General features: G+C 68.8%; 54 protein-coding genes and 1 rRNA gene (1 of these 55 only partly in view). 35 read left to right on the top strand and 20 right to left on the bottom strand.

Annotation, left to right across the window (positions count from 1 at the left end; translation table 11 throughout):
* The 3 genes in view from rlmN to pdxY are tightly spaced (at most 17 nt apart) and all read left to right on the top strand, a layout consistent with a single transcriptional unit that may run on beyond the window.
* On the top strand, window positions 1–535 hold the 3' portion of the coding sequence (gene rlmN, locus HPO96_RS25900) for a dual-specificity RNA methyltransferase RlmN (protein ID WP_171676950.1). 587 nt of this gene lie to the left of the window's left edge; the window shows 535 of its 1122 coding nt (coding positions 588–1122); its start codon lies beyond the left edge, outside the window; its stop codon occupies window positions 533–535.
* On the top strand, window positions 535–1044 hold the full coding sequence (locus HPO96_RS39245) for a DivIVA domain-containing protein (protein WP_171676949.1): 510 nt from the start codon (window positions 535–537) through the stop codon (window positions 1042–1044). Before rlmN ends, HPO96_RS39245 begins: the two co-directional genes overlap by 1 nt.
* 17 nt (window positions 1045–1061) lie before the next feature.
* Window positions 1062–1913: a pyridoxal kinase PdxY gene (pdxY, locus tag HPO96_RS25890; RefSeq protein ID WP_171676948.1), complete on the top strand. Its 852-nt coding sequence runs from the start codon at window positions 1062–1064 to the stop codon at window positions 1911–1913.
* On the opposite strand, the gene HPO96_RS25885 is transcribed toward pdxY, so the two are convergent.
* Window positions 1910–3004 carry an SLOG cluster 4 domain-containing protein gene (locus tag HPO96_RS25885; RefSeq protein WP_171676947.1) on the bottom strand — a complete coding sequence of 365 codons (1095 nt, stop codon included), beginning with the start codon at window positions 3002–3004 and terminating at the stop codon, window positions 1910–1912. The two genes, pdxY and HPO96_RS25885, sit on opposite strands and share 4 nt — an antisense overlap.
* Before the next feature lie 49 nt (window positions 3005–3053).
* Here HPO96_RS25885 and HPO96_RS25880 point away from each other — a divergent pair, with 49 nt between their 5' ends.
* On the top strand, window positions 3054–4343 hold the full coding sequence (locus tag HPO96_RS25880; protein ID WP_171676946.1) for an aspartate aminotransferase family protein: 1290 nt from the start codon (window positions 3054–3056) through the stop codon (window positions 4341–4343).
* Window positions 4344–4396: 53 nt separating this feature from the next.
* On the opposite strand, the gene HPO96_RS25875 is transcribed toward HPO96_RS25880, so the two are convergent.
* The 5 genes from HPO96_RS25875 to HPO96_RS25855 all read right to left on the bottom strand — a co-directional run bounded on the left by HPO96_RS25875 (window position 4397) and on the right by HPO96_RS25855 (window position 9368).
* The gene (locus tag HPO96_RS25875; RefSeq protein ID WP_171676945.1) at window positions 4397–5278 is read right to left on the bottom strand and encodes an amino acid ABC transporter permease; all 882 of its coding nucleotides are present in this window, start codon (window positions 5276–5278) and stop codon (window positions 4397–4399) included.
* Window positions 5278–5925 carry an amino acid ABC transporter permease gene (locus HPO96_RS25870; protein WP_171676944.1) on the bottom strand — a complete coding sequence of 216 codons (648 nt, stop codon included), beginning with the start codon at window positions 5923–5925 and terminating at the stop codon, window positions 5278–5280. The genes HPO96_RS25875 and HPO96_RS25870 overlap by 1 nt, the downstream gene beginning before the upstream one ends.
* 64 nt (window positions 5926–5989) lie before the next feature.
* Window positions 5990–6913 (bottom strand): glutamate ABC transporter substrate-binding protein, encoded by a 924-nt coding sequence (locus HPO96_RS25865; protein WP_171676943.1) that lies wholly within the window; start codon window positions 6911–6913, stop codon window positions 5990–5992.
* Between the two features lie 49 nt (window positions 6914–6962).
* Window positions 6963–7691 (bottom strand): amino acid ABC transporter ATP-binding protein, encoded by a 729-nt coding sequence (locus HPO96_RS25860; protein ID WP_238355558.1) that lies wholly within the window; start codon window positions 7689–7691, stop codon window positions 6963–6965.
* A 147-nt stretch (window positions 7692–7838) separates the two neighbouring features.
* Window positions 7839–9368, bottom strand: coding sequence for an amidohydrolase family protein (locus HPO96_RS25855; RefSeq protein WP_171676941.1), 1530 nt, complete (start codon window positions 9366–9368; stop codon window positions 7839–7841).
* A 101-nt stretch (window positions 9369–9469) separates the two neighbouring features.
* On the opposite strand from HPO96_RS25855, the gene miaB reads away from it, so the two are divergent.
* Both miaB and HPO96_RS25845 read left to right on the top strand, forming a co-directional pair.
* Window positions 9470–10945 carry a tRNA (N6-isopentenyl adenosine(37)-C2)-methylthiotransferase MiaB gene (gene miaB, locus HPO96_RS25850; protein ID WP_171676940.1) on the top strand — a complete coding sequence of 492 codons (1476 nt, stop codon included), beginning with the start codon at window positions 9470–9472 and terminating at the stop codon, window positions 10943–10945.
* Window positions 10942–11607: a phosphotransferase gene (locus HPO96_RS25845; RefSeq protein ID WP_171676939.1), complete on the top strand. Its 666-nt coding sequence runs from the start codon at window positions 10942–10944 to the stop codon at window positions 11605–11607. The genes miaB and HPO96_RS25845 overlap by 4 nt, the downstream gene beginning before the upstream one ends.
* Window positions 11608–11707: 100 nt before the next feature.
* Here HPO96_RS25845 and HPO96_RS25840 read toward each other — a convergent pair whose 3' ends face one another.
* Window positions 11708–13507, bottom strand: a complete 1800-nt coding sequence (locus HPO96_RS25840) for a LamG-like jellyroll fold domain-containing protein (RefSeq protein ID WP_202886442.1) — start codon at window positions 13505–13507, stop codon at window positions 11708–11710.
* Between the two features lie 67 nt (window positions 13508–13574).
* A complete protein-coding gene (locus HPO96_RS25835) occupies window positions 13575–14024 on the bottom strand; it encodes an NUDIX hydrolase (protein WP_171676937.1) in 450 nt (149 codons plus the stop codon).
* 31 nt (window positions 14025–14055) lie between these two features.
* Here HPO96_RS25835 and HPO96_RS25830 point away from each other — a divergent pair, with 31 nt between their 5' ends.
* Entirely contained in the window at window positions 14056–14862 is an 807-nt protein-coding gene (locus HPO96_RS25830) for a phosphotransferase (RefSeq protein ID WP_171676936.1), read from the top strand.
* Here the strand turns inward: HPO96_RS25830 and HPO96_RS25825 are convergent.
* The 3 genes from HPO96_RS25825 to HPO96_RS25815 all read right to left on the bottom strand — a co-directional run bounded on the left by HPO96_RS25825 (window position 14812) and on the right by HPO96_RS25815 (window position 16640).
* Window positions 14812–15966, bottom strand: a complete 1155-nt coding sequence (locus HPO96_RS25825) for a hypothetical protein (RefSeq protein ID WP_202886441.1) — start codon at window positions 15964–15966, stop codon at window positions 14812–14814. The genes HPO96_RS25830 and HPO96_RS25825 overlap by 51 nt on opposite strands.
* 124 nt (window positions 15967–16090) lie before the next feature.
* Window positions 16091–16348, bottom strand: coding sequence for an antitoxin (locus tag HPO96_RS25820; protein WP_238355536.1), 258 nt, complete (start codon window positions 16346–16348; stop codon window positions 16091–16093).
* A gap of 106 nt (window positions 16349–16454) precedes the next feature.
* Window positions 16455–16640, bottom strand: coding sequence for a hypothetical protein (locus tag HPO96_RS25815; protein ID WP_171676935.1), 186 nt, complete (start codon window positions 16638–16640; stop codon window positions 16455–16457).
* A gap of 146 nt (window positions 16641–16786) precedes the next feature.
* Between HPO96_RS25815 and miaA the strand changes: the two genes are divergently transcribed.
* The 4 genes from miaA to ggt all read left to right on the top strand — a co-directional run bounded on the left by miaA (window position 16787) and on the right by ggt (window position 20905).
* Window positions 16787–17770: a tRNA (adenosine(37)-N6)-dimethylallyltransferase MiaA gene (gene miaA, locus HPO96_RS25810; protein ID WP_171676934.1), complete on the top strand. Its 984-nt coding sequence runs from the start codon at window positions 16787–16789 to the stop codon at window positions 17768–17770.
* The gene (locus HPO96_RS25805; protein ID WP_171676933.1) at window positions 17757–18275 is read left to right on the top strand and encodes a sigma-70 family RNA polymerase sigma factor; all 519 of its coding nucleotides are present in this window, start codon (window positions 17757–17759) and stop codon (window positions 18273–18275) included. The genes miaA and HPO96_RS25805 overlap by 14 nt, the downstream gene beginning before the upstream one ends.
* 42 nt (window positions 18276–18317) lie before the next feature.
* Entirely contained in the window at window positions 18318–19007 is a 690-nt protein-coding gene (locus tag HPO96_RS25800) for a hypothetical protein (protein ID WP_171676932.1), read from the top strand.
* Window positions 19008–19084: 77 nt separating this feature from the next.
* Window positions 19085–20905 carry a gamma-glutamyltransferase gene (gene ggt, locus HPO96_RS25795; protein ID WP_337796808.1) on the top strand — a complete coding sequence of 607 codons (1821 nt, stop codon included), beginning with the start codon at window positions 19085–19087 and terminating at the stop codon, window positions 20903–20905.
* Window position 20906: 1 nt separating this feature from the next.
* On the opposite strand, the gene HPO96_RS25790 is transcribed toward ggt, so the two are convergent.
* Window positions 20907–21170 (bottom strand): hypothetical protein, encoded by a 264-nt coding sequence (locus tag HPO96_RS25790; protein ID WP_171676931.1) that lies wholly within the window; start codon window positions 21168–21170, stop codon window positions 20907–20909.
* Between the two features lie 23 nt (window positions 21171–21193).
* On the opposite strand from HPO96_RS25790, the gene dapF reads away from it, so the two are divergent.
* Both dapF and hflX read left to right on the top strand, forming a co-directional pair.
* On the top strand, window positions 21194–22057 hold the full coding sequence (gene dapF, locus HPO96_RS25785; RefSeq protein WP_171676930.1) for a diaminopimelate epimerase: 864 nt from the start codon (window positions 21194–21196) through the stop codon (window positions 22055–22057).
* A gap of 60 nt (window positions 22058–22117) precedes the next feature.
* On the top strand, window positions 22118–23620 hold the full coding sequence (gene hflX, locus HPO96_RS25780; RefSeq protein WP_171676929.1) for a GTPase HflX: 1503 nt from the start codon (window positions 22118–22120) through the stop codon (window positions 23618–23620).
* A gap of 63 nt (window positions 23621–23683) precedes the next feature.
* On the opposite strand, the gene HPO96_RS25775 is transcribed toward hflX, so the two are convergent.
* On the bottom strand, window positions 23684–26053 hold the full coding sequence (locus HPO96_RS25775) for an immune inhibitor A domain-containing protein (protein WP_171676928.1): 2370 nt from the start codon (window positions 26051–26053) through the stop codon (window positions 23684–23686).
* 231 nt (window positions 26054–26284) lie between these two features.
* Here HPO96_RS25775 and macS point away from each other — a divergent pair, with 231 nt between their 5' ends.
* Entirely contained in the window at window positions 26285–27409 is a 1125-nt protein-coding gene (macS, locus tag HPO96_RS25770; protein ID WP_337796807.1) for a MacS family sensor histidine kinase, read from the top strand.
* Entirely contained in the window at window positions 27406–28041 is a 636-nt protein-coding gene (locus tag HPO96_RS25765) for a response regulator (protein ID WP_171676926.1), read from the top strand. The genes macS and HPO96_RS25765 overlap by 4 nt, the downstream gene beginning before the upstream one ends.
* A 28-nt stretch (window positions 28042–28069) precedes the next feature.
* Here HPO96_RS25765 and HPO96_RS25760 read toward each other — a convergent pair whose 3' ends face one another.
* Window positions 28070–29245 (bottom strand): S8 family serine peptidase, encoded by a 1176-nt coding sequence (locus HPO96_RS25760; protein ID WP_171676925.1) that lies wholly within the window; start codon window positions 29243–29245, stop codon window positions 28070–28072.
* A gap of 322 nt (window positions 29246–29567) precedes the next feature.
* On the opposite strand from HPO96_RS25760, the gene secD reads away from it, so the two are divergent.
* The 5 genes from secD to ligD are packed head-to-tail and all read left to right on the top strand — an operon-like array spanning window position 29568 to window position 36738.
* Window positions 29568–31868 (top strand): protein translocase subunit SecD, encoded by a 2301-nt coding sequence (gene secD / locus HPO96_RS25755; protein WP_171676924.1) that lies wholly within the window; start codon window positions 29568–29570, stop codon window positions 31866–31868.
* 13 nt (window positions 31869–31881) lie between these two features.
* Window positions 31882–32802 (top strand): sigma-70 family RNA polymerase sigma factor, encoded by a 921-nt coding sequence (locus HPO96_RS25750; RefSeq protein ID WP_202886439.1) that lies wholly within the window; start codon window positions 31882–31884, stop codon window positions 32800–32802.
* 54 nt (window positions 32803–32856) lie between these two features.
* A complete protein-coding gene (locus tag HPO96_RS25745) occupies window positions 32857–33708 on the top strand; it encodes an alpha/beta fold hydrolase (RefSeq protein WP_171676923.1) in 852 nt (283 codons plus the stop codon).
* A gap of 58 nt (window positions 33709–33766) precedes the next feature.
* Window positions 33767–35764: an ATP-dependent DNA helicase gene (locus HPO96_RS25740; protein WP_171676922.1), complete on the top strand. Its 1998-nt coding sequence runs from the start codon at window positions 33767–33769 to the stop codon at window positions 35762–35764.
* A 29-nt stretch (window positions 35765–35793) separates the two neighbouring features.
* Entirely contained in the window at window positions 35794–36738 is a 945-nt protein-coding gene (gene ligD, locus HPO96_RS25735) for a non-homologous end-joining DNA ligase (RefSeq protein ID WP_171677308.1), read from the top strand.
* Window positions 36739–36892: 154 nt separating this feature from the next.
* On the opposite strand, the gene HPO96_RS25730 is transcribed toward ligD, so the two are convergent.
* Entirely contained in the window at window positions 36893–37423 is a 531-nt protein-coding gene (locus HPO96_RS25730; RefSeq protein ID WP_171676921.1) for a glutathione peroxidase, read from the bottom strand.
* Window positions 37424–37472: 49 nt separating this feature from the next.
* Complete coding sequence (lexA, locus tag HPO96_RS25725; protein ID WP_238355535.1) at window positions 37473–38246, bottom strand: transcriptional repressor LexA; 774 nt, start codon at window positions 38244–38246, stop codon at window positions 37473–37475.
* Window positions 38247–38559: 313 nt separating this feature from the next.
* Here lexA and HPO96_RS25720 point away from each other — a divergent pair, with 313 nt between their 5' ends.
* Entirely contained in the window at window positions 38560–39054 is a 495-nt protein-coding gene (locus tag HPO96_RS25720; RefSeq protein ID WP_171676920.1) for a LysM peptidoglycan-binding domain-containing protein, read from the top strand.
* On the opposite strand, the gene HPO96_RS25715 is transcribed toward HPO96_RS25720, so the two are convergent.
* Both HPO96_RS25715 and HPO96_RS25710 read right to left on the bottom strand, forming a co-directional pair.
* On the bottom strand, window positions 39014–39607 hold the full coding sequence (locus HPO96_RS25715) for a GNAT family N-acetyltransferase (RefSeq protein WP_171676919.1): 594 nt from the start codon (window positions 39605–39607) through the stop codon (window positions 39014–39016). The genes HPO96_RS25720 and HPO96_RS25715 overlap by 41 nt on opposite strands.
* Window positions 39607–40563, bottom strand: a complete 957-nt coding sequence (locus tag HPO96_RS25710) for a nucleoside hydrolase (RefSeq protein ID WP_171676918.1) — start codon at window positions 40561–40563, stop codon at window positions 39607–39609. The genes HPO96_RS25715 and HPO96_RS25710 overlap by 1 nt, the downstream gene beginning before the upstream one ends.
* 314 nt (window positions 40564–40877) lie before the next feature.
* Here HPO96_RS25710 and nrdR point away from each other — a divergent pair, with 314 nt between their 5' ends.
* From nrdR to HPO96_RS25695, 3 genes are all read left to right on the top strand, one after another.
* A complete protein-coding gene (nrdR, locus tag HPO96_RS25705; RefSeq protein ID WP_171676917.1) occupies window positions 40878–41369 on the top strand; it encodes a transcriptional regulator NrdR in 492 nt (163 codons plus the stop codon).
* A 110-nt stretch (window positions 41370–41479) separates the two neighbouring features.
* A complete protein-coding gene (locus HPO96_RS25700) occupies window positions 41480–44383 on the top strand; it encodes a vitamin B12-dependent ribonucleotide reductase (RefSeq protein WP_171676916.1) in 2904 nt (967 codons plus the stop codon).
* An 85-nt stretch (window positions 44384–44468) separates the two neighbouring features.
* On the top strand, window positions 44469–45335 hold the full coding sequence (locus HPO96_RS25695; protein WP_171676915.1) for a hypothetical protein: 867 nt from the start codon (window positions 44469–44471) through the stop codon (window positions 45333–45335).
* Between the two features lie 45 nt (window positions 45336–45380).
* Here the strand turns inward: HPO96_RS25695 and HPO96_RS25690 are convergent, their stop codons facing one another.
* A complete protein-coding gene (locus HPO96_RS25690; protein ID WP_171676914.1) occupies window positions 45381–46205 on the bottom strand; it encodes an aldo/keto reductase in 825 nt (274 codons plus the stop codon).
* A 200-nt stretch (window positions 46206–46405) separates the two neighbouring features.
* On the opposite strand from HPO96_RS25690, the gene HPO96_RS25685 reads away from it, so the two are divergent.
* The 6 genes from HPO96_RS25685 (at window position 46406) to HPO96_RS25660 (ending at window position 53366) form a co-directional block, all read left to right on the top strand.
* Window positions 46406–47035, top strand: coding sequence for a hypothetical protein (locus HPO96_RS25685; protein ID WP_171676913.1), 630 nt, complete (start codon window positions 46406–46408; stop codon window positions 47033–47035).
* 81 nt (window positions 47036–47116) lie between these two features.
* A complete protein-coding gene (locus tag HPO96_RS25680; RefSeq protein ID WP_171676912.1) occupies window positions 47117–47764 on the top strand; it encodes a Crp/Fnr family transcriptional regulator in 648 nt (215 codons plus the stop codon).
* Window positions 47765–47860: 96 nt separating this feature from the next.
* Window positions 47861–48685 carry a hypothetical protein gene (locus HPO96_RS25675; RefSeq protein ID WP_171676911.1) on the top strand — a complete coding sequence of 275 codons (825 nt, stop codon included), beginning with the start codon at window positions 47861–47863 and terminating at the stop codon, window positions 48683–48685.
* Window positions 48682–50667 (top strand): hypothetical protein, encoded by a 1986-nt coding sequence (locus tag HPO96_RS25670; RefSeq protein ID WP_171676910.1) that lies wholly within the window; start codon window positions 48682–48684, stop codon window positions 50665–50667. Before HPO96_RS25675 ends, HPO96_RS25670 begins: the two co-directional genes overlap by 4 nt.
* Window positions 50664–51686, top strand: coding sequence for a hypothetical protein (locus tag HPO96_RS25665; protein WP_171676909.1), 1023 nt, complete (start codon window positions 50664–50666; stop codon window positions 51684–51686). Before HPO96_RS25670 ends, HPO96_RS25665 begins: the two co-directional genes overlap by 4 nt.
* A 498-nt stretch (window positions 51687–52184) precedes the next feature.
* The gene (locus tag HPO96_RS25660; RefSeq protein WP_171676908.1) at window positions 52185–53366 is read left to right on the top strand and encodes a hypothetical protein; all 1182 of its coding nucleotides are present in this window, start codon (window positions 52185–52187) and stop codon (window positions 53364–53366) included.
* Between the two features lie 56 nt (window positions 53367–53422).
* On the opposite strand, the gene HPO96_RS25655 is transcribed toward HPO96_RS25660, so the two are convergent.
* Complete coding sequence (locus HPO96_RS25655; RefSeq protein ID WP_238355534.1) at window positions 53423–53719, bottom strand: hypothetical protein; 297 nt, start codon at window positions 53717–53719, stop codon at window positions 53423–53425.
* 140 nt (window positions 53720–53859) lie between these two features.
* Between HPO96_RS25655 and HPO96_RS25650 the strand changes: the two genes are divergently transcribed.
* The 5 genes from HPO96_RS25650 to HPO96_RS25630 form a co-directional block, all read left to right on the top strand.
* Entirely contained in the window at window positions 53860–54207 is a 348-nt protein-coding gene (locus tag HPO96_RS25650) for a helix-turn-helix domain-containing protein (protein WP_171676907.1), read from the top strand.
* A 19-nt stretch (window positions 54208–54226) separates the two neighbouring features.
* Window positions 54227–54430, top strand: coding sequence for a KTSC domain-containing protein (locus tag HPO96_RS25645; RefSeq protein ID WP_171676906.1), 204 nt, complete (start codon window positions 54227–54229; stop codon window positions 54428–54430).
* Between the two features lie 79 nt (window positions 54431–54509).
* Entirely contained in the window at window positions 54510–54737 is a 228-nt protein-coding gene (locus tag HPO96_RS25640; protein WP_171676905.1) for a hypothetical protein, read from the top strand.
* Between the two features lie 37 nt (window positions 54738–54774).
* A complete protein-coding gene (locus tag HPO96_RS25635) occupies window positions 54775–56088 on the top strand; it encodes a serine hydrolase (RefSeq protein ID WP_171676904.1) in 1314 nt (437 codons plus the stop codon).
* 743 nt (window positions 56089–56831) lie between these two features.
* Window positions 56832–56922, top strand: a 16S ribosomal RNA gene (locus HPO96_RS25630); the annotation flags it as partial.

The raw sequence follows: 56922 nt of genomic DNA, 5'->3' as shown, positions 1-56922 counted from the left end.
GGTCCGCCGGTTCACCGACCCGTCGCCGGAGGGGCTGGGCATCTCCGCTCGCGGCGTCACCGTGTCGACCGTCGGCCTGGTGCCGCGGATCAACCAGCTGGCCGACGAGGGCATCCCGGTCACGCTGGCCCTGTCGCTGCACGCGCCGGACGACGAGCTGCGCGACGAGCTGGTCCCGATCAACAACCGCTGGAAGGTCGACGAGGTCCTCGACGCGGCCTGGGGGTACGCCGAGAAGACCAAGCGCCGGGTCTCGATCGAGTACGCGATGATCCGCGACATCAACGACCACGCCTGGCGGGCCGACCTGCTCGCCGAGAAGCTCCGCGCCCGCGGCGACTGGGGCTGGGTGCACGTGAACCTGATCCCGCTGAACCCGACCCCGGGCTCCAAGTGGACGGCCTCCGACCCGGCCGACGAGCGCGAGTTCGTCCGGCGGCTGCAGGCCGGCGGGATCTCCACCACCGTCCGCGACACCCGCGGCCAGGAGATCGACGGCGCCTGCGGCCAGCTCGCCGCGGCGAACAAGGCCTGATGTCGGGGCTGTTCTCCCGCGTCCGTTGGCGCGAGGGCTACGACATCGCCGAGGTCGACGCCCTGATCGACCGCCTGAACGCGACCCTCGAAGGCCGCCCCCTCGGCGCCCCGCTCACCGCAGCCGACCTCCGCAATGCCAGCTTCACCCCGGTCCGCTTCCGCGAGGGCTACGACGTCCTCGAAGTCGACACCTTCCTCGAAGCAGCCGCCCAGCGCATGACCGGCGACCAACCCACCGCCCAGCCCTCGAGCCCGCCCGCCGCGCACCACCGCCTCGACTCTCCGCGCTTCACCCCCGTGAAGTTCAACGAGGGCTACGACATGGCCGAGGTCGACGCCTTCGTCGAGCGCATCCTCGCCACCGTCAACGGTCAGCCTGTCGCCAAGCCGGTCACCGCCCGCGAAATCAGCCGCATCCAGTTCACCCCCGTCCGCTTCCGCGAGGGCTACGACGTGATGGAAGTCGACCTCTTCCTCGAACAGGCCGAAAACCTCCTCCGCGGCTGAGATGGGATGATCGGGGGGTGAAGATCCTCTCGATTCAGTCCGCGGTGGCTTTTGGGCATGTGGGTAATTCGGCTGCTGTGTTTCCGCTTCAGCGTGTTGGGGTGGAGGTGCTGCCGGTGTACACGGTGAACTTCTCGAACCACACCGGGTACGGCGCGTGGCGGGGGCCGTTGATCAGCCCGGACGACGTGCGTGAGGTGCTGACGGGGATCGAGGAGCGGGGCGTCTTTCCGCAGATCGACGTGGTGTTGTCGGGGTATCAGGGTGGGGAGGGGATCGCGGATGTGATCCTCGAGACGGTGGCGAAGGTGAAGGCGGCCAATCCGGCGGCGGTGTACTCGTGTGATCCGGTGATGGGGAACGCGAAGTCCGGGTGTTTCGTGGCGCCGGCGATTCCGGTGTTGCTGCGGGATCGGGTGGTGCCGGCGGCGGACATCATCACGCCGAACCAGTTCGAGCTCGGGTTCTTGACGAACACCGAGCCTGACAGCCTGGAGTCGACGCTGGCATCGGTGGAGCTGGTCCGGTCGACCGGGCCGCGTACGGTGCTCGTGACGAGTGTCGAGCGGCCCGATCGGGAGGAGGGCACGATCGAGATGCTCGCGGTCGACGACAGCGGCGCCTGGCTCGTCCGGACGCCGTACATCCCGATGAAGGCGAATGGCTCCGGTGACGTGACGGCCGCGCTCTTCACCGCGCACTACCGCCGGACGGCCGATCTGGAGGACGCCCTGGCCCGCACCACCTCCAGCGTCTTCGACCTGCTGACCAACACCCACGAGTCGGGTGAGCGCGAGCTGCAGCTCGTCGAGTCCCAGGAGGCCTACGCCAACCCCCGCATGCAGTTCAAGGCCGAGCGCGTCGCTTAGCTCACCAGATCGGCGGCCTCTTCGATGGTGTCGACGAGGCGGATGGACGACGCCATGGCGCGGTCGGCAGCCAGGCTCTGGAGCAGGGGCCAGACGGGCAGGGTGACTGTCCAGTGCGTGATGCCGACCAGGATGAGGGGGATCTGGGTGGCGGCGTCGCCGTAGTAGTTCGGTGTGACGGCCTGGAAGACCTCCTGGACCGTTCCGGCCGCGCCAGGCAGGTAGAGGATGCCGCCGCGCGCCTGGGAGAGCAGGACGTCCTCCCGCTGCGCGTTGGAGAAGTACTTCGCGATGGACGTCGCGAAGACGTTCGGCGGCTCGTGGCCGTAGAACCAGGTCGGAATCGACACACCGCCGTTTCCGGGGAACTCCCGCCGGACGTCGAGCCCCGCCGCGGCCCACGCGGCGATCGACGGCCGGAACGACGGCACGGCGGCCAGTGCGCTGACAGCCCGGTCCACAGCGGCGTCGTCGTACGCCGAGAGCGACGACCCCAGGTTCGCCGCCTCCATCGCCCCAGGACCGCCGCCGGTGACCACAGTCAGCCCAGCACGTGCCAGGCGGCGTCCGAGCAGCACTGCTGACCGGTACGTCGTACTCCCGCGCGCCATCCCGTGGCCGCCCATCACACCGACCCAGGCGCCGGACGACGGCAGTTCGTGCAGAGCGTCGGCGATGGCGTGGTCGTGTAGCGCTGCGGCCAGCGTGCGGCTGGTGTCGCCGCGCTCGTCGTGCTGGCGGGACCAGGCGTAGATGCGCGCGTCCGGCGTCGACTCGTAGCCGTGGTCGAGGCCGGCGTACAGCTCGTCGGCGTCGTACAGCGTGCCGCGGTAGGAGTCGAACGGCAGCTCCGGGATGGCCGGGAAGACCAGCCCACCGCCGTCGCGGACCCACCGGTCCGCCTTCTCCTCCAGCAGACAGCCCAGGAAGAGCGCGCCCATGGGGCTGAGCCCGAGGAGCTCAGCCGTCCGGCCGGTCAGGTCGACCGATTGCACCCGCCAGCCCGCCATCGCGGTCGCCCCGGCGGCCACGACTTGGTCGAAATGCTCCAGGGACTCGATGTCCACGTGCGGGATGCTCGGCTGTGTCACGGGCAGCACCCTACTGTCGGACGGCGGCCAGATGAGGTATTGCTAAGACATGACACATGCGGAGCTCTGGGAGCGTCACAAGGCCGTCATGCCGGACTGGCTCGCGTTGTACTACGAAGAGCCGATCGAGATCGTGAAAGGCTCCGGCCGTCGGGTCACCGACGGTGAGGGCAACAGCTATCTCGACTTCTTCGCCGGCATCCTGACCAACGCGATCGGGTACGACGTCGCGGAGATCTCCGAGGCCGTCCGGGAGCAGTTGAGCAGCGGGATCGCGCACACCTCGACGGTGTACCTGATCCGCAAGCAGATCGAGCTGGCCGAGCAGATCGCCAAGCTGTCCGGGATCGAGAACGCGAAGGTCTTCTTCGCCAACTCCGGAACCGAGGCGAACGAGGCCGCCCTGCTGCTGGCCACGCAGAACCGGCGCAGCAACCAGGTCCTCGCGATGCGCAACTCCTACCACGGCCGCGCCTTCGGCACCGTCGCGATCACCGGCAACCGCGGCTGGTCCGCGAGCAGCCTGTCCCCGGTCAACGTCCAATACGTCCAGGGTGCGTACCGCTACCGCAGCCCGTTCCGCGACCTGCCGGACGCCGACTACATCAAGGTCTGCGTCGACGACCTGCGCAACGTCATCGAGACCACCACCTCCGGTGACGTCGCCTGCCTGATCGCCGAGCCGATCCAGGGCGTCGGCGGCTTCGCCTCGCCGCCCGACGGCCTGTACGGCGCGTTCAAACAGGTCCTCGACGAGTACGGCATCCTGTTCATCTCCGACGAGGTGCAGACCGGCTGGGGCCGCACCGGCGACCACTTCTGGGGTATCCAGGCGCACGACGTCGTCCCGGACGCGATGACGTTCGCGAAGGGCCTCGGCAACGGGTTCGCGATCGGCGGCCTGGTCGCGCGGCCCGACCTGATGGACAGCCTGAGCGCGAACTCGCTGTCCACCTTCGGCGGCAACCCGATCTCCACCAGCGCGGCCAAGGCGACCATCGACTACCTGCTCGACAACGACCTGCAGGCGAACGCCGCCAAACGCGGTGCCCAGCTGGCCGACGGGCTGCGCGGTATCGCCGAGGAGTTCCCCGAGCTCGGCGACGTCCGCGGCAAGGGGCTGATGCTGGCGACCGAGATCATCAAACCCGGTGACAACAGCCCGGACGCGGCCAGCACCGCCAAGCTGCAGCAGGAGGCCAAGAACCGCGGCCTGCTGATCGGCAAGGGCGGACTGTACGGCAACGTGCTCCGGATGGCGCCGCCGATGACGCTCACCGAGGAGGAGACGACCGAGGCCCTCGAGATCCTCCGCGACTCCTTCAACACCCTGCGCTGACGCCGGAACGACGAAGGCCCCCACTCGGCTCACGAGTGGGGGCCTTCGGTCGCTCAGAGCGAGGCGCCTCCGCCAGGACCGGCGCCGAGATCCGGCGCCTTCGTGATCGGTGCGGGCGCGCCGGTGACCTTACGACGGCGCCGCGAGCGGCCCTCCAGGTAGCGGGCCAGCACCGACAGCAGCGAGCACAGGCCGATGTAGATGACCGCGGTGACGATGTACGTCGGGATGTACGGGAAGCCGTACGTCAGCCGGCCGCCCATCTGCTTGGCGACGTACAGCAGCTCGGCGTAGGTGATGATGAACCCGAGCGCGGTGTCCTTCAGCAGGACGACCATCTGGGACACGATCGCCGGCAGCATCGCGCTGATCGCCTGCGGCAGCAGAACGAGCCGCACGACCTGGTTCTTCCGCAGGCCGGTCGCGTACGCCGCCTCCCGCTGGCCCTTCGGCACCGCCGCGATCCCGGCCCGGAAGATCTCCGCGAGGACCGAGCCGTTGTACAGCGTCAGCCCGAACACGACCGCCCAGAACGGGGTCAGGCCCCACTGGAACTGGATGTTGGCGTAGTAGAAGAAGAACATCAGGATCAGCAGCGGGATCGCCCGGAACAGCTCGACGACGTACGTCGCCGGCACCCGGACCCACTTGTGGTCGCTGATCCGCGCCGCGGCGAAGACCGCGCCGAACAGCAGCGCGAGCACCGCGGCCAGGCCGGCCGCGCGCAGCGTGTTCAGCAGACCCTTGAGGATCTCGCGCTGGATCGCCGCGTACTCGAACTGCCGCCACAGCCGGCCCTCGAACTGGCCGTTGACGTACAGCCGGTGGATCAGCCACGCGACGGCGCCGGCCAGCAGGATCACGACGACGATGTTGGAGACCCGGTTGCGGACCCGGCCCTTGGGTCCGGGGACCTCGTACAGGACTGAGCTCATCAGGCCACCGCCGTCCGTCGTTCGGCCCACCGCTGCAGGAAGATCAGGGGGACGATGAGAATCAGGAAGCCGATCGTGATCCAGACCAGCGTGATCAGCTGGTTCTCACCGCGCTCGGACATCGCGGCCGGAATGGCACCGGCCTCGGCCAGCGAGAAGCCGGCCGCGATCGTGGTGTTCTTCAGCAACGCGATGAACACGCTGGACAGCGGCGGGACGATCGCCCGGAACGCCTGCGGCAGCACGATCAGCGTCAGCACCTGGATGAACGTCATCCCGACCGCGCGGGCCGCCTCGGACTGACCGGGGGAGATGGTGTTGATACCGGAGCGGACGACCTCGCAGACGAACGCCGAGGTGTAGATGGTCAGCGCGCCGACGCCGGTCCAGAACGGCGAGGGCAGCGCGAGCTGCATCTTGGCCGCACCGAAGAACAGGAAGGCGAAGACCAGTGTCAGCGGGGTGTTCCGCAGCGTGTTCACGTAGCCGGTGCCGACCGCGCGCAGCGCCGGGACCGGGGAGACGCGGAACGCGCCCAGGATGGTGCCGAGCACCAGACTCAGCACGGCGGAGACCAGGAACAACCTGATCGTCAGCCAGAATCCGTCCCGGAACAGATCCCAGTTGTCGGTGAGGACCGAGAGCATCGCGACCTTCCTCGTACAGAGCCCGGCCGCGGCGCCGGTGAGGACGCCGCGGCCGGGGAGTGGATCAGTACTTCTCGAGCGGCGGCGGGGTGCCCGGCGAGCCGGACTTGCCGAGCGTCTCGTCGTAGATGGCCTTCCAGGTGCCGTCGGTGGCCGACTTCTCCAGGATGGTGTTCACCTGGTCGCGGATCGCCTTGTCGGCCAGCGGGACGCCGATGCCGTACTTCTCGGTGCTGAACGGCTTGCCGACCACGCGGAGCTGGTCGGGCGCGGTGGCCGCGTAGCCCTTGAGGATCGCGTCGTCGGTGGTGACGGCGTCGGTCTTGTTGTCCAGCAGCTGCGAGACGCACTCGGAGTAGGTCTTGAACTCCGAGATGTTGCTGGCCTCGGTGAGCTGCTCGTCCTTGACCCGCTGGATCGGCGTCGAGCCGGTCGCGGAGCAGACCTTCTTGCCCTTCAGGGCCTCCTTGCCGGCGTCCAGCGAGGTGTCGTCCTTACGGACCAGCAGGTCCTGACCGGCGACGAAGTACGGACCGGCGAAGCCGACCAGCGCCTTGCGCTTGTCGGTGATCGAGTAGGTGCCGACGTAGTAGTCGATCTCACCGCCGGCGATCGCGGTCTCGCGGTTCGCGGACGGGATCTCCTTGTACTCGATCTTGTCCGGGTCCAGGCCCAGGCCGGCCGAGACCATCCGGGCGACCTCGATGTCGAAACCGCAGCGCTTGCCGTCGGCGTCCTTGTAGCCGAGGTTCGGCTGGTCGGCCTTGACGCCGACGACCAGGTTGCCGCGGGTCTTGGCCTTGGTGAAGGTCGGGCTGCCGGCCACGTTCACGTCGGCGGCGGTGGTGAACTTGTGCAGGTCGCCGCAGGAGTCGGACGCGGTGCTGCCGCCGCCCCCTCCGGCCGCGGGCTCCTCCTTACCGCACGCGACGGCGGTCAGCGCGAGCGCTGCGACGCCGACGGTGGCGGCGAGGTGACGCATTCTCATTGTCAGGTCCCCTTTGTGATGTGTTAGCTGGTACGGCCGCGGGCGGAGGTCAGTGCTTGAGGATCTTGCCCAGGAAGTCCTGGGCCCGCCGGGAGGTCGGGCTGGTGAAGAAGGTCTCCGGGTCGGCCTGCTCGACGATCTCGCCGTCGGCCATGAAGACCACCCGGTTGGCCGCGCTGCGGGCGAAGCCCATCTCGTGCGTGACCACGACCATCGTCATCTGCTGCTTGGCGAGGTCGATCATCACCTCCAGGACCTCCTGGATCATCTCCGGGTCGAGCGCCGAGGTGGGCTCGTCGAAGAGGATCACCTTGGGGTCCATCGCCAGCGCGCGGGCGATGGCGACGCGCTGCTGCTGGCCGCCGGACAGCTGCGCCGGGTACTTCGACGCCTGGCTGGCCACTCCCACCCGCTCCAGCAGCTCCATGGCCCGCTGTTCGGCCTGCTTCGGGTCGGTCTTGCGGACCTTCAGCGGGCCGAGCGTGACGTTCTGCAGGATCGTCTTGTGCGCGAACAGGTTGAACGACTGGAACACCATGCCGACGTCGGCGCGCAGCTTGGCCAGGGACTTGCCCTCGCTCGGCAGCGGCTGGCCGTCCAGCTCGATGGTGCCCGAATCGATCGTCTCGAGCCGGTTGATCGCGCGGCAGAGCGTCGACTTGCCGGACCCGGACGGGCCGATCACCACGACGACCTCGCCCTTGGCGATGGACAGGTTGATGTCCTTCAGGACGTGCAGCTCGCCGAAATGTTTGTTGACGCCGGTCAGTGCCACCAGACCGGTTTGCGTCAAGGTGCCGGAATCGCTCATGGCCCAGAACCTAGCGGAGGCCGGGGTGTGGTCGCATCGCCGGTCGGTTCCGTGGTGGTAACGATCTGCAATGAACCGGTGCGTATCGTGAGATCGCGATCACGCTGCGCAGGATCATGCGCGGGAGTGTCCGGAAGCTGCCGAACCGCAGCAGCCGCCCGCAGGAAGTGCTAGCGCCGTCGCCGGACGCTTGACGGCGGCTTCGACGTCCGCCAGCATCTTCGCTCGCTCGGCGGGTCCGAGCAGCCGCCCGCGGGTGACGACGGAGTGAATCCTGCGGGTGTTGCGGATGTCGGTCAGCGGGTCGGCGTCCAGGACGACGAGGTCCGCGACCCGGCCCGGCTCGACCGTGCCCAGATCGGCCGCGAGGCCGAGGAACCTGGCCGGTTCGAGGGTGGCGGAGTACAGGGCCTGCCGCGGCGTGGCGCCGGCCTGGACGAGGTGCTCGAGCTCCTCGTGCAGGGCGAAGCCGGGGACGGAGTACGGCGTACCGGTGTCGGTTCCGGCCAGGATCGGGACGTCGTGCGCGAACAGCTGCCCGACGAAGTACTTGCGCCAGGCCCACATCTGGCGCTGGCGCGCGATCTCAGCGGCCGGCCGGTTCGCGGCGTACAGGTTGGCCAGCACGTAGTCGTAGGTGCCGATCGACTCCGCGCTCAGGTACTTCGCGAGCCTCGGATCGAGCCGGGTGTGGTCAGGCTGGTCGAGCACCTTGTGCATGGTCAGCGTCGGCGTCACCCGGGTGTTGTTCCGGCGCAATGTGCCGAAGACGTCGGCGGCGCGGGCCTTGCTGAAGGTGTTCGCGGCCAGCCACTCGATCGGATGCAGCTGGCGGAACCACGCGTTGTAGTCGCCGGTCGGGATCCGCATTTCGCGGATCATCCGGCGGACGTCGGTCTCCCGGGTCGAGACCGACAGCGCCAGCGAATGGACGTGCTCGATGCTGCGCTGACCCCCGTTGCTGACGTCCTTCGTGGTCACCTCGTCAGGCCCGTGGCCGTGCACGGTCAGCCCCAGCCTGCGCGCCTCGTCGAGGATCGCGAGGTACGACGTCCTGTTCAGCCGGGAGTACACCTTCACGAAGTCCGCGCCCTCGGCCTTGACCCGGCGGACGGCGGCGCGCGCCTCGGCGGGCGTGTCGACGACGAGGGCCTGCAGCAGGTTCGGATCCCACAGGGTCGGGTCGCCGTCGATGATCTGGCTCGCGACGACCATGCGTGGGCCGAGCAGTGTGCCCGCGGCGATCCGGTCCCGCCAGTCGTAGAGCATCGGGTCGACCGCGGCCATCTCGCGGATCGTCGTGATGCCGTTGGCCAGGAAGAGCGGCGGCGAGACGTGTTCGTCGCCGAGGCTGTGCACGTGCATGTCGGCCAGCCCGGGGACGACGTACTTACCGGTCGCGTCGAGCACGGTCGCGCCGCGGGGCACGGTGAGCCGGCCGACGCCGACGATCCGCTTCCCGTCGATGAGCACGGTGTGATGGCGGTTCCGGCGTCCGGTCCGGACGTCGATCACGGTGCCGCCGACCAAGGCGGTCAGGCCGCGGGGGCGCGCGAAAGCGGGGGCTGTGGTGAGGGTGCCGCCGGCGATCAGGGCGGCGCCGGCGGCGGTCTGGGCGAGGAACTGACGGCGAGAACTGTTCATGCCCCTCACTATTCTCGGCGCGGTCCGCTCGCGCAGGGGTAGCAGCCCGCCGGTCCCAGGTAGGGATTTGTCTACTCCGGCACGTACTCTTGGTGGCTGTTATGCGTACTTACGAGGTCCGCACCTACGGGTGCCAGATGAACGTCCACGACTCCGAGCGGCTGCGCGGCCTGCTGGAGGACGCGGGTTACGTGCGCGCGCCCGAGGGCGACCAGGCCGATGTGGTCGTCTTCAACACCTGCGCCGTCCGCGAGAACGCCGACAACAAGCTGTACGGCAACCTCGGGCACCTGGCGCCGGTGAAGGCGAAGAAGCCGGGGATGCAGATCGCCGTCGGCGGCTGCCTGGCGCAGAAGGACAAGGCGACCATCACCAAGAAGGCGCCCTGGGTCGACGTCGTGTTCGGCACCCACAACATCGGCGCGCTGCCGGTGCTGCTGGAGCGGGCCCGGATCGCCGAGGAGTCCCAGGTCGAGATCCTGGAGTCGCTCGACGTCTTCCCGTCGACGCTGCCGACCCGGCGCGAGTCGGCGTACTCGGCCTGGGTATCGGTCAGCGTCGGCTGCAACAACACCTGCACGTTCTGCATCGTGCCCGCGCTGCGCGGCCGCGAGAAGGACCGCCGTCCGGGCGATGTCCTGGCCGAGGTCGAGGCGCTGGTCGCCGAGGGCGTGCTGGAGGTCACCCTGCTCGGGCAGAACGTGAACTCCTACGGCGTCGAGTTCGGCGACCGGTACGCGTTCTCGAAGCTGCTCCGGGCCTGCGGCCAGATCGACGGGCTGGAGCGGGTCCGCTTCACCTCGCCGCACCCGCGCGACTTCACCGCCGACGTGATCGAGGCGATGGCCGAAACGCCGAACGTGATGCCCTCGCTGCACATGCCGCTGCAGTCCGGCTCCGACCAGGTGCTGAAGGCGATGCGGCGCTCGTACCGGCGCGACCGCTACCTCAAGATCATCGAGGACGTCCGCGCCGCGATGCCGGAGGCGGCGATCACGACCGACATCATCGTCGGCTTCCCGGGGGAGACCGAAGAAGACTTCCAGGGCACGCTGGACGTCGTCCGTCAGGCGCGGTTCGCCGGCGCCTTCACCTTCCAGTACTCCAAGCGCCCGGGGACGCCGGCCGAGTCGATGGCGGATCAGATCCCGCGGTCCGTCGTCCAGGAGCGGTACGAGCGGCTCGTCGCCCTGCAGGACGACATGGCCTGGGCCGAGAACAAGCAGATCGTCGGCCGGTCCGTGGAGGTGCTCGTCGCCGAAGGCGAAGGGCGTAAGGACGCCGCCACCCAGCGGCTCTCCGGCCGCGCGCGGGACAACCGGCTGGTGCACTTCACGCTCCCCGAGGGCGTCCAGGCCCCGCGGCCCGGCGACCTCGCGACCGTCGAGGTCACGTACGCCGCTCCGCACCACCTGGTCGCGGATGTCTTCGGCGCCGTCCGGCGGACGCGTGCCGGCGACGCCTGGGAGCGCGCGCAGGAGGCCCCGGCCGCAGCCGGTCCGGGCGTCATGCTCGGTATGCCGACCCTCGGCGCGAAGCCGCTCGAGCCGGTGATCGGCGGCTGCTCGATCGCATGACCCTGCTACCGCCCGACGCCGAACCCTTCGCCGCCGGGCGGGATGCCGATGTCTACGCCCTGGACGACGACTGGGTCGTCCGCCGCTATCGCGATGGGCACCCGGTCCGCGACGAAGCCGACTTCATGCGGCACGTCGCGCAGTACGGCTACCCGGTGCCCGCAGTCCGCGAGATCGACGGCGCCGATATGGTCCTCGAACGCCTCACCGGCCCGACCTTGGCCGATGCCGCGATCGCCGGTGACCTCAGCCCGACCGATCTTGGCGAGCTACACGCCGAGCTGCACCGGCGGCTGCACGCCATCCCCGCGCCGAGCGGGGCCCCCGGGCTGACCGTCGTCCACGGTGACCTGCACCCGTTCAACGTGATCGCCGCCCCGAGTGGCCCGGTCGTCATCGACTGGCGCAATGCCGAAGCGGGACCGGCCGAGTTCGACGTCGCGATCACTGCCGTCATCCTCGCCCAAGTAGCCCTCGACCCCCAGTGGGCCAACCTGTCGCAGCTCGTGCACGAGGCGCTCGCCGTCTACCTGGCCAACTCCATCGACCCGACCCCGGGCCTGGCCGCCGCATTGGATGCCCGCAGCAACAACATCACCCTCTCCGCCGCCGAGAAGGCGCTCCTCCCGGCGCAGGAAGCGTTGATCCGCGCTTTGGTGTGAACCGCTGCCACTCACCAACTATGCGGAGTAGCCGCCCGCCAGGCTCAGCCGAGCGCGACGGACGGCGTTTCAAGACAGTAGGTGAGTGTCTGGCGTCCGCCTACGCGTTCAGGAACTCCGACGGCTTCAGCGCGCGACTCACGATCCGCACCTCGCCGATGTGGCCGGCGAAGCCCTGATCGACGGTGTTGGCGTAGTGGCCGGCGCCGACCAGCCAGGGGCGGCCCGCGGTGGCGAGGCCGCTGGAGCGGGTGGCCGGGTTGCGGAGCAGCTCGGAGGAGTCGACGTAGACGGTGCTGTGGCGGCCGTCGTTGACGACCGCGAGGTGGAACCAGCGGCCGGCGACCTGCTCGTGACCCCAGTTGGTGAAGGTGGTGTTGCGGTCGACCGGGTAAACGGCCCACTGCACCTGCCGCCCACCGGAGAAGCCGAGCTTCACGACCGGCTCGTCCGGGTCGTCACCCGTCTTGCCGGCGTCCCGGCCGGTGCCGAGCCGGCTGATCAGGCCCTCCCAAGCGTGGTCCTGCCCGTCGTCGGCCAGTTTCACGAACGCCTCGATCGTGTACCCGCCGCGGAAGGTCAGCGCGTTCAGCGGCGCGTTGTCCGCCGTCTTCAAGTAGCCGCCGCGGGCCGGGTTCTTCCCGCCGGGGAACAGCCAGCTCGCGTGTCCGGGCTGATCCGGGTGGAACTCGGTCGATGCCGACGGCAACTCCCCGGCCAGCTGCACGCGGGTCAGGTGGTTACCCTGCCCGGAGTGGTCGACGACCCGGTCCGTCACCGCGCCGTCGAACCGCCAGTACGCCGCCGTCCCCGGAATCACCAGCTGCCGGGCAGGACGCGCCGGGCGGACGGCGACCGGCGCGAACCGTGCGAACCGCTGCTCGAAGTCGATCGGGACGCTGAACCGGTTGACGTCGTCGGTCAGCTCGATCTCACCCTCGGCCAGCTCGTTGCGCTCACCTGGCTTCTGACCGAGGATCCACGGCGCGATCGTCTCCACGTCGATCGTGTTCCGGGCCAGGTCGAAGTGGTAGAGCCGGACCATCCCGGAGCCGCCGTAGTACCGGTCCTGGTAGTTGGCGAGATGCAGGTGGACGTCGTTCCCCGCGGCGTTCTGCCGCGTCAGCCGGCCGGACGGCCAGAAGTGTCCGTTCAGGGTGAGGAAGATCTGGTCGTTGTCCTTCACCAGCTGGTCCCAGACGCGGTTGCCGTGCCCGCTCAGCTCGGCGACGCCGCTGTCGGCGTACACCAGCTCGTGCGTGGTGAGGATGACGGGCAGCCGCGGATGCGCCGCGATCACCGAACGCGCCCACGCGAAACTCGCGTCCGACGGCCGCCAGTCCATTGCCAGCAGCAACCATTGGCGCCCGGCCGCGCGGAACACGTGGTACGAGTTGTAGCCGTTCGCCGTCGAGCCGCCGTACGTCGTCATCCGGCGGAACCGCTGCGGGCCGAAAGTCCGCAGGTACGCCGAGTCGCCGCGCGCGTCGTCGGTCTTGGAGCCGTCGATGTCGTGATTCCCGGCGAGGACGGAGTACGGCATCCGGGCCCGGTCGAGCACCTTGAAAACCGGGTCGGCCTGCGCGAACTCCTCGGGCAGCGCGTTCTCCACGACATCGCCGAGGTGGGCGACGAACACCAGGTTCTCCGCGGCCCGCTGCTCGACCAGGTACTCGAACGTCGCCGTCAGCGGCGCCGCGTCACCGCGATCCTGGTCGAACTGGTACTGCGTGTCCGGGACCACGGCCACCGTGAACCGGGGATGCTCGGTGTCGACCCGCCCGGACGACGTGGTCGCCCGCGCCGCCGTCGTCCCGGCGGTCGAGACCCCGGCCGCCACCACCGCGCCCGCGCCTGCCTGCAAGATCCGTCGCCGAGTGGTCCCGTCGTACTGCTCCATCGCCGCCTCCATCGTTCGCTGACACCGCAGCGAACATTAGAACGCAGCCACCCAAGGTCCGGTGAACTCAGGCGAAACCCTGGACCATCACCACCGGAAGCTCACCGTCGAGCCCTGCCAGCACCCGCGCCTCGTGCGGCACCATCGGCTCCGGCAACTTGTCCAGCGCGAACCACTCCAGCCCGGCCGACTTCTCCGGCTCCATCTCCCGTGGCTCACCGCTCCACCGCGACGCCGTGAAGAAGAAATCCACCCGTTCGTCGATCGGATCCCCGTTCGCCTGCGTGCGGTGAAAGACCGTCAACGGCCGCAGATCCGCCGGTGCGATCTCCACGCCCACCTCTTCCCGCACCTCCCGAACCGCGGCTTCCAGCACCGACTCGCCCCGCTCCACATGCCCAGCCGGAACCGCCCAGTACCCGTCCATGTAACCGGTATTGGCCCGCCGCAACATCAGCACCTCGTCCCCACGCCGCAACACCACATAAGCCGCCGGAACCACCGAAAACCGATCCATCCCCCGACCCTATCCACGCTAGGTTCGAGCCATGAGCGAGGAGCTGGCAGGCGGGCGGTTCTCCAAGCCGGTCCGGGACGGCGACGTCGTACGCCGCCGCCGCGGCTCGTCCAACAGCCACGCGTTGCTGCGGCACCTGGAACAAGCCGGCTTCGGCCTGTCGCCACGAGTGATCGACCTGGACGACGAGACCGAGACGCTGACCTACCTCGTCGGGACCGCCGGCTACCCGCCACTGACCGCCGACCTGCGCTCCGACGAGGCGCTCGTCAGCGTGGCGTGCGCGATCCGCCGGCTGCACGACGCGACCGAGGGGTTCGTTCCGGCTGAGCCGGGGGAGTGGAACGACCTGGAGGTCGCCGCACCGGTCGCGATCGACTGCATCGGCCACCACGACCTCGCCCCCTGGAACCTGATCTTCGACGGCCCGGAGGTCGTCGGCATCATCGACTGGGACACGGTCCGCCCGTCCAACCGTCGCTGGGACCTCTGCTACGCGGCCCACCAGTTCGTCCCCTTCCACCCGTCGCGCTGGCTCGAGCCCTTCGGCTGGCCGGAGGAGCCGGACCGGGCCCGGCGGCTCCGGCTGTTCTGCGACGCCTACGGCCTCGACGTTCAGCCGGCCGAACTCGTCGACCTGATCGGCATCCGCCTGCTCTCGCATGCGGCGAACATCGAGCAGCAGATCAAGGCCGGCAACCCGGCGTACGACGTCCATCGCGACGAGGACCATGCCGGCGGTTACCGCGCAGCGGTTGCCTACATCCTCGCGAATCGCGCGCAGCTGCTAGGGGGAGAGGGGCCAGATGAAGGCCAGGTAGCCGGCGAAGGCGGCTGAGGTGGTTGCGAGGAGGGTGAGGAGGAGGGCGGCCAGGGCGGGGCGGAGGCGGGCCAAGGCGCGAGCAATCGGGATGAGCAAGGCGAAGGCGGGGAGGATCAGGCGGCCCTTGGCGTTGAAGTAGTTGGTGGCGCCGACGGCCATGACGACGATGCCGAGGCTGTAGACGACGAGTGGCCAGGGGACTCGCTTCAGGGCGGCGATGACGAGGAGGACGACGGCGCCTATCAGGACCAGCGAGACGATGACGAAGTCCAGGACGGTCGGGGATGTCGCTGTGCGGACGACGGCCTGGTATGTCGAGACGCCGAAGTCGAACGATGAGTGCCAGCTCGTCGCCTGGACGTGGAACCAGCCGTCGATCCGCCCGGTCTTCGTGCCCACCCACCACAGGTAGCCGAGCCAGCCGAGTGGCGCGAGCAGGGCGGCGGCGTACGGGCGCCAACCGTCCTGGCGGCGGACGACGGCGATCAGCGCGGCCAGGCCGACGACGCCGATCAGTGCGAGCGCCGATGGGCGGCACAGGCCGGCGACGATCGTGAGCAATCCGGCGGTGACCCAGGAGCGGCGCAGCAGTGCGACCAGGGCGAATGCTGCGAGCGCGGTGAACAGCGATTCGGTGTACGCCATCGACTGCACGAGCGCATGCGGTACGACGCCCCACAGCCCGGCCAGCAGCAGACCGGTCCACTGATCGAAGAGATGGTTGCCGACCGCAAAGATTCCCCAGGCGGCGAACAGCGAGGCGAGCAGTCCGAGGACGATCGCGTTGCTCCGGCTGCTGAACGGCGAGATCAGCCCGGCCGCCCGGATCAGCCAGGGAAACAACGGGAAGAACGCCAGCTCCTTGCCGTCCGGGGCCGCGTCGTACCCGTGATCGGCGATCAGGACGTAGTGCGTCGCGTCGTACTCACCGAGGACGAACCAGACGCTCTCGGTCGTTTTCCGGCTCCAGATCAGCAGGACGACGAACATCAGCACCCGCGTCGCGGCGTACAGCACGATGCCCGGCCAGGCCAGCCGCAACGACGCGCCGAACCCACCCCACGCCACCGGTTTCGCGGCCACAGCCCGCGCCGGCGGCGGTATCGCAACGACCCCCACCAAGGTCCTCCCTCACCCTCACTGCGAGGACCTTAGAGCATCAGTCACGCCGAGTCACAACTCGCTACCCCGGGCAGCGCGAAGGGCCGTGAGCATGTTGCTCACGGCCCTTCGGGTGCGGGGTTCAGGCGGGCTTGTTCGCGTCCGGGATGTCGTCGTTCTGGCCGTCGAGGCCGTCCAGGCCCTCCTTGGCCTTGTCGACACCCTGGTCGATCTTGTCGCCGTACTTGCCACCGGTCTTCTCGTCCACGAAGTCGCCGGCCTTGTCCAGGCCCGCGCCGACCTTGTCGCCGTGCTGGTCGACCAGGTCGCCGGCCTTGTCCTTCAGGTCCTCGGCCTTGTCCTTGAACTTGTCGAAGATGCCCATCTCAGGGGCTCCCATTCCTGCGTAGTGAAGTACTTACGGACAGCTAGCGGTCGATGATTGCACCAACCGGGCCCGAACTGTAGGACCGGCGCGAAACTGTCCCGCAGGATTTTGCTCCTGGTTACTCGACGTCGCCGCCGGAGTCCTGCGAACCGCCGCCGGACTCGACGTCACCACCCGACTCGACATCGCCCCCCGACTCGACGTCACCACCGGATTCGACGTCGCCGCCGCTCTTCAGCGCCTCGGCACCCTCCTCGAACGCTTCCTTCGCGGCGTCGCTGCTCTCATCGAACGGAGTCGTCACAGCTCTTTCCCTCCCGTAAACCGTTGTTGCGAACGGGTCGTGTCTAACCGACTTCCGGGGTCATCCACAACCCGGATCCGGGGCTCTTGGCGCAGACTTGACGCCCCCTGCCGCGGGCCCGGACCGAAAACTGTCACACTGGAGCGATGGCCGATCCACTTGTCGTCGCGGTCGTCGGCCCCACCGCGGCCGGCAAGTCCGACCTGTCCGTTGCCCTGTGCAAGCGCCTGGGCGGCGAGGTGGTGAACGCGGACGCGATGCAGGTCTACCGCGGGATGGACATCGGCACGGCCAAGATCAGCACCGCCGAGCGCGCCGGCGTCCCGCATCATCTGCTCGACATCCTCGACGTGACGCAGACCGCGACGGTCGCCGAGTTCCAGCAGTTGGCCCGGGCCGCGATCGACGGCTGTACGGCGCGCGCCGCCGTCCCGGTGCTGGCCGGCGGCTCCGCGCTGTACGTCCGCGCGATCCTCGACGAGTTCACTTTCCCCGGTACGGACGCCGCCGTCCGCGAGCGGCTGGAGGCGGAGCTCGCCGAGCTCGGGTCCGGCGCGCTGCACCAGCGGCTGGCCGCGGTCGACCCGGCCGCGGCTGCGCAGATCCTGCCGAGTAACGGACGCCGGATCGTCCGCGCGCTGGAGGTCGTCGAGATCACCGGTTCGGCGTACACCGCGACGCTGCCGGCCTACACCTACGCCTATCCGGGCGCCGTCCAGATCGGCCTCGACGTGCCGCGGCCGGTGCTCGACGAGCGGATCGGCCGCCGGGTCGACCGGATGTTCGAGGCCGGCTTCGTCGAGGAGGTCCGCGGGCTGCTCGGGCAGGGCCTGCTCGAGGGCCGGACGGCGAACCGCGCGCTCGGCTACTCCCAGGTGATCGCCCTGCTGAACGGCGAGATCGACGAGGCCGAGGCCCGGGAGCGGACGGCCCAGGCGACCCGCCGGTTCGCCCGCCGGCAGGACTCCTGGTTCCGCAAGGACCCGCGGATCAGCTGGCTCGCCTACGACGATCCGGAGCTGGTCGCGAAGGCGATCGATGTGCTGGCCGCGGGCAACCGAATCGGCTCCGGCGGCGTAGTCGGAGTGACGACAGGCTCGCAGCCAGGGGCCGTAGATGCGAGGGGGTGACCGTGAGGCGGAGTTCCGCGAGTACTTGCTCGCGGATCGCAACCGATTGATGAGAACGGCGCTGTTGCTGACCGCGGGGGACGCCTACACCGCGGAGGATCTGGTCCAGACCGCCTGTACGCGGGTCTACGTGCACTGGCACCGGATCCGGCACGAAGGCGCCGGACCGTACGCGCACCGCATTCTGGTGAACGCCTTCCTGGACGAGCGCCGCCGCGCCGGCCGCCACCCCGAGGTGGTGACCGCCGACACGCTCGAGCCGAGGCTCACCGACGAGACGGATCCGGTGGACACGATCGCGGTCCGCCGGGCGCTGCTGGAGCTCGCGCCCCGGCAGCGGGCCGTGCTGGTACTGCGTTACTTCCAGGATCTCGACGTGGCGAGCTGCGCACGGATCCTGGAGTGCACCGAGGGAACCGTGAAGAGCCAGACCGCCAAGGCTCTCAAGCGATTGAAGGACCTGATGACCGACGAACCGACGGATCAGGCGACGGGGAGTGGCTGAGAGGTCCCGGCCGGGACGGTCGGCCGGGAGAGGGACGGAGCAGTGGACGAGGTCAAGAAGCTGTTGGAGGGGTTCGCCGACCAGGCGGCCGATGCGCTGCCTCCGGCGGATGTCGACGCGGACGTCGCGCGGGGGCGGCGTGCGTTACGCCGGATCAAGCGCCGCCGGCGGGCGACCGGGGTGCTGTGCGTCGCCGCGGTGACGGCGGCCGTGCTGGGGTTCGGTGGGCAGCTGAAGTGGTGGGGCGCGCCGAACGACCCGCCGGTCGCGGCCGGCGGTGACCAGGACACGCCCGCGGCCGGTGCGACGGCGGGTTCGACGTCGCCGACGCCGTCCGCCGGTGACGGCACGATGTCGCTGTTCTCCGCAGGCGTCGATCTGGTGGCGAACACCGCCACCTGGAACCGGATCGGCTGTCAGCTGGCGCCGCAGGGGTGGGTCGCCGAGAAGCCGATCGCTGCCGACCGCGTCGTCCTGGCGCCGCCGGAGATGCGGACGGCGGACACGGCCGCCAAGCTGGTTCTGCAGCGGGCTGATGCGGCTAGGTCGCTGACTGCGGTCCGAGTGCGGGAGACCGCCGGTAAGACGTTCCACATCGGCACTCTGGACGGCCGCCTCACCGGTCAGGTCAAGCTGGCCGAGCAGTGGCTGCTGGTGGAGGCGCCGGCTGGCAGCGCCGACTGGACGGACGAATCCCTGCAGCGCTTCATGGGGTCGTGCGCGATCAACTAGCCGCAATGACTGGCGCTGGGGTGTGAGTTCGGGATAGGCAGGGGACAGGTCCCCTGTCCCCGACCCCTGGAGATCCGGTGAAGAAACTGGTCGCGTCCCTGTCCGCGAGTGCTCTTGTCCTGTCCGGGCTCGGTGCGAGTGGAGCGGCGGCCAGTCCGCCGAAGCTGCCCGTCAAACACCCGACAGCGATCGGGTACGGCGGAGCGGTCGCCTCGGTCGACCCTGAGGCGACGAAGATCGGTCTCGACGTACTGCGCCGTGGCGGCAACGCTGTGGACGCCGCAGTGGCGACAGCGGCCGCTCTGGGCGTCACCGAGCCCTACTCGGCCGGCATCGGCGGCGGTGGGTACTTCGTCTACTACAACGCCAAGACGCGCAAGGTGCTCACGCTGGACGGCCGGGAGACCGCTCCGGCGGCCATGCCGCGCGATGCGTTCATCAACCCGGCGACCGGGACGCCGTACAAGTTCTTCCCCGATCTGGTCACGTCTGGCGTTTCGGTCGGCGTGCCGGGTACACCAGCGACGTGGGACCGCGCTCTGCGCCAGTGGGGCTCGCTGTCCCTCGGTAAGGCGATCAAACCGGCGGCCGACCTTGCTGCGCGCGGTTTCGTCGTCGACGAGACGTTCCGCAGCCAGACGCTCGACAACAAGGAGCGGTTCGCGGCGATTGCCCCCACGGCGAAACTGTTCCTGCCCGGCGGAGATGCGCCGAAGGTCGGGACTGTGTTCAAGAACCCGGAGCTGGCGGACACGTACCGCCTGCTCGGCTCGAAGGGCCTTCCGGCGTTCTACGGCGGCAAGCTGGCCGCCGAGATCGCTGCGACCGTGAAGAACCCGCCGAAGACAGCTGGTACGACGCTGCCGGTCATGCCGGGTCACCTGACCACTGCGGACCTGGCGAAGTACAAGGTGATCGACAGGGCGCCGACTCGGGTCAAGTACGACGGCCTGGACGTCTACGGGATGGCGCCGTCCTCCTCCGGTGGCACCACGGTCGGCGAGGCGCTGAACATCCTGGAGCCGCTGCGGATCGACCGGATGCAGACCGCGCCCGCGCTGCACTCCTACCTGGAGGCCTCGGCCCTCGCCTTCGCGGACCGTGGCGCGTACGTCGGCGACCCGGCGTTCGTCGACGTACCGACCAAGGAGCTCCTGTCGGACGGCTTCGGCGCTGAGCGTTCCTGCCAGATCAACCCGGCCAAGGCGTCCGTGAAGCCGTTGAAGCCCGGCGTCCCCGATGGCGACTACTCGCGCTGCGGCGGTACGACGGCGTCCGCGGAAGGCCCGGACACCGAGGGCCTGTCCACCACGCACCTGGTCGCCGCCGACAAGTGGGGCAACGTCGTCTCCTACACGCTCACCATCGAGCAGACCGGCGGCAGCGGCATCACCGTCCCCGGCCGCGGCTTCCTGCTGAACAACGAGCTGACCGACTTCTCCGCCGTGTACGACGCCGCCGACCCGAACCGCATCGAGCCGCTGAAGCGCCCGCGCTCCTCGATGTCGCCCACGATCGTCCTGCGACACGGCAAGCCCTTCCTCGCCCTCGGCTCACCCGGCGGCTCGACCATCATCACCACCGTCCTGCAAACCCTCACCAACCGCCTCGACCGCGGCATGACGCTGCCCGAAGCCGTCGCCGCCCCCCGCGCCTCCCAGCGCAACACCGCCAACGTCACCGCCGAACCGCCCTTCATCGAGGCCCACGGCAAATCCCTCACCCCCTACGGCCACACCCTCGTTCCCTCCGGCGACGCCTTCACCTCAGCCGCCGAAATCGGCGCCGTGGCCGCCCTCGAGTTCCTCCCGGGCGGCGCCGTCCTCGCCGCCGCCGAACCCACCCGCCGAGGCGGCGGCTCCGCCGGAGCGGCGTACCAGATCTGGCCGCGCAAGTAGGTCACCGCTTCTTGAACCGCTGTGGCCCGTCCGGTAGGGAGGGCGGGACCACGGCGGGTTCTTCGGTGGTGGTTTCGAGCCAGCCGTCGTGTTCTGTGAGGAGGGTGTCCAGCGCGTCGCGGTCGACGTCGCCCAGGACGACCAGCCAGGGGTGGTCTTCGTCGTCGTCCTCGCCGTGGAAACGGCCGCGGCGGACGACGCCGTCCAAGTGGGTGGCGACGGCTTCGGCGTCCTCCTGGTCCCAGAAGTAGGCGATGAGCTCCATGGGGCACACCGTACGATTCAGGCATGAGCAGCACCACATTCGCGTGGCTGAAAGGCCATGGCACCGAGAACGACTTCGTGATCCTTCCTGACCCTGACGGCAGTGTTCACGGGGAGCTGGATGCGGAGGTGGTGCGGTTTCTGTGTGATCGGCACGCCGGGCTGGGGGCGGACGGCGTCCTGCGGGTGCTCAAGGGCGACAGCCAGCCGTACGTCGACGACGGGGGCGACTGGTTCATGGACTACCGGAACGCGGACGGGTCCATTGCGGAGATGTGCGGCAACGGGGTCCGGGTGTTCGTCCGGTACCTGGCGGACGCCGGTCTGATCGACGACAAGCCCGTCCGGGTCGGTACGCGGGCAGGCGTCAAAGCCGTCGTGCAGAACGACGACGGGACTCTGACGGTCGACATGGGTGAGCCGACGCTCCCCGGGCCCGCAGGGATCGTTGTCGAGGCCAACGGCCACCAGTGGTCCGCTCTGCACGTTGACATGGGCAATCCGCATGCAGTGGCGTTCGTCGACGACCTGACCGAGCCGGGCAACCTCTGTGACCAGCCGACCTGGTCGCCGCAGGAGGCGTTCCCGCACGGGGTCAACCTGGAGTTCGTCGTCCGCCGTGGTCCGAACGATGTGGACATGCGCGTTCACGAGCGTGGTTCGGGGGAGACGCGCTCCTGCGGCACCGGAACCTGCGCAGTGACTGTTGCTGCGGCGAAAGCGGCCAAACAAGCGCTTCCGGTCACCTACCGGGTCGGAGTCCCCGGGGGAGCGGTCATGGTGACCTGGCGGGCCGACAACCACCTTGAACTGACCGGTCCGGCCGTTCTGCACGCCCGCGGCGAGTTCGACCGCGCCTGGCTGACGGGGAATTCAGCCACTGTCTGAGGCGTTGACCTCGGATAACGGGTCGCCTGTACTGGTGGCCCGTGCCACGATGGAAGGTATATGACGACCCAATCGAGTTTTTACGACGAGACCACCGATGTCGAAACCGACCTCTACGAGGGCGATGACTCCGGCACTCCGTTGACGGGTCATGACGAGACCGAAAGTGAGTACGACGACCGTGATCTGAGCACCGAAGGCCTGGAGCTGGAAGAGCGCCAGGCGCTCCGCCGCGTAGTCGGCATGTCGACCGAGCTGACCGATATCAGCGAGGTCGAGTACCGCAAGCTGCTGCTCGAGCGGGTGCTGCTGGTCGGCGTCTGGACCGAAGGCAGCGCCGAGGACGCCGAGAACTCGCTGGCCGAGCTCAAACTGCTCGCCGAGACCGCGGGCTCCGAGGTGCTGGACGGCGTGATCCAGCGGCGCAAGAAGCCCGACCCGGCGACGTTCATCGGTTCCGGCAAGGTGAGCGACCTGCGCGAGCTGGTCGCGGCGCTCGGCGCGGACACCGTGATCGCGGACGGCGAGCTGGCGCCTGCCCAGCTGCGCAACCTCGAGGACAAGCTCAAGGTGAAGGTCGTCGACCGGACGGCGCTGATCCTGGACATCTTCGCCCAGCACGCGAAGAGCAAAGAGGGCAAGGCCCAGGTCGAGCTGGCGCAGCTGCAGTACATGAAGCAGCGCCTGCGCGGCTGGGGCGGCAACCTGTCCCGCCAGGCCGGTGGTCGCGTCGGCGCGGCCGGCGGCGGTATCGGCGGTCGCGGTCCGGGTGAGACCAAGATCGAGACCGACCGGCGCCGGATCAACACCAAGATCGCCAAGCTGCGTCGCCTGCTCAAGGACATGAAGAGCACCCGCTCGACCATGCGCCAGGAGCGCCGCCGCAACCTGGTGCCCTCGGTGGCGATCGCCGGGTACACCAACGCGGGCAAGTCCTCGCTGCTGAACCGGATCACCGGCGCGGGCGTTCTGGTCGAGGACGCGCTGTTCGCGACCCTGGACCCGACCACCCGGCGGACGACGACCGCGGACGGTCGCGTGTACACGCTGACCGACACCGTCGGTTTCGTCCGGCACCTGCCGCACGACATCGTCGAGGCGTTCCGCTCGACGCTGGAAGAGGTGGCGGACGCCGACCTGCTGCTGCACGTGGTCGACGGATCGCACCCCGATCCGCTGGCCCAGATCCACGCCGTCCGTGAGGTGCTGGCCGAGATCGAGGCGAGCGACGTCCCCGAGATCATCGTGATCAACAAGGCCGACGCCGCCGACCCGCTCGCGCTGGCGCCGATCCTGCACCGCGAGCCGCGGGCGATCGTCGTCTCGGCGCACACCGGCGAGGGGATCGACAAACTGCGCGAGCTCCTCGAAGGGGCGCTCCCGCAGCCGCACATCGCGCTCGACGTGCTGCTTCCCTACGACCGCGGCGACCTGATGTCCCGCATCCACTCCGAAGGCTCCGTGGAGCAGTTGGAGCACACCGCCGACGGCACCCGGGTGACCGCCCGGGTCCACCCGGCCCTGGCCGGCGACCTGTCGCCGTACGAGGTCGCGTCGGCCTAGCCGCAACGAAAACAGCCCCCCGAGGACGAATCCTCGGGGGGCTGCTTGCTGTCCGGGCTCAGGTCACTTCCGCTTGGAGACCTGGACCTTGACCGTCGTGCCGGTGCGGGACACGACCTTGATGTTGACCCCGTGGTTCGGGACCTTCACACCGGCGGTCGGCTGCTCCGCGAACCAGTACGGCTTGGAGTCGTTGAACGTCGAGACTCCGTCCTGGCCGCGGATGTAGCTGCTCTGCCCGTTCAGGTGCAGGCTGAACGAGTCGGCCTTCTCGGTGCCGAACGGCGCGTCGTAACCGCCGACGCGCGGCCGCCAGAGACCACCGTCGAGCCGGTTGATCGGGACCGGGTGGCTGTCGATCGGCAGCACCAGACCCTCACCGGGGTGCTCGTTGGTGTTGTTGTCGCTGTGCGAGGTGTCCCAGTACCAGAGCAGCAGACCGTCCTGGTACGGGAAGTGCTCGACCTTGTCGGGCGCCGTGTTCAGGAAGCCGAAGTTGTACGGACCGGTCTTCAGGTACTGGTCCTGGCTCACGTAGTTGATGTGCGAGGCCAGGTAGTAGTTGTCGTGCAGGCTCGTGTACGTCGCTCCGATCGAGCTGAAGCCGTTGAGCGTCCAGCCGTCCGGAGTGGTCTCCGCGCCCGAGCCGACCACCGTGGTGGCGCCCGACGTCACCTTGACCTCGTCGGCGAAGAAGCCCTTGCCGCCGGCCGCCGGGTCGGTGGTGTAGCGGAACTGCAGGCCGATCGTCTTACCGGCGTACGCCGACAGGTCGAAGGTGGCCGGCACCCAGCCGTTGCTGGTGCCGTCGATGCCGTTGCCCTCGGCCGGGATGGTGATCGAGCCCTGGATCGGCTTGTAGCCGGTGCCGTCGTTCACCTCGACGAACGCGTAGTCACACGGGTCCGGACCGCAGTCCTCGATATCCCAGTTGGCCTGGAAGGTGAGGCTCGCGGGGGAGCCGGCCGGCAGCGTGACCTGACGGTTCATGGTGTGCGTGAAGTTGTTGCCCTGACCGCTCCACCAGGTCTTGGACCCGGCGGCCGGCGGAACGAGCTCGTGCGTCACCGACTTCTTCGGCAGCGTCACGACCAGGCCCTGGGCCTTCTTGGAGTTGTACTCGTGCGGACCGAGCTCCAGCGTCCGGTTCTGACCGGCCGCGACGATCTCGTAGTCCAGCCAGCCCAGCTGCAGCTTGTCCCAGGCGCCGAGGTCGGCCGCCTGCTCGCCGATACCGCCGTCGGACGGCTTGCCGACGCGGCTCTGCGCCATCAGCGTCCACCAGTTGACGCCGTTCTCGACCGCGGCGCCGGAGGTGTCGTAGTGGTCCGGCAGACCGAGGTCGTGGCCGTACTCGTGCGCGAAGACGCTGATCCCGCCGTTCTCCGGCTGGATCGTGTAGTCCGACACCCAGATACCGGTGTCGCCGATCTGGGCGCCGCCGCGCGGGTTGGTCGCCGGGCCGCCGGCGTACTGCACCGACCAGCGGTGCGACCAGACGGCGTCCTCACCCTGCCACGGGTCGCCGTCGGCCTGGTCGCCGCCGGCGTGCACGATCTGGAAGTGGTCGATGTAGCCGTCCGGCTCGTTGAAGTTGCCGTCGCCGTCGAAGTCGTAGCGGTCCCAGACGTCGTACGACTTCAGGTCGGCCGTGATCTGCGCCGTCGTCCGGCCCTTGGCCTTCTGGTCGACGACCCACTGGTTGACGGCGTCCGCGACCAGCGCCCACACGTTGTTGCAGTTGTTGGCGGCGCACGGATAGCCGTTCGACCGGCCGTAGCGCGCCTCGTTGTAGCGCACCTTCACCCAGTCGGTGACCAGGCCGTCGACCGTGTAGCGGCCCGAGGACTGCTTCTCGTAGTACTTCTTGACCGAGTTGCCCTTGCCGAAGTACAGGTCCTGGAAGTACTTCTGGCTGTAGTCGGGGTGCCACACCGTGGAGTTGTCCACCGACCGGTCCGGCTCGGGGATCGCATTGCGCAGCGGTCCCTCGAACGTGGCCGGTCCGGCGAAGTTCGGCGAGGTGTCCTGGTCGGGGTAGTTCGGGTGCCGCTCGTTACCGAACTCGGCGAGCACGACGAAGATCTTGTCCGACTTCTCCCGCGCCAGCTCGACGTACTGGTCGACCTTGCCGGTCTTGTTCTTGACGCCCTTGGCGCCGGCGGTCTTGGTGCCGACCTTGACGACCGTGCTGCCGTTGCGCTGCTCGGTCTTGGCCTTGCCGCTGAGGACCTTGGTGAGCGCCTCCTGCCGCAGCTCGCGCCGCTTCTCCTCGAGCGGGTTGGACAGCTCGTCCGGCGCGGGCGCCACTTCACTGGCGGTCGGCGCCGTCCCGTTCGTGGGCGGTGTGACGGCGTTACCGGCCTGGGCCCATCCGATCCCGGCCGTCGCCGCCAAAGCCAGGCTGAACAGCCCGGCGGGTAGCTTGCGCACGATTCCCCTCCATGCTTTCTCGATGCCCCGCCGCGTGTGGTGACGCGACGTGTTCGTGTGCTCCCCCGAGCGTGTTTTGCGCGACAGTACGGGCGGATTGCGGCCTCCGGAAGCGGAAAGCCGGAAAAAACCGGAAACCCACGGGGAAACCTGCGTCATCAGTGGTACTACTCAACCGATCGGGTACGACGGCCTGCCCGGAATCGGCCCGAGTGTTGACAGACTGTGCCCGTGGAGCGCGAATCGGCCGACCTGGTGCAGCCCTTGTGGCGGGCGCTGGTCGTCTTCCGGGTGATCACCTTCGGCTTCGCCTGCCTCGGCGTCTGGACCCGCTGGGACGGCATCGTCCACCGGGACGGCGCGCTCGTCCAGCTCGGGCTGATCGGCGTCTGGACCGTCGTCTCGTCGGTCGGCTACAGCCGGCGCTGGGGACGACGGAACACCCGGCTGGCGGTGGTCGACCTCGTCGTCACGATCGGGTGCATGTACGCGACCCTGCTCGCGCAGCCGCTCATCGACATCAGAGGCGGCGCATCCGTGCTGACCTCGGTCTGGGCGGCCGGTCCGGTGCTCGCACTCGCCATCTCCCGCGGCCGGGACGGCGGGCTGCTGGGCGCGGTCGCCATCAGCCTCGCGCTGTTGTCGCTGCGTGGCGTCGACAGCGCGGCGAAGATCCTCAGCAACGTGCAGCTCCTCCTGGTCTCCGGTCTGGTCGTCGGCTACGCCGCCTCCACGATGCGGCGAGCTGGGGATCGGCTGCGGGAGGCGATCGCGGCGGAGAGTGCGACCGCCGAGCGGCTGCGCCTCAGCAGATCGATCCACGACGGCGTCCTACAGGTGCTGGCGCAGGTGCAGCGGCGCGGCAACGCCATCGGCGGTGAGGCGGTTGAGCTGGCGCGGCTAGCGGCCGAGCAAGAGGTTGCTCTGCGCACCTTGATGTCCAGCCGCCCGGTAGTGGCCGACGGCAACCTGGTCGACCTGTGTGCGTCGTTGCTGCCGCTGGCCACCACTCGGGCCGAGGTGAGTGCGCCTGCCGAGCAGGTGTTGCTACCGACCGACACTGCGAGTGAGCTGGTCGCTGCAGTCCGTGAGGCGCTTAGCAATGTGCAGAAGCATGCCGGGGCCTCCGCCCGTGCCTGGGTGGCCATAGAGGACCTCGGCGACGCCGTGCTGGTCTCGGTCCGCGACGACGGGGTCGGTACCTCGGAGGCTCGGCTCGAGCAGGCCCGCGCCGACGGACACCTCGGGGTGAGCCAGTCGATCCGCGGCCGTATCGCCGACTTGGGCGGTACCGTCGCGGTGCGGACCGCGCCCGACGAAGGAACCGAGTGGGAGTTCAAGGTGAGCAAGGCATGACCCGCGTGATGATCGTCGACGACCACCCGATGTGGCGCGAGGGAGTCGCCCGCGACCTGGGCAGCCGCGGGTACGACGTCTGCGCTACCGCCTCGGACGTCGCCGGCGCGGTCAAGATCGCCGTAGCTACCCGGCCGGACGTCGTAGTAATGGATCTGCAGCTCGGCGACGGCTCCGGCGTCGATGCGACCCGGGAGATCACCGCTGCGCTGCCAGACACCCGGGTCCTGGTGCTGTCGGCCAGTGCCGAGCAGAGCGACGTCCTGGCTGCGGTGAAGAACGGTGCATCGGGCTATCTGGTGAAGTCAGCGTCGCTGGACGAGTTCGACGACGCTGTACGGCGTACTGCGGAGGGGGACGCCGTTTTCAGCGCCGGTCTGGCCGGTCTGTTGCTGGGGGAGTACCGCCGCCTCGGCGCAGGGCCGGAGGTGCCGAAGCTGACTGAGCGGGAGACAGAGGTGCTCCGCCTGGTCGCCCGCGGGCTCACCGCCCGCCAGATCGCCACCCGCCTGGTCCTGTCCCACCGGACCGTCGAGAACCACGTCCAGAACACCCTGCGGAAGCTGCAGCTGCACAACCGCGCCGAGCTGGTCCGCTACGCCATCGAGAACGGAATCGACGCCCCCGAGTAGTCACTCGGGGGCGCCGTCCGATCAGCTGTTACAGGCCGTTCGTGAAGAGCAGCCGGTTCACCGTGCCGGCCGGGTTGCCGGTGATGATGTTCGGCGTCGCCGCGTTCTCGATGTACGACTTCACCGTCGCCGGCGTGGCCGACGGGCTGGTCTGCAGGTAGAGCGCCGCGACACCGGCGACGTGCGGCGTCGCCATCGAGGTGCCGTTCATGGCGCCGCTGCCGCCGTTGTTGAGGGTGGACACGATGGCCGAGCCCGGAGCGTAGACGTCGACGCAGTAGCCGGTGCTCGAGTACGACGCCCGGGCGTCGGTGCGCTCGGATGCCGCCACGACCAGCGCGGTGGTCAGGTTGCGGGGGAGCCGCTCGCAGGAGACGCCGCCGGTGTTACCGGCCGAAGCGGCCAGGAAGACGCCGGAGCTGATCATCCGCTGCAGGGCGTCCCGCAGGGTGTCGCTGTAGGTGAAGTTCCACGACGCGTTGGCCACGGCGGGCTTGACCGCGTTCGCGGTGACCCAGTTGACCGCGTTCAGCGCGGAGGTCAGTGTGCCGCCGCCGGAGCAGTTCAGCCACTTCACGCCGTGCAGGCGGACGTTCTTCGCGACGCCGTAGCTGGCCGAGCCGATGGTGCCGGCGACGTGCGTGCCGTGGCCGTTGCAGTCGGTGTTGTTGGCGTCGATGCCGTTGTAGTCGAACGTGGCGCGGCCGCCGAAGTTCGCGTGCCCCGGCGTGATGCCGCTGTCGATGATGTAGGCGTGCACACCGGTCCCGGTCCGGGTGTAGGTGTACGACGCGGACAGCGGCAGGTTGCGCTGGTCGATCCGGTCGATCCCCCACGACGGCGGGTTCGGCTGGGTCGCGTCGAGGACGTTCTCCATCAGCACGTCCTGCGTGATGGCCTTGACCTCGGGGCTCTTCTGCAGCGTGCTCAGCTGGGCGGGCGTGAGCTTCGCGCTGAAACCGTTCAGAGCCGCGCCGTAGCTGGCCAGCGGCTTGATGCCGAGCTTGCTCTTGAGCTGGACGCCCTCCTTCAGCTCGACGATGTAGGTGTCCTTGATCGGCGTGACGCCGGCCTCGGCCTTCGGGGTCTGGACCAGGATGATCCGGTCCGGCGAGGGCGGGGCGGCAGCGGCGCCGCCGGCGGTGGCGAGAGCGAGGGCCGGGGCCAGGCCCACGGCGAGAATCAGCGAGACGGTACGACGCACGGGTTCCTCCTCGGGGAACTCACATCACCCACCGGGGCGGACGGGTGATCACCGTCGGTCCGCGATCAACTACGGGCCGAGGTTGGAGGAGAAGTTAGGCGGCGCTCACCTGACGCGTCAATCAGTTCGGGTGCGCGCTGATGTCATGGCACAGCGCTGCCGCGAACTGTCGTTTGATTCACTTCGCTCCCGCGACGTGATCGCTTGTGGGCCGGTTCCGTGCGAGGCTTGCGCCGTGTCCGTACACTGTGCGTCCACATCTGCTTTGTTCGCTCTGTGTCACGACACCCGCACATCGGGTGCCCATCTCCGGAGGCTGTAAGTGAACCGGTCGTCCCTCATCCGTGGCTTGCTCGCGCTCTTGGTGCTGGCCGGCTCGGCGTACGTCGTCCTGACCGCGAAACCCGAGCTCGGGCTCGACCTGCGCGGCGGCACCCAGATCGTGCTGGAGGCCAAGGACTCGGAGACGGTCAAGGTCACCAAGGAGGTCACCGACAAGGCGACCCAGGTGCTGCACCGGCGCGTCGACGCGCTCGGCGTCTCCGAGCCGACCGTGACCCGGCAGGGCGACAACCGGATCATCGTCGAGCTGCCCGGCGTCCAGGACCCGCGCGAGGCCGCGAAGGTGATCGGCAAGACCGCCCAGCTGACCTTCCACGAGGTGCTGAACATCGCGCCCGAGAAGCCGGCCAAACCGGCCAAGGGCGATCTGTGGCTGGCCGACGACGGCGGCCAGGGCTTCCTGCAGCTGGCCAAGCCCGCGATGACCGGTGAGCTGGTCAGCGGCGCCGACGGCCGGCTCGACCCGCAGCAGCCCGCGCTCGGCTGGTTCGTCGAGATGAACTTCAAGGGTGACGGCGGCAAGATCTGGGCCCAGATCACCGGTAAGGCCGCCTGTGAGCCCGTGAACACCCCGAAGCGGCAGGTCGCGATCGTCCTCGACAACGAGGTGATCAGCGCCCCGCAGGTCGACCCGAACGGCGGCAACCAGCTCTGCAACGTCGGCATCGGCGGCGGTAACACCACGATCAGCGGCAACTTCACCGAGGCCTCGGCCAAGGACCTGGCGGCGCTGATCGAGGGCGGCTCGCTGCCGGTGCCGGTCGAGGTCATCGACCAGCGGACCGTCGGCCCGTCGCTCGGCAAGGACGCGATCCAGGCGAGCGCGACGGCCGCGATCATCGGTCTCGCGCTGACCGCGATCTTCATCATCTTCGTCTACCGGCTGGTCGGCCTGATGGCCGTCCTCGGCCTGATCGCCTACGCCGGCATGTCGTACGCCGCCCTGACCCTGCTCGGCGCGACGCTGACGCTGCCCGGTCTGGCCGGTTTCGTGCTCGCGATCGGTATGGCCGTCGACGCGAATGTGCTCGTCTTCGAGCGCGCCCGCGAGGATCACATCGCAGGCCGGACCGACGGCCTGCGCCGATCCCTGCGCAGCGGCTTCCAGAACGCCCTGTCCGCGATCGCGGACTCCAACATCACCACGCTGCTCGCAGCCGGTCTGCTGTTCTTCCTGGCCGCCGGCCCGGTCCGCGGCTTCGGCGTCACGCTGAGCATCGGCGTCATCGCGTCGCTGCTGTCCGCCCTGGTCGTGACGCGGGTGCTGGCCGAGTTCTTCGTCTCCCGCAAGTTCGTCCTGAAGCGTCCGGCGCTGAGCGGTATCGCCGGTCACGGCCGGTTCCGGGTCTGGCTGGAGTCCCGGCGTCCCGCGCTGATGGACCACAGCAAGCGCTGGCTGCTGATCAGCCTCGCGGTGATCGCGGTCAGCGTCGCCGGCATCGTCGTCCGCGGGCTGAACCTGGGCATCGAGTTCACCGGCGGCCGGCTGATCGAGGTCAGCACGACGCAGCCGATCACCCCCGACCAGGCCCGCTCCGCGGTCGCCGAGGCCGGGTACCCGACGGCGATCGTGCAGGCCTCCGGCAGCGACGACATCACCGTCCGGACGGGCACGATCAGCGACGACGAGGCTGTGAAGATCAAGGAGGCGATCGGGCGGATCGGCGGCGGCGCCGAGCAGATCCGCAACGAGAGCATCGGCCCGTCGCTGGGTGAAGAGCTGCGGAACAAGGGCCTGATCGCCCTCGGGATCGCGCTGCTCGCCCAGCTGATCTACCTCGCGGCCCGGTTCCGATGGACGTACGGCGCCGGCGCCGTCCTCGCCCTGGTGCAGAACGTCGCGGTCGTGGTCGGCGTCTTCGCCTGGACGGGCAAACCCATCGACGGCATCTTCCTGGCCGCGGTCCTGACCATCATCGGTTACACGGTGAACGACTCGGTCGTCGTCTTCGACCGGATCCGGGAGACCCGCAGCGCCCGCGCCACGGACAACCTGGCCAACGTCATCGACACCGCGATCGTCAACGTGCTGCCGCGGACGGTGAACACCGGTATCTCGACCCTGTTCATCCTGAGCGCGCTGCTCGTCCTGGGCGGCGACTCGCTGGCAGACTTCTCGCTCGCGCTGCTGCTCGGCATCCTGGTCGGGACCTACTCGTCCAACCTGACCGCATCGCCGCTGCTCCTCGAGCTGGAGCGCCGCTACCCGGCGCCCCCGCCGCGGCCGAAGCGCAAAGAGGTCGACCGCGACGCCCAGCCCGACCGCGGCGCCGTCGTCTGATTCACTGGAGGGCGTGAGCGGTCAGCCGGCATCCGATGCGGAGCTGACCGTTCGCGCCCAATCCGGCGAGGCCGGTGCCCTCGGCATCCTTCTCGAGCGGCACCAGGCCGGGATGCGCGCGGTCGCACTCGCCGTCCTCGGCCACGGCCCGGATGCGGACGACGCCGTCCAGGACGCCGTCCTGATCGCGTTGCGCCGGATCGGCGACGTCCGCGACCCGGCGGCAGTCGGGCCCTGGTTACGCATGATCGTCCGAAACGCCTGCCGGAGCCGGCTGCGTGCTCCACAAGGTGTCGAGCTCTCCGAGCGGCTGCGGGCGACGGATCCGACGCCCGAGCAACTCATCGAGCAGCACGCTCTGCGGGACTGGGTCTGGCGGGCGATCGAGGATCTCCCGGCCCCGACCCGGCTAGTGCTGATGCTGCGGCACTTCAGCACCACGACGACGTCGTACGAGCAGATCGCGCGCGCCTGCGGCGTCCCGGTCGGCACGGTTCGCAGCCGGCTCAGCAACGGCCGGGCTGCCCTGGCCGCGGCGCTCCGAGCGACGGCCGACTCGGCGTACGACGATGTCGGCGCGCGCACCGAGGCGAGCCGCCGCCAGGGCCTGGAGACGCTCGCGGAGGCGGAGCAGGGCCGGTTCGAGAAGGTGCTCGCCGAGCGATGGTCGCCGCGGGTCGCGATGCTCGGGTTCGGGGAGCCGATCATCGGGCACGGCTTCCTGCTGCGCGGGATGGAGGGCGACCTGGCAGCCGGCGTCCGGCAGCGGCTGCGCCACGTGGTGGCGAGCCGCGACATCGTCATCTGGGAGACCGACCTGATCAATCCGCCCGACGATCCGGAGCACTGCCCACCGGCGTCCAGTTGGCTGATGACGCTCAAGGGCGGGCTGATCCAGTCGCTGCGGCTCTACCACGCGCCCCGCCCGGTGTGATCCAGATCGCAGTCGGGTGATTGAACTTCGGCGTCGCGCTCGACTCTTGCCGGTATGCACACCTTTGAACTGAACGGCACGACGCAGCGGTACCACGTCTACGGCAATGGTCCGGTCTGTATCGCGCACTCCGGCGGTCCGGGCGTCTTCTGGGACTACCTGCGGATGCCGCTGCTCGAGGAGCACCTGACCATGGTGTACCTCGAGCCGATCGGCACCGGGGGATCCGAGCGGCTGCCGAGCCACCCCAACGGCTACACGCGAGCCCGGTACGCCGAAGCCGTCGACACGCTCATCGACCATCTGGGCGGCGAGCCGGTCTACCTGCTCGGCCACTCGCACGGCGGCTTCATCGCTCAGTACTACGCCCTTCAGCACCCCGAGCGCGTCACCGGAGTCATCCTCTACGCCAGCGCGCCGGTGACCGGCCCTGAGCACGGCGCGGAGTTCACGCGGCACATCGACGAGTTCACCGCCCGGAACGCCGACAAGCCGGAGCTGCCCGAGATTCTGGCCACCGTCCAGGCGCTCGGCTCGATCTCGTCCGATGCCGAGATGACCGCCGCGCTGCGGGGCATCATCCCGCTCTACGTCGCCGACCACTGGGGACGCCGTGCGGAGTTCGAGCCGATCCAGGAGCGCGTTCACGGCACCTACATCTCCGGCGTCGACGAGAACGGCGTACCGGATCAGATCGACGACCGGAACGCGCTGCCCGGCCTGCGGGTACCCGCGCTGGTCGTCGTCGGCCGCTTCGACCCGATCTGCGGCGTCCGCTGGGCGGAGGAGCTGGCCAAGCTGATCCCGGACGCCGAGCTGGTGATCTTGGAGCGCAGCGGGCACTTCTGCCATGTCGAAGAGCCGGAATCGTTCGCCGCGGCGATCACCGGGTTCCTGACTCGCTGAGGAGTTGTCCACAGGCCCGGTCCGCGCGGCGATTTCTGTCCGTCGCGCGGGCTAGGGTGTGGCGGTGGGTGTTGACGTACGCGAACTGCTCGAAGCCGCTGTCTCTGGGATCGCCGGCCAGACCCGACCTGGTCAGGTGGAGATGGCCGAGGCCGTCAACACCTCGATGCACGACGGGTCCCATCTGCTCGTCCAGGCCGGCACCGGCACGGGTAAATCACTCGGGTACCTGGTTCCCGCGCTGATCCACGCCGCGGAGGATCGCCGCGTCGTCGTCTCCACGGCGACGCTGGCGCTGCAGTCGCAGCTGGTCGACCGGGATGTGCCCGCCCTGCTCGACGCGACCGAGAAGCTGCTGCCCCGGCGCCCGAAGTACGCGATCCAGAAGGGCCGCAACAACTACGCCTGCCTGCATCGCATCCGCGAAGGCGCGCCGGATGACGACGGCATGCTGATCGACGTCCCGCCGGCCGGTCCGGTCGGCCAGCAGGTGCTCGAGCTGCGCGACTGGGCCGAGCAGCAGCTGCTCGACGGCGAGGCCGGCGACCGCGACCACGCGCCTTCACATCAGTACCAGGCCTGGCAGCAGGTCGCGATCGCCGCGCGGGAGTGCCTCGGCGCGCAGAAATGCCCGTACGGCGACGAGTGTTTCGCCGAGAAGGCCAAGGAGCTGGCCCGCAAGGCCGACATCGTCATCACCAACCACGCGCTGCTCTCGATCGACGCCTTCGAGAACCGCACCGTCCTGCCCGAGCACGATGTGGTGATCGTCGACGAGGCCCACGAGCTGCCGGCCCGGGTGACCGGCGCCGCGGGGGACGAGCTCTCCCCGCAGATGGTCGAGCGGGCCGCCAAACGCGGCCGCCGGTTCGTCGACGACGACAAGGCCGACGACCTGATCGACGCCTCCGACGCGCTCCGCGCCGCCCTCGACGGCACCCGCGAAGGCCGGATCGAGCCGTCGAACGCCCCGGTGCTGGAGGCCGCGGGCATGGTCCGCGACGCCGCCCGCGGTATGTACTCCGATCTGAACAAGAAGTCCGACGACAAGGACGACGACCCCGACGGCGCGAAACGGCAGGCCAAGGGCGCCGTGAAGGAGATCTTCGACGTCGCCGAGCGGGTCGCCGCGCTGAACGATCTGGATGTCGTCTGGATGGTCGACCGCGAGCGCTTCGGCCGCGAGCTGCGGATCGCGCCGCTCACTGTCGCCGGTCTGCTCCGCGCGCTCGTCCTCAAGGACCGCACGGTCGTGCTCACCTCGGCGACGCTGACCCTCGGCGGCGACTTCGACGCCATCGCCCGGCAGGTCGGCCTGCGCCCGGCCGACAAACTCGCCGCCGACGACGAGATGCCTGAGCTCGACGACAGCGCCGAGACCGGTCCGCTGCCGTGGCGCGGGCTCGATGTCGGCTCCCCGTTCGAGTACGAGAAACAAGGCATCCTGTACGTCGCCAAACATCTGCCGCCGCCGCATCGCGACGGCCTCGGGCAGAAGCAGTTCGACGAGATCGTCGATCTGATCACGGCGGCCGGCGGCCGAACCCTCGGCCTGTTCTCGTCGCGCCGCGCAGCCGAGGCCGCGACCGCCGCCGTCCGCGAGGCGACCGATCTGACCGTGCTCTGCCAAGGCGACGCCCAACTGGGGGAGCTGGCCCGCGAGTTCGTCGACAACCCCGAGACGTCCCTGTTCGGCACGCTCTCGCTCTGGCAGGGGATCGATGTCCCCGGCTCGACCTGCAACCTGGTGATCATCGACCGGGTGCCGTTCCCTCGGCCGGATGAGCCGCTGATGGCCGCGCGCCAGCGCGCCGTCGACGAAGCGGGCGGGAACGGCTTCATGGCCGTCGCCGCCACCCATGCCGCGCTGCTGCTCGCGCAGGGCACAGGCCGGTTGATCCGGCGCAGTAGCGACAAGGGCGTCGTCGCGATCCTCGATCCGCGGATCGTCACCCAGCGGTACGGCGGTTTCCTGCGCGCCTCCTTGCCTCCGATGTGGCCGACAGCCGATCGTGAGAAGGTGCTCGGCGCGTTGAAGAGGCTGCAGACCGCGTGAGTCCCGCGGGCGGTCCTCCCGTGCTGCCGATGATGGCGGCCCTCGGTGAGCTGCCGTCCGGGGCGGACTGGTCGTACGAGCTGAAGTGGGACGGTATCCGCGTCGTCATCGAGGTCGATGACGGTGTCTGCCGGCTCTGGTCGCGGAACAGCCGCGACGTCTCCGGCGGCTACCCCGAGCTGATCGGTCTCGCGGCCGCGCCCGGTCTGCGCGCGCCCGCCGTCCTGGACGGCGAGATCGTCACCCTCGACGAGCACGGGGCGCCGTCGTTCGGTCTGCTGCAACGCCGGATGCACGTGCGGGATCCGCGCCAGCTGCGGCATCTGATCACCGAGGTACCGGTCTCGGTGCGGCTGTTCGACGTGCTCCGCTTCGACGGCCAGTGGTTGCTAGAAGCAACGTACGACGATCGCCGCGGGCTGCTCGAATCGCTGGAGCTCGACGATCCGTTCTACGAGACGCCGGCCGCGTTCGACGACGGCGCGGAGGCGCTGGAGCTGGCGATGTCGACCGGCCTGGAGGGCGTGGTGGCCAAACGCCGGCGCTCGCGGTACCTGCCCGGCCGCCGCAGCGCCGACTGGATCAAGGTCAAACCGGTGTTGACCCGCGATGTCGTGCTCTGCGGCTGGCATCCCGGCGAGGGGAACCGGGAAGGCCGAATCGGCTCGTTCTACTGCGGTGCGTACGCCGAGCCGGGCGGCGAGCTCGTGCTGATCGGGAAGGTCGGCTCCGGTCTCGACTTCGCGACCCTGGATCTGCTCAGCGCGGAGCTGGCCGGGCTCGAGATCCCGAAGCCGGCTTTCGATCCGGCCACCATCCCGGCCGGTGACCGCCGCCGTGCGCACTGGCTGGATCCGGCGCTGGTCGCCGAGGTGACGTTTTCCGGGTGGGCCGCCGACGCGCGATTGCGGCATCCGGTCTGGCGCGGTTTGCGGCTGGATATCGACCCGGCCGCCGTCCTCGTGGATCGGTGACACGCGCCGGGCCGAGGCGTGGACAAATTGTCCGAAATGCGGAGTGATCGGCAGCGCACTGCGACGGCGAATGTCGCTGTGTCACAGGGAAAACCACTGTGCAGGGAAACCACTGTGCGGCCGCCGCCACGGCCGCAATGGTTGCGTGCGGCACCTATTCGGCGCGGCGCTGCTCCGTGGCCGCTTCCCGCGACGGCGCCGGGATCGCCAGCGCGGCCTCGATCTGCACAGCCAATTTCTCCGGGGTGCTGGTCGGCGCGTACCGAGCGATCACGCCACCGTCGCGACCGATCAGGAACTTGGTGAAATTCCACTTCACCCGACCGCCGAGCAGGCCGCCCTGCTCGCGTTTCATCCAGTTGTACAAGGGAATCGTCTTCGACCCGTTGACGTCGATCTTGGCGAACATCGGGAACGTGACGTGGTAGATCGTCGAGCAGAAGTTCGCGATCTCGTTCTCGTCACCAGGCTCCTGGTGGCCGAACTGGTCGCAGGGAAAGCCCAGAACCGAGAAACCCTGCCGCCGATAGGTCTTGTAGAGCTTCTGAAGACCGGTGTACTGCGGGGTCTGGGCACACTGCGACGCCGTGTTCACCACCAGGAGGACCTGGTCGCGGAAATCGGCAAGTGACTGTTCATTGCCTTCGATCCGCCGCGCGCTGAAGTCATAGACAGTCGTCGTCATGAGATCAATGCTGACACGACACGCCCGAGTTCGCGCGCCGTCTGAGATGTCAGACTCGGCGCAGAACTGTTACGACCTTTCCGAGAATCACGGCGTCCTTACCGTCGATCGGCTCGAAGGCGGGGTTGTGCGGGAGCAGCCAGATCTCGGACTTGGTCTTCTTGAACGTCTTCACGGTCGCCTCGCCGTCGATCATGGCAGCGACGATGTCACCGTTCTCCGCGGTCTGCTCCTGCCGGACGACCACCCAGTCGCCGTCGCAGATGGCGATGTCGATCATCGACTCACCCTTGACCTTCAGCATGAACAGCGTGCCCTCGCCGACCATTGCCTTGGGCAACGGGAAGACCTCTTCGACCTCCTGCTCGGCCAGGATCGGGTTACCGGCGGCGATCTGGCCGACCACCGGCACGTACACCGCGTCCGGATGCGCGTCGCCGGCGCCGGTCTCGTCGTACGCCGTCTGTCGCACCGAGCCGAGCGCACCGCGCCGGGCGGCCGCGTCGACCTCGCCGGGGTAGCGCACCTCGATGGCCCGCGGGCGGTTCGGGTCGCGGCGGAGTAGGCCCTTCTGCTCCAGCACGCGGAGCTGGTGCGAGACCGAGGACGAGCTGGTCAGGCCGACCCGCTCGCCGATCTCCCGCATCGAGGGCGGGTAGCCACGGCTGTCCACCGAGTCGCGGATGACATCCAGCACCCGGCGCTGCCGCGGCGTCAGCCCGGTCGCGTCGGCCGGCCCATCGGGCAGCTCGCTCACGGTCCGGTCCGCTGCGGTGGCGGTGCGGTCCTCGTCCTTGCTGGAACCGCTCGGCGTCCTGGCCATCGGTGATCGCTCCTCTTCTCGACTGAGATGACCGTAGACCGAATTCTGAGATTCTTCAAACATCTGTTCGAAGGCGTGTCGGTTCGCACAAATGTTCGTGTGTCAGGTTATAAGCCGCTGTCCGGTCAGGAATTTTCCGGGCGTGTCGGTGTTGGAGGTAGTTGCGTGCGGGGTGCTGCTGGGTTAATCATTCGTACAGGCGTTCGAACGAACAGGTGTTCGACTGAGGCGCTCGAACGAAAACTGTCGGCGGCTGCCGATAGACAAGGAACCACAGCGCAGGACATGGACTGACCGAGGTCTGGAGGATCCGATGAGCACAACGGCTCTCGCGGCGAACGCACTGACCGGCCGCCAGGCGCCTGAGGTCGCCCCGGAGGTCGCGCCCCGGCGCAGGCCGCGGGTCGCCGGCGTCACGACGGCGCCGCTCCCGGTGCGCGGCTGCAGCGGCGAGGAGCTCGGCCGCCCGCAGGCCCGGGTCCGGCGTTCGGTCGAGGCCGAGGCGCCCGCGCTCCGGCTCACCCGCCGCGGCCGTGCGCTCGTCGGAGTCCTGTCGGTGCTCGTCTTCGGCTCCGCGATCCTGGTCCTCGGGCTGCGGATCGCCGGCGTCCTCGAGTCCGGTCCCGACTTCTCGCATTCGGTGTCCGTGCAGGTCGCCCCCGGCGACAGCCTGTGGTCGATCGCGCAGGAGACCAACCCCGGTGCGGATGCCGCCGCCGTCGTCGAGAAGATCGCCGAGCTGAACCAGCTGACCGGCGCGGCCGATGTCATCCCAGGTCAGACGCTGCAGGTTCCGATCGCCCGTTGAGCCACTCGCTACGCAGCAGCGCGTAGGTGTAGTCGTTCGCCCATTCGTCCTTGAACCACGAGGCTTCCAGGTGGTGTGCCTCGCGGCGCATCCCGATCCGCTCCAGCAACTGCCAGGAGGCGGTGTTCCGGTCGTCGACGACGGCGGTGATCCGGTGCAGCCCGAGCTCCTCGAAGCCGATCCGCAGCATCGCGCGCGCGGCCTCACTCGCCAGCCCCTTGCCCTGGTATCCGGGGTGCAACGCGTAACCGATCTCGCCCGAGCGGTTGACGTCGCTGGCCCATTTCAGCAACACCTCGCCGATCACGGTGCCGGTCTCCCGGAGTTCGATCGCGAGGATCAGCCATTGCCCCGGCTCGGTCAATCGGCCCGCGTTCAGCCGCGCCTCCAACGCCTCCTCGGTCTGCTTCCGGTCCCGCACCGGCCACGGCGTGTATCGCACCACCTCGGGCAGTGAATGAAACGCGAGCATGTCGTCCACGTCGCCGTGCCGATGCGGTCGCAGGTCCAACCGCTCGGTCTGCAACGGATAAGTGGGGCTCAGGCCGGCCATCAGGCTCCTTCGACGGCGGCGAGCCACAGCTCGGCGTACCGGCCGCCGTCCACTGTCGTGACGACGTCGACGATGCTGGTCGACTGACCGTGCGGGTCGTTGTTCAGGTCGCTCGTCCAGTCGCGGGTGTCGACGATCGTGCGTCCGCGCGACCAGCTACCGGCCAGCTCGACCCGCAACGGGAAGCGCTGTGTGGTCATCCCCGCTGGGTCGATCACCGCGCAGACCGCGCCGCCGTCGCCGATGCTCGCCCCGGCGTCGCCGTACAACTCGGAGCGCTTCTCGATCAGTTTGCGGGCCAGCTCGGCGGCGGGGGAGCCGCTCAGCGCTTGGGCGCGCTCGCGGCTGACGACGACGTCGTAGAACACATCCAGCCCGTACATGGTCACTGGGATGCCGAGCTCGGCAGCCGCCGTCAGGGTAATCGCGGCTGCCTCGGGGTCGGTCCAGATGTTGAATTCCGCGGAGGCAGTGGCGTTGCCGATCCCGGCGGCGCCGCCCATGAAGACGATCTCGCGCAAGCCGGCCGCGGCGTCCGGATAGGTGCGGAGCAGCAGCGCGATATTCGTCATCGGCGCGAGCGGGATCAGGGTCACCAGCTCACCGGATGCGGCCGCGGCCCGGAGTACGTCGCGCAGCAGCTCGATGGCGTGGCCGGGGACCGGCGTCCGGGTGGAACGCGGCCAATCGAGGTCGCCGAGGCCGTCGGCGCCGTGCACGTGCGGCGCGGCCTTCATCGGCTGCAGCAGCGGGAGGCCCGCGCCGCGAGCGACCGGCACATCGGCGCGCCCGGCGGCCTCCAGTACGGTCAGGGTGTTGGCCACCACGTCGTCGATGCCGACGTTCCCGCCGACACAGGTCACGGCCTTCAGATCGAGCTCCGGATGCCGGGCGGCGAGCAGCAGCGCGCAGGCGTCGTCCAGCCCGGTGTCGACGTCCAGGATGACCGGTTTCATGGCCCCCATCCTCGCTCATCGGGCCGGGCAGTGTGCGCCCGGGGAGGGCTGTTTCGGCGACGCCACGCGGGAGTACACAGGGCCTTGCGGGTGTTGAAACAAGTGGGGCCGACCGGCGACGCGCGCGAGATCCGGCCGTTGTTGCAAATTGTCGGAGCAGCGATCTAGGATCCCTAGATGTAGTGGTTACAAGGGTGTAATTTTCCACAGGTAGTGGTTAGTTGCACACAGGCCATACACAAGTTGTCCCCAGATCCATCCACAAGCAGCATCCCGAGCCCGCCCCGCGGGCCGCACCGAGGAAGTGATCAGCCGTGCACTGTCCGTACTGCCGGCACCCCGACTCGAGGGTCGTCGACAGCCGCGTGGCCGAGGACGGCGGAGCGATCCGCCGCCGGCGGCAGTGCCCGGTCTGCGAGAAGCGGTTCACCACCGTCGAGCAGATGCAGCTGACGGTCGTGAAGCGCTCCGGCGCGACCGAGCCGTTCAGTCGCGAGAAGGTCATCAACGGCGTCGGCAAGGCCTGCAAGGGCCGGCCGGTGGATGTGGACGCGCTGGCCCGGCTGGGCCAGAAGGTCGAGGACGCGCTCAAGGCGAGCGGCTCGCCGGAGGTCCCCGCGCACGAGGTCGGTCTGGCGATCCTCGGCCCGCTGCGGGAGCTGGACGAGGTCGCTTACCTGCGGTTCGCGAGTGTGTACCGGCAGTTCGAGTCGGCGGACGATTTCGAGACCGAGATCGCCCTGCTGCGCGCGGAGAAGGAGCCCGAGGGCACCGAGCCGCCGCTGAAGCCGACCCAGCAGACGTAAATCGGGGACATCGCAGTAACACAGCAGTTCCGTACGGCGTTACGGCAGCAGTACCCAACGGGGCGGTCCGGGCAGACCGCGGTAGTGCATTCACAGGGCGAGGAGCAACCATGACAGAGACGGTGACCGGCCACTCGGGGTCGACCAAGCGGTCGGCGGCCGGGTTCCGCGGGCGGAAGAACGCCCCCGCGGGACTCACCATCGAGCGGATCTTCACGACCGCGGGCGTCCACCCGTACGACGAGGTGACGTGGGAGCGCCGCGACGTCGTCCAGCAGAACTGGAAGACCGGTGAGACCGTCTTCGAGCAGCGCGGGGTCGAGTTCCCCGACTACTGGAGCGTGAACGCGTCCACCATCGTCACCACCAAGTACTTCCGGGGCGCGGTCGGGCACGACAACCGCGAGTGGAGCCTGCGGCAGCTGCTCGACCGGGTCGTCAAGACCTACCGCAAGGCCGGCGAGGAGCACGGCTACTTCGCCACCCCGGCCGACGCCGAGGTCTTCGAGCACGAGATCACCTGGATGCTCCTGCACCAGTACTTCAGCTTCAACTCGCCGGTCTGGTTCAACGTCGGGACGTCGTCCCCGCAGCAGGTCTCGGCCTGTTTCATCCTCGCCGTCGACGACTCGATGGACTCGATCCTCAACTGGTACAAGGAAGAGGGCCTGATCTTCAAGGGCGGCTCCGGCGCCGGCCTGAACCTGTCCCGGATCCGCTCCTCCAAGGAGCTGCTGCAGTCCTCCGGCGGGACGGCCTCCGGCCCGGTCTCCTTCATGCGCGGCGCGGACGCCAGCGCCGGGACGATCAAGTCCGGCGGCGCCACCCGGCGCGCGGCCAAGATGGTCGTCCTCGACGTCGACCACCCCGATATCGAGGAGTTCGTCGAGACCAAGATGCGCGAGGAGGACAAGATCCGCGTCCTCCGCGACGCCGGTTACGACATGGATCTGGGCGGCCGCGACATCACCTCCGTCCAGTACCAGAACGCGAACAACTCCGTCCGGGTCACCGACGAATTCATGCGCGCGGTCGAGGACAAGCGCGAGTTCGGGCTGCGCGCCCGGCTCGACAACTCGATCATCGAGACCGTCGACGCCCGGGAGCTGTTCGACAAGATCAGCCACGCGGCCTGGGCCTGCGCCGACCCCGGCATCCAGTACGACGACACGATCAACGACTGGCACACCACGCCGGAGACCGGCCGGATCACGGCGTCCAACCCGTGCTCGGAGTACATGCACCTGGACAACTCCTCGTGCAACCTGGCCTCGCTGAACCTGCTCAAGTTCCTCCGCGACGACGATCTGTTCGACTCGGAGAAGTTCGTCAAGGCCGTCGAGCTGATCATCACCTCGATGGACATCTCGATCTGCTTCGCCGACTTCCCGACCGAGGCGATCGGCGAGACCACCCGCGCCTACCGGCAGCTCGGGATCGGCTACGCCAACCTCGGCGCGTTGCTGATGGCAACGGGGCACGCCTACGACTCCGACGGCGGTCGCGCACTGGCGGGCGCTATCACGTCGCTGATGACCGGCACGTCGTACAAGCGCTCGGCCGAGCTGGCCGGGATCGTCGGCGCCTACGACGGTTTCGAGCGGAACAAGGACGCGCACACCCGGGTGATGCGCAAGCACGCCGCGGCCAACGACGCGATCCGGACCATCCACGAGATCGACAAGGACGTCCACAAGCACGCCACCGAAGCTTGGGAGGGCGTGCTCAAGGTCGGCGCCAAGAACGGCTGGCGGAACGCGCAGGCCTCGGTGCTCGCGCCGACCGGCACCATCGGCTTCATGATGGACTGCGACACCACCGGGATCGAGCCGGACTTCTCGCTGGTCAAGTTCAAGAAGCTGGTCGGCGGCGGCTCGATGCAGATCGTCAACCAGACGATCCCGCGGGCGCTGCGCCAGTACGGCTACACCGAGGAGACGATCGAGGCGATCGTCGAGTACATCTCGGAGAAGGGCCACGTGGTCGACGCGCCGGGCCTGAAGCCGGAGCACTACGAGATCTTCGACACCGCGATGGGCGAGCGGTCGATCAAGCCGATGGGCCACGTGCGGATGATGGCGGCCGCACAGCCGTTCCTGTCCGGCGCGATCTCGAAGACGGTGAACCTGCCCGAGACCGCGACGGTCGAGGAGATCGCCGACGTCTACTTCCAGGGCTGGAAGCTCGGCCTGAAGGCGCTCGCCGTCTACCGCGACAACTGCAAGGTCGGCCAGCCGCTGGCCGACGCGAAGGCGAAGAAGACGACCGACGCGGTGGCCGCCGAGGCCGCCGTCGCGGAGAAGATCGTCGAGAAGGTGATCGAGTACCGGCCGACTCGCAAGCGGCTGCCGAAGTCGCGCCCGTCGCGGACGACCTCGTTCTCGGTCGGCGGCGCCGAGGGCTACATGACCGCCGGCTCCTACCCCGACGACGGCCTCGGCGAGGTCTTCCTCAAGATGGGTAAGCAGGGCTCGACCCTGGCCGGGGTGATGGACGCCTTCTCGATCGCGATCTCGATCGCGCTCCAGCACGGCGTGCCGCTGGAGACCTACGTCCAGAAGTTCACCAACCTGAAGTTCGAGCCGGCCGGTCTGACCGACGACCCGGACGTCCGGATGGCGCAGTCGATCATGGACTACATCTTTCGCCGGCTTGCTCTGGATTACCTGCCCTTCGACGAGCGCGCGGCCCTCGGCATCTACTCCGCCGAGGAGCGCTCCCGCCAGCTCGACACCGGCTCCTACGAGCCGGCCCCGGTAGAGGTCTCCGAAGCGGAGTCCCTCAAGTCGGTCGAGCCGGTCGCCGAGGTCACCGAGCTGACCGAGAAGCCGGCCGAGGCCGCCGCCGCGAAGACCATCGACACCTCCGAGGTCCGCACGACCGCCGAGATGTTCGAGCTCATCACCGGCACCTCCGTCGACGCGCCGCTCTGCTTCACCTGCGGCACCAAGATGCGCCCCTCCGGCTCCTGCTACGTCTGCGAAGGCTGCGGCAGCACCTCCGGCTGCAGCTGACCCGAGCTGAACGCACTCCGGCCCCCGGGACTTCCCACCTCCCCGGGGGCCGCGGTGCGTCTACAGCCGGATAGCGTCAGGCACTATGCGCACAACATTCCGCCCCATTGTTCTGGCATCCGTTCTTGCTCTCACCGCGACCGGTCTGGTGACCGGGCCGGCCGCTGCGGCTCCCGTCGTACCGGCTGACTGCGGTGTGTGGACGACGGCGTACCAGTCGTCCGGTCAACGTGTGTCGTACGGCTACAGCAACCAGCAGACCGCGGTCGAGTCCTACCCGGGCGACACACTGCCCTGGGTGCCTACCGCGCAACAGCAGCTCGGCGCTGCAGGTGACACCGACCTGTTCATCAGCACCGAGCTGGTCACCCACCCGACCGACGGCTACCTGTACCTGTTGGAGCGTCGCGGCGAACGGACCAACGGCATCTGGAAGATGACCCGCAACGAGGCCACCCGTTTGGCGTCCGGCTTCGCCAACACCCGAGTGCTCGCCTACGGCTACCCGTACATGTACCGCGTCGCCGGTACATCGCTCTACCGCTACGAGGTCAAGTACACGAACGGCGCCTACACCGTCTCCGCACCGACCCAGCTCGCATCGACCAACTGGAACACCGTCAACACCTTCACCTACGAACGCACCGAAGGCGCCGTCGACATCCTCATCGGCACCAAGACCAACGGCGAGCTCAAAGAGTGGCGCATCAACCGCACCACCCCCACGAGCATCGCCTCCACCGTCCTCAAGACCACCGGCTTCGCCGCCTTCGGCAGCCTGAGCAGCGGCTGGTGCCAAGACCACCCGACCGCCCGCCCCCTGCTCGCCATCACCCCGGCCGGCGCGGCTTCGGCGTACTTCGACGCCAACGCAACCGACCGCAACGGCACCGACATCACCGGCGAATCGCTCGGCGCCCTCGGCTGGACCGGCAAGGCCTACGGCCAGTAACTGCCCCCGCGGCCGCCAATCGTTCGGCGGCCGCGCGGCAGTTGGTCAGTGGCCGAAGCGGTCCGAATCGGCGGCTGCCTTGGCCGTGCCGTCGAGGGCGGCCAAGGCGGCGAGCTGGTCTTCGGTGAGGTCGAAGTCGAAGACCGCGAGGTTGTCGGCGAGCCGCCCGCGGTCGGCGGACTTGGGGATCGGGACGACGTCCTGTTGCGTCTCCCAGCGCAGGATGACCTGACCCGGCGTCCGTCCGTGCGCTTTCGCGATCTCCTGGAGCACCGGGTGGTCGAGGAGATCCGTGCCCTTGCCGAGCGGGCTCCAAGCCTCGGTGACGATGCCGTGCGCGGCGTGGAACTCGCGCTCGGCCGCCTTCACCCAAACCGGGCTGAGCTGAATCTGATTGACCTCGGGCGCGACGCCGGTTTCGTCGATCAGCCGCTGCAGATGGGCGGGTTTGAAGTTCGACGTGCCGATCGCCTTCACCAGCCCGGCTTCACGCAGCGCGATCAACCCTTGCCAGGCCTCGACGTACCGATCCTGCTCCGGGTTCGGCCAATGGATGAGCAGCAGATCGAGGTAGTCGACCCCGAGCTTCTCCGCGCTCGCCTCGAACGCCGTCCGCGGCCCCTCGACGCTGTGCCACGCCTTGTTGAACTTCGACGTCACGAACAGCTCGTCCCGCGGCGCCCCCGCGAGCGCCCGCCCGACGCCGGCCTCGTTGCGATAGTTCTCGGCCGTGTCGATCAGCCGGTAGCCCAGCTCGAGCGCCGTCGCGACCGCGCGTTCGGCGTCCGCGTCATTCATCGGGGACGTCCCGAGCCCGATCCGCGGCATCGTCGTTCCGTGACTCAAAGTGACCGTTGGGGCCTGGTTCATCGGCTCTCCTCCTCGGCAGCGGGTGCCCGGCCACCGTACGCCGAACACCCTCCGCACCCACGCCGCACCCCGCCCCGGCCGCGGCGTACGGCGTACGGCCGAGCCGCCGGTCTCGGTCCCCGAATCGGGGGCGCGAACTGTCGGATCCGTGGTCCATGATGGACCTCGGCGGGGATCGAATCGCGTTGGAGGGATGGCGAATGCGCAATCGGCTGATCACTCTCGTGGACCTCGGTCTCGACAGCTCCTTCGACGCCTCGATGACCTTCGTCCAGGGCATCACCGGCAATATCAACGCCGGCTGGCCCGAGCCCGTGATCGACGTCAACTTCGTCCGCACCCGCGACCACGAGACCGCCTTCTCCGCGCTCACCACCCCCTCCACCGTCCTGCACGTGATGGCACACGGTGACCACAGCGACGAGCCCTCCTTCCTCTCCACCGACGGCCGCACCCAGGTCTCGCTCAGCTCCCTGGCCGACTGGTTCCTCGACCGCCAGTGGGGTATCGCCAGCGGCGTCGTCATCGCCGACGGCTGCAAAACCGGTATCGGCAAATGGCAGCGCGCCATCCGCGACTGCCTCCAGGACGACATCACCTACATCGGCACCAGCACCGTCATCGGCTGGTACGAAGCCACCGTCTTCTGCTCCGCCTTCTACGGCGCCCTGGTCCGCAACCGCGGCCTCGGCCGCACCCCCGCCGAACAAGGCTGGGACGCCGCCAACCGCGCCATCCGCGCCTACGAAACCCTTACCGACGCCCGCTGCCCCTACAAACCCGTCCTCCTCACCCCCTCCCGCCGAGCCCTCCGCTCCCTCACCGGCTAACCGACACGCACCCAATCGCCACGCTCCGTGCGGCCTGGAAAACTTTCTGTGGTTCAGCGTGCGAAGTGATCGGGGGCGGGCTTGCTGCAGACCTTCCGTGAGTTGATCGGCTCCTCGGCCTGGCAGCTCCTGCTGGCCGAGGGGATGTTGCGCAGTTACAGCCCCGGTCAGGCGATCCTCCGGCAAGGCGATCCAGGCGGGTTCTTGCTGGCTCTCGACCATGGCCGGGCCAAGCTGCTCGCCTCCGCCACGGATGGCGCCCAGCTGCTGCTGACGGTCCGGGGCGCCGGCCAACTGCTCGGTGAGCTCGCTGGTGACGAAGGCCTGCGGACGGCGACCGTCGAAGCGATGGACCGGTGTACGGCGTACTACCTGTCGACCGCGCAGTTCGATCGCTTCATCGCGAAACACCGCCTGGGTCAGGAGTTCCACCGCTATGTGACCGGGAAGTTCGACCAGGCGGTGTCCCGGCAGGTCGATCTCGCGCACCGATCGGCGCTCCGCCGGATCGCGCGACTGCTCCACGACACGGCGGTACTCGCGCCGAGCACCGCGGCCGATCCGATGCGCGTCCCGTTCACCCAGGAGGAGCTCGCCGGCTCGCTCGGTCTGGCCCGCAGCACGGTCGCAGACCAGCTCACCACACTGCGCGCGGCCGGCGCCTTGACCCGCGGTCCGCACCTGGTCGTTGCCGACCTCGACCGGCTGGCCGCGGTCTTCCGCGTCTGAGTTCCGCGTCACTCCCGCACTGTCCGATTCCGGACAAACTGCTCGGCCGCGCTCGCCCACTCTGAAGGGGACCGACCCGTTCCGAGGAGGCCCATGATGAGCACCCCACAGGACCCGCGCTACACCGGAGTTTCCGAGCTGCCGCCGTACCGCGCCTTGTTGGTGGTCGATATGAAGGACTACAGCGGCAATGCCGGCCGGGACCAGACCGAACTCACCCAGCTGATCCCCGAGGTCATGGAAGCCGCGTTCGAGCGCGCCGGCCTGGCCCGGATCTGGGCCCGGAAGACGTTTCACAACGGGACCGGTGACGGCTATGCCATCGGTCTGCCGCCGGAGTTGCTCCCGCACCTGCTGAAGCCGTACTTGTCGGCTCTGCAGGAAGAGCTCGAAGACCGCAACAGCCGTCGTCCGCACTACTGGAACGGCCCGATGCGCTTTCGGGTCAGCGTCAACCTCGGCCCGATCGCCGACTCGGGCGCGAATCAGCTGGGCGACGGGAGCGGCGCCGAGCGCGTGGTGCTGCATCGGCTCCTCGACAGCGACCCGGTCCGGCACCTGCTCGCCGGCTCCGATCCCGAAGTGACCCAGGTCGCCGCGATCATCTCGCGCCGGGTCTACGAGGACGCCGTACTGGCGCGCTTCGCCGACGACCCCGCCTCTTTGTACGTCGAAGCGGGCGCGGAGGTGAAGACGTACCAAGGCCTGGCGTACCTGCGCGTGCCCAAGCCCTCCGGTGACCTGCTGAGCCGGGGCTTTCTGAAACCACCTCGTGGTGCGGAGTCGGGCGCGCCCGCTACTCCGGCGGCTCCAGCTCCGCCCTCGGGAGGGTTCGGCGTACAGATCAACGGCTCGAGCGGGCCGATCTACACCGGCAGCGGGACGCAGAACAACACGTTGTACCGAGGACCTGAGCGATGACCGAGGCCCCGCCGGTCGCGGAAGCAGTCGAGCCGCCTCGGACCGAGGTCAACCACAGCGACGGACCGATCCACACCGGCACCGGCAATCAGCTCAACGACATCCGGTACTACGAGAGCCGCCCGCGGAAACCCCGCGTCACGAGTGTCACGCCGGCCTCGCTCCGCGAACTCGCGGACAGGTTCGTCGCACCCCCGGGATTCCAGCGGGCGGCAACCGTGCTGGCGAGGTCGGACGGCCTGGTCATCTTGAGTGGGGCCGCGGGCACTGGGCGCAACGCAGCCGCGCTGATGCTGCTGCGAACCGGCATCACCGCGGACACCGTCGTCCGCTTCATTTCGCCTGATCGGGAGACGTCGGCGGTCGCGGTCGAGCGACGCATCTTCGAAGCCGAGGACGTCCGCGACGACGATCGACTGGTGCTGGATCTCTCCGAGGCCGACGGCGAGTCGTTCGCCGAGCTGCAGGACTACCTGCCGGCGCTGCAACCCGCGCTCGAGCAGCGGCGAGCCAAGCTCGTCGCGATTCTGCCGCACCCGCACGGCGAGAGCTTGAAGACCGAGCTGTTGCCGTTCGTGGTCGAGATTCGCCGCCCGGACATGCTCGAGATCCTGCGCCGCCGGTTCGCCGCCGAAGGTCTGTCGGCGACGGACCTCTCCGGATATCGCGACGCCTTCGGCTCGTCGAGTATCGATGCACTGGTCCGAGTGGTGCATCGGGTTCGCGAGGCGCGGCATGCGCGCCCGGGGATCGCCACGGACGCGCTGCTCGCGGAGATCCTCAACTCGGCCGAGAAACGCCGGCAGCGGGTGGCCTACGCGGTGAAGTCGTTGGAAGCGGCCCGACCTCGCGCACTGCTGATCGCGGCGGCCCTCTTGCACGGTTTCTCGTTGCAGACGGTCTTTCTGGCGCAGGAACGGCTTCTGGAGTCGCTTCGGGTTGCCGACACCGAGGATCACGCCCTCGAAGTACCGCGGGTCGAACAGGCACTTGCCGAGCTGACGCTCGAGCTGTCGGTGACGCCAGAGCCGGGCCAGCGGCTCCTTTTCAGGGATCTGGAGCTTCCGGCCGAGGTGCTGCGGCACTTCTGGGACGAAATGCCGTGGTTGCGCGGCCGACTGACCGGCTGGGTCGGCGACCTCGTGGAGTCGGGAGTCGGCACGCTCGACCGGTTCGACATGGCGACCGTCGCACGCCGCTTTGGTGCACAGTGCCGGCGGACGCGGGATGCCGACCTGGCCGTCCGCCTGGTCGAGAAATGGTCCGACGACCGGTACCAGTCGCAGCGGTCCGCGGCGTACACCTTGCTCGAAGAACTCCTCGACGACGACGGAACTGCCCCGGCGGCCCGGCAGTTGCTGTACGGCTGGTCGCGGGACGCCCGGCTGTCGGACGGCCGGGCAGCGATCGTGGTCTCGGCCTGCGTCAAGATTCTCGCCGAGCGGTACCTCGACCAGGCCGTGGTCCGCTTGTTCTGGCTGGCCGATCATTCGGCGCCTGACGTTCGCTTGGCCGCCCAGGACGGGCTCAGGCAACTGGCAGCGGAGCCGGGGCGCCGCCTTGCCGTGATCGACGCCGTTCTCGAACGCTGGCGGTTCGATCCGGCCAAGTTCGCGGCGGTCGCGGCCCCGGAGCTGCTGTCGATATTCCGTGGCACGGCAGCACTCGAACGGATCGTCGCCGGATGGCAGCGGGCCTTGCTGGAAAGCGAAGGCACGCGCCAGAGCACGCTGTTCCGGCTGTGGCTGCGGGCGTACGCCGAAGCTCTGACTGAAGGCCGGTCGTCCGACGCCGACGCCGTCCAACGGCTGCTCGCCCAGGTCTGCGCCCACCACCGCGAGCTGCTGGACGCGTTGTTCACGACAACGCTCGAGTGGCTCGACGTGCGCGGCGACGATCCGATTCGTCGCCGGACCGCCCAAGTTGTCGAAGAACTCGTCCGGCGCGGCCGGCGACTGATCGCGCCGGAGGCCGACTCATGAACCTGAATCGCAAACTCGTTGCCGCGGCGCTGCCGCTGCTGGTCGCTGTGATCTGGACGATCGCCAAGCTGGGATGGCTCGGCGTCGTTCTGGCTGCGGCTGTCGGGGCGATCGGATGGATTGCGTACCGCTGGGCCGTGCAACGGCAGCCCGCCGAGGACAACTCGCACACGTCGCTGCTGACCACCAGCGGACTGCCGACAGCCGACGAGACCGTGTTCCTCGAACTCTCGGCGACCGTGCACTGGAACGCGGTGAAGCCCGAGACGTATCACGGCGATCTCGCCCGCGAGCTCGTCCTTCGACAGGCCCGCGAGGTGACGAGCCGATGGCGACCGATCCAGTACTCCCTCGCCCAACACGAGCTTGCCGCGCGGATCGGGCGCCCTGAAGCGGAGACGCCGGGGGAGCTCGAGGTCTGGGCGACCGACGTCCTCCTGACCCTTCCCGAGGCCGTCCAGCAGCACCTCGCCAAGTTGGACGAGGCCCATCGCGACGGGCTGTTGTGGGAGGTCAGCGCCGTCAACGAGACGAGGATCCGCACCTACCTGCGCGAGGACGCGCTGCGGACGCCGGCCTCCGCGGTCGTGTGGTGGCTGTCTCAGCATGAAGGCTCGGTCGAACGTGCGGTCGAGCTCGCCGATGTCCTCACCCGGCTGTCCCGGCTGGCCACCGGCGAGCCCGCAGCGGACGGAGCCGTCGACCTCGAATCGCTGATCGAGGCGATCGAGAATCTCGCCGAGCAGGCCCGAAAACCGGCCGCGCACAGTCTCGCCGAGGCCTTCGAGCAGACCGGTCTGACCGATCTCGCGACGGCGTTACGAGACAAGTACAAGCTCCCAACCCTCCGCCCGATCGTGGACCACCCACCGGACTCGGAGCCGCCGGAGCCGTCGCGCGAGACACCGGCGAGCGCCGAGCGTTGGCCCGCACCAGCCCCACAGACGGCCGCAGCGGCGAACGGCCGGGCGTCGGTCGAGGGACCGCCAACGTCGGACGGAGCGCGGACCGAGGGGTAAGGGAGGGGGCCCAGCCGCGTGGAGTTTGGTCGGGTGGGATTGGGATGAGGGTGGGTGCCCGGCCGGGTGGAGTTTGGTCGGGCACCCGGCTCGGCGGGCGAACTCGCCTTCGCTGGTCCGCCGAGGTACGGGGGGAGCGGGGGACGGGTGGGGTGCGTCGGAGGGGTGGGCGTCCGGCCGGGTGGAGGGAATCGGCCGGGCGCCTGCGGGGAGTTGAGGGCGGGAGGGGGCTTTCGGCTTGGGACGTGGGTGTGTGCGGGGGAGTGGGCTCGGGTCGCTTGGTGGGGGAACGGGTGGGGTGGGGAAATGGTCGGGGTGGGCGACACGCAGGGGGCGGCTGCGGGCGGGTGGGCGTGTGAGACTTTTGGGGGACTCGTCGTGAGGGCGAGGTCTGTGGTCTGGGTTGCCGGTGGCCTGGGCGGCGTAGGAACGGGGAGCCGTTCGGTACGCATTGGTTGATCCGCTGACGTCCGCCTGACGCGGTGAAGGAACACCATCATGAAGCTGCACCGGAACACTCTTCTGACTGCTGCTGCGCTGGTGCTGGTGCTGTACGTCGTGGCGCGGATAGCCGGGCTGCCGTCGTGGGCGCCGGTCGTCTTGGCCGTGGTCTTGTTGGTGTTGCTGGCGGTGGTGTGGAAACAGCCCGATCCGCCGAAACCTGTTGTAGCTGCGGCACCGGCTGCGCCGGCCCCGGTCGTGTTGCCGGACCCGGTGTTCTCCGGGCCACCGACTCGGACCGTGGTCGACGTCCGATTGCCCTCGGCGTCCGCGGACTTCCAGTTCAGCTTCTCGGCTGTGGTGCAGTGGTCGACTGTGCTCGCGGGATCGCGGCATGCGGACCTTGGCGCGGTCGCTGTCCATGCGTTGCTCGAGCGTGCGCGCGCGTTGACGACGGGCCTGCAGGTCACGGAGGAGGCGCTGAACCAGCACCGGCTGGCGGCGATCCTCGGCGAGCCCGCGCTCGACGACAAGGGACAGGTGCGCTGCTGGGCGACCGAGATCCGGTTGCGGCTGCCGGACGCCGATCAGCGGCACCTGCAGCATCTTGCCGCCCTGCATCGGCATGAGCAGACCACCTTGCTGGAACGGCGGATGGAGCAGGACAAGCGCGCTTACTTGAAGGAGGACGTCTTCGCGTCGCCTGGATCGGCGGCCGTCTGGTGGCTGGTCAACCACCCTGGCCAGGTCGAGAACGCGCTGGGCCTGCTCGACACGCTCGCGGACCTGTCGGCCGCGGCCAACGACCTCCCGCCCCGGCGCGACTCGGCACAAGCCGTCGAGCGGACCGCACCCACCCGGGCGGAGCTCGAATTCACCGCGGCGGTCGATCAGCTCGAAGCGGGCCGACCCGCCAACCAGCCCGAGCCGCCCGCCGAACCGCCGACAACGCCGTCCGCCGCGCCGCATCCAAAACCGTCCGCCGAGCCGAACGCCGGCCCGCCGACCGATCCGAACCCCGGCCCGGCTGCCGATTCGGCCGTCGGCCTGCCCAGCCATCCGAGCGCCGGCCAGTCGACCGATTCGAACGCCGAGACGACGTCCGAGCCGTCCGTCGAACCACCGCACGAGCATCGGCAGGCGGCCAACGGGACGACCGCGCGCCCCGCCGTCGGCCCCGGCCAGAACGGCTCGGCGACGCAGGGCGACCAGTACCGCGAGAAGTTCTACTCGGAGTAGGCCGATGCGGCGAGCCGTCAGCAGGGTTGGCCCGCCGCACCGGAACCGTGGGCGCCTCATTCGTCCAGCCAGCGGATCGTGGTGGCTCCGTTGTGCCCGTGGACGCTGACCAGCGCGTCGATCCCGTCGGGCCAGACGGTCGTCGTCGGGTAGCGCCCGCCCCAGTGCAGCGCGACCGAGCCATCCGTCCATTCGACTCCTTCGGCGACGACGCCCGTCCCGCTGACGCCGGAGACATCCACATGCCGCACCAGCTGGAAGCAGCGCGGACCGGCCTTGCTCGCGATCTTCAGATGCCGCCGCCGCGAACTTCGCCGCGTGAGCGTTGCGGTCCTACCGGTGATCTCGTCCATGGCCCAAGTCAACGTCCGGGCCGCTGCCTCCACCAGGAACTCAACCGGTATCCACAGGGAAGAAATTCGGACCCCCGACGGTCACCGGATCGCCGTAGGCTGATTGCAAGGAGTGACCAACGCGCAAGGAGTGATACTCGATGACAGTCATCGACCAGTGGACCGGCCGGCATACGCACGCCTTGCAATCGGCGCTGCGGCTGACCAATGAGGCGCTGGCGGAGCAGCTCGGCATCTCGGCACGCACGGTGACCAAATGGCGGGACAGACCGGAGATGGTCCCGAGCCCGCACCTGCAGGAGGCCCTCGACACCCTGCTGCGCGATGCCCTGCCCGACGCCAAACTCCGCTTCGCGGCCATCCTCGGGATCGAAGCGGCGCCGGCCTCGATCGATCCGGACGCCCTGAGCGAGCTCAACACCGTGATCGTCGACCTGGCCCGGGTGCTGGCCCGGCTGGAGAATGGGGACACACAGCGCTCGGCTTGATCGGCGAGGGGAGTTCGGAGTGCGGCGGCGTCCGGTGAATTCGTCGAGTATCCGTTCGGTCGGCTGGTCCGCCGGCACGCTCGAGCTCGAGTATGTGAACGGCTCCGTCTACCAGTACTTCGACGTCGCGCAGCCGACGTACGCCGCCCTGATGGCCGCGGCCAGTATCGGCGCCTACGTGAACCGCGAGATCAAGCCGAAGTATCGCTGCCGCGAGCTCTGACACCGTTTCCACTTCCGCCCGCGCGGGAACTGGGTGCACGTTCCACACGGGGATCAATCGCCCAGCCCAGGAGGTGGAAATGCGTACGCGGAGAGCGTCCACGACAGGTTCCAGAACTGTCGCCCTGATCGTCGCCGTGTGGTTGCTGATCGGCTTGGCCGCGGCCGCCCAGCGAAGCTACTTCTCCGGTTCCGACGCGACCTGCGCGAAGGTCGGCACGACACTGGTCACCATCGTGGCCGGCCCGCTCAACTACATCGGCGCGAACCCGAAGATCGACTGCGACGCGCCGCAGCCGTCGAGATAGTCCCCGCGTCGGCATAGCGTTCCCTGGGGGAGGGAACGTGGACGCAGTGCGGGAGCAGATCGGCGCGGATCTCGAGGAGCTCGGGGTGCCCGGCGTCAGCTGGGTCGTGGTCAAGGGCGGCGAGATCGCTTCGACCGGCGTGGCCGGCGTCCTCGGGGCAGATCGCCCGGTCGAGGCGACGTCGCTGTTCCAGGCCGCCTCGATCAGCAAACCGATTGCCGTGGTCGCGATGCTGCGGTTGGTCGATCGCGGCGTCCTCGAGCTCGACGCCGATGTCAATCGGCAGCTCAAGTCCTGGCAGGTTCCACCGACTCGTGGCTGGCAGCCCGCCGTCACCTTGCGGCAGCTCGCCAGCCACAGCGGCGGCCTGTCGGTGCCGGGGTTCCCCGGATACCGCCCAGGTTCGCCGTTGCCGACGACAGTGCAGATCCTCGAAGGAACCCCGCCGAGCAACACGGCCGGGCCGCGCGCCGATCGCATCCCGGGGATGCAGTTCGCCTACTCCGGCGGTGGTACGTCGATCATTCAGCTGCTGCTCGAAGATGTCACCGGCAGGCCCTTCCGCGAACTGATGCGTGAGCTGGTGCTGGAGCCGATGGGCATGCTCGACAGCGACTACGCCCAACCATTGCCGGCCGAGCTGGAGTCCAGAGCTGCGCTGGCCCATGACGAACTCGGCAGGCCCATCGACGGTGGATGGCACGTCTATCCCGAGCTCGCGGCCGCCGGGCTCTGGACGACGTCCGCGGACCTGGCTCGCTTTGCGATCGGCGTCCGGCGTGCGTATGCCGGCGTCGACGGTGCGCTGCTGTCGCCGGAGTTGGCGCGAGAGCTGCTGCGACCGCAGATTGCGGTGGAAGGACCGATGGCGGGTCTGTCCCACGCGGGGCTCGGAGTCTTCGTCACCGCCGATGGACGGTTGTTCGGGCACAGCGGCGGCAACGCCGGCTACCGCTGCAATCTCGTGCTGGACCGGGAGAGTGGTGACGGCCTGGCCGTGATGACGAACTCCGACAACGGCGGCCACTTGTCGATGCGGGCCTCCGCGGCAGCCGGCGCCGCGTTCGGCTGGGTCGATTACGAACCACTGGACTGGCAGGTCGCGGTTCCGACGGCCGAGGCGCTCGAAGCTCTCGCCGGTGACTATGTGCTGGACGGCGGGCTGCGGCTCGCGGCCGTCCCGCAGGGGAACAGCTTGCTGGTCACCTTCGACGGGCAGCCGCCTCTCCGGTTCGTGGCCTTGTCGGCCACGGAGTTCATGCCGACGGCGACCGATGCCCGCTTGGAGATCCGGGACGGGGCGCTGGTCTTCCTCCAGTCCGGAGTCGAACGAGCCTGCCACCGGGAATAGCTCGCGGGGCACCCCGGTTACACCTGATGCCGCCCGGTTCAAGACCCCGGGCTCCAACTTTCGCCGCTACGAGCGGCCACACGCCGAGAGGCGTCTGCTGGGCGGTGCGGTACGTGACAGGTGGGGAGGCGGTACGAGCGCCTCCCACCTCGTCATCCGGTCCCCCGGAAAGTCGCTTGCGCGGCGGGGGATGATGGAGATGTCGCTCGCGGAGACGCGTGTGACGGATGTGGTGAGAGGAGCTCCAGACCTCGATTTGCATCTGCACCCGGAGAGTCAGTAATGTTCTTCTTGTTGGGAGCGAGCGCAGGACGCGAAAGCGGCCGGTCGCACCGACAAACCCCCTAAGGCTCTCGCAGCCGAATCGCGCCTCTAGGCTCGAATCGGTCGCTGAGACACGGGGAGACTGGCTCGAAAAGCCCGATTTGACCGGGTCTGGACGAAACAGTAAAGTTGGGCGAGTTGCCCCGGAGCTTCGAATGAAAGTTTGAAGTGCGGTGAGCGTCCGATTCTTGAGAACTCAACAGCGTGCCGAAAGTCAATGCCGAAATACAGCATTAACCCCGTTCACAGGCATCGGCGAATCTTCCTAGCCCTGGTCCTTTGGACTTTGGGTGTGGGATGTCTTTGTTCTGTGACGGATTCCTTTGATAATTCATGGATTCAGTCAGTTTGATTGTCTCTGATGTTCAAAGGGTCAGTTCGAAGTTGTCGACATTCCAGCTTGCTGGTTGTCATATTTTTCAACGGAGAGTTTGATCCTGGCTCAGGACGAACGCTGGCGGCGTGCTTAACACATGCAAGTCGAGCGGTAAGGCCCTTCGGGGTACACGA

This window comes from Kribbella sandramycini, assembly GCF_013131805.1.
Classification (GTDB): domain Bacteria; phylum Actinomycetota; class Actinomycetes; order Propionibacteriales; family Kribbellaceae; genus Kribbella; species Kribbella sandramycini.
This window is presented reverse-complemented; position numbering and strand designations above follow the sequence as displayed.

Excerpts from the sequence above, each read along its gene's own strand:
- HPO96_RS39245 (WP_171676949.1), top strand. The coding sequence starts at position 535 with ATGTCGGGGCTGTTCTCCCGCGTCCGTTGGCGCGAGGGCTACGACATC.
- HPO96_RS25880 (WP_171676946.1), top strand. The coding sequence starts at position 3,054 with ATGACACATGCGGAGCTCTGGGAGCGTCACAAGGCCGTCATGCCGGAC.
- HPO96_RS25875 (WP_171676945.1), bottom strand. The coding sequence starts at position 5,278 with ATGAGCTCAGTCCTGTACGAGGTCCCCGGACCCAAGGGCCGGGTCCGC.
- HPO96_RS25870 (WP_171676944.1), bottom strand. The coding sequence starts at position 5,925 with ATGCTCTCGGTCCTCACCGACAACTGGGATCTGTTCCGGGACGGATTC.
- HPO96_RS25865 (WP_171676943.1), bottom strand. The coding sequence starts at position 6,913 with ATGAGAATGCGTCACCTCGCCGCCACCGTCGGCGTCGCAGCGCTCGCG.
- HPO96_RS25855 (WP_171676941.1), bottom strand. The coding sequence starts at position 9,368 with ATGAACAGTTCTCGCCGTCAGTTCCTCGCCCAGACCGCCGCCGGCGCC.
- miaB (WP_171676940.1), top strand. The coding sequence starts at position 9,470 with ATGCGTACTTACGAGGTCCGCACCTACGGGTGCCAGATGAACGTCCAC.
- HPO96_RS25845 (WP_171676939.1), top strand. The coding sequence starts at position 10,942 with ATGACCCTGCTACCGCCCGACGCCGAACCCTTCGCCGCCGGGCGGGAT.
- HPO96_RS25840 (WP_202886442.1), bottom strand. The coding sequence starts at position 13,507 with ATGGAGCAGTACGACGGGACCACTCGGCGACGGATCTTGCAGGCAGGC.
- HPO96_RS25835 (WP_171676937.1), bottom strand. The coding sequence starts at position 14,024 with ATGGATCGGTTTTCGGTGGTTCCGGCGGCTTATGTGGTGTTGCGGCGT.
- HPO96_RS25830 (WP_171676936.1), top strand. The coding sequence starts at position 14,056 with ATGAGCGAGGAGCTGGCAGGCGGGCGGTTCTCCAAGCCGGTCCGGGAC.
- HPO96_RS25820 (WP_238355536.1), bottom strand. The coding sequence starts at position 16,348 with ATGGGAGCCCCTGAGATGGGCATCTTCGACAAGTTCAAGGACAAGGCC.
- miaA (WP_171676934.1), top strand. The coding sequence starts at position 16,787 with ATGGCCGATCCACTTGTCGTCGCGGTCGTCGGCCCCACCGCGGCCGGC.
- HPO96_RS25805 (WP_171676933.1), top strand. The coding sequence starts at position 17,757 with ATGCGAGGGGGTGACCGTGAGGCGGAGTTCCGCGAGTACTTGCTCGCG.
- HPO96_RS25790 (WP_171676931.1), bottom strand. The coding sequence starts at position 21,170 with ATGGAGCTCATCGCCTACTTCTGGGACCAGGAGGACGCCGAAGCCGTC.
- dapF (WP_171676930.1), top strand. The coding sequence starts at position 21,194 with ATGAGCAGCACCACATTCGCGTGGCTGAAAGGCCATGGCACCGAGAAC.
- hflX (WP_171676929.1), top strand. The coding sequence starts at position 22,118 with ATGACGACCCAATCGAGTTTTTACGACGAGACCACCGATGTCGAAACC.
- HPO96_RS25765 (WP_171676926.1), top strand. The coding sequence starts at position 27,406 with ATGACCCGCGTGATGATCGTCGACGACCACCCGATGTGGCGCGAGGGA.
- HPO96_RS25745 (WP_171676923.1), top strand. The coding sequence starts at position 32,857 with ATGCACACCTTTGAACTGAACGGCACGACGCAGCGGTACCACGTCTAC.
- ligD (WP_171677308.1), top strand. The coding sequence starts at position 35,794 with ATGATGGCGGCCCTCGGTGAGCTGCCGTCCGGGGCGGACTGGTCGTAC.
- HPO96_RS25730 (WP_171676921.1), bottom strand. The coding sequence starts at position 37,423 with ATGACGACGACTGTCTATGACTTCAGCGCGCGGCGGATCGAAGGCAAT.
- lexA (WP_238355535.1), bottom strand. The coding sequence starts at position 38,246 with ATGGCCAGGACGCCGAGCGGTTCCAGCAAGGACGAGGACCGCACCGCC.
- HPO96_RS25720 (WP_171676920.1), top strand. The coding sequence starts at position 38,560 with ATGAGCACAACGGCTCTCGCGGCGAACGCACTGACCGGCCGCCAGGCG.
- HPO96_RS25715 (WP_171676919.1), bottom strand. The coding sequence starts at position 39,607 with ATGGCCGGCCTGAGCCCCACTTATCCGTTGCAGACCGAGCGGTTGGAC.
- HPO96_RS25710 (WP_171676918.1), bottom strand. The coding sequence starts at position 40,563 with ATGAAACCGGTCATCCTGGACGTCGACACCGGGCTGGACGACGCCTGC.
- HPO96_RS25700 (WP_171676916.1), top strand. The coding sequence starts at position 41,480 with ATGACAGAGACGGTGACCGGCCACTCGGGGTCGACCAAGCGGTCGGCG.
- HPO96_RS25695 (WP_171676915.1), top strand. The coding sequence starts at position 44,469 with ATGCGCACAACATTCCGCCCCATTGTTCTGGCATCCGTTCTTGCTCTC.
- HPO96_RS25690 (WP_171676914.1), bottom strand. The coding sequence starts at position 46,205 with ATGAACCAGGCCCCAACGGTCACTTTGAGTCACGGAACGACGATGCCG.
- HPO96_RS25685 (WP_171676913.1), top strand. The coding sequence starts at position 46,406 with ATGCGCAATCGGCTGATCACTCTCGTGGACCTCGGTCTCGACAGCTCC.
- HPO96_RS25675 (WP_171676911.1), top strand. The coding sequence starts at position 47,861 with ATGAGCACCCCACAGGACCCGCGCTACACCGGAGTTTCCGAGCTGCCG.
- HPO96_RS25670 (WP_171676910.1), top strand. The coding sequence starts at position 48,682 with ATGACCGAGGCCCCGCCGGTCGCGGAAGCAGTCGAGCCGCCTCGGACC.
- HPO96_RS25665 (WP_171676909.1), top strand. The coding sequence starts at position 50,664 with ATGAACCTGAATCGCAAACTCGTTGCCGCGGCGCTGCCGCTGCTGGTC.
- HPO96_RS25660 (WP_171676908.1), top strand. The coding sequence starts at position 52,185 with ATGAAGCTGCACCGGAACACTCTTCTGACTGCTGCTGCGCTGGTGCTG.
- HPO96_RS25655 (WP_238355534.1), bottom strand. The coding sequence starts at position 53,719 with ATGGACGAGATCACCGGTAGGACCGCAACGCTCACGCGGCGAAGTTCG.
- HPO96_RS25650 (WP_171676907.1), top strand. The coding sequence starts at position 53,860 with ATGACAGTCATCGACCAGTGGACCGGCCGGCATACGCACGCCTTGCAA.
- HPO96_RS25640 (WP_171676905.1), top strand. The coding sequence starts at position 54,510 with ATGCGTACGCGGAGAGCGTCCACGACAGGTTCCAGAACTGTCGCCCTG.